Origin of the sequence: Sphaerotilus sp. (genome assembly GCF_013299175.1) — a bacterium.
Classification (GTDB): Bacteria; Pseudomonadota; Gammaproteobacteria; order Burkholderiales; family Burkholderiaceae_C; genus Sphaerotilus.
On record NZ_JAAFKF010000013.1, the window covers coordinates 1 to 53,285 of the forward strand.

General features: G+C 67.5%; 47 protein-coding genes. 17 read left to right on the top strand and 30 right to left on the bottom strand.

Features of this window, described 5'->3' with window-relative positions; translation table 11 throughout:
- Window position 1 precedes the first annotated feature (1 nt).
- Window positions 2-157, top strand: coding sequence for an FCD domain-containing protein (locus QZW52_RS03900; protein WP_293995647.1), 156 nt, complete (start codon window positions 2-4; stop codon window positions 155-157).
- Here the strand turns inward: QZW52_RS03900 and QZW52_RS03905 are convergent.
- The gene (locus QZW52_RS03905) at window positions 147-1,019 is read right to left on the bottom strand and encodes a MurR/RpiR family transcriptional regulator (RefSeq protein ID WP_293995541.1); all 873 of its coding nucleotides are present in this window, start codon (window positions 1,017-1,019) and stop codon (window positions 147-149) included. The two genes, QZW52_RS03900 and QZW52_RS03905, sit on opposite strands and share 11 nt — an antisense overlap.
- Window positions 1,020-1,076: 57 nt before the next feature.
- On the opposite strand from QZW52_RS03905, the gene QZW52_RS03910 reads away from it, so the two are divergent.
- Genes QZW52_RS03910 through QZW52_RS03930 form a run of 5 tightly spaced genes read left to right on the top strand, consistent with a single transcriptional unit; the run spans window position 1,077 to window position 3,620 of the window.
- A complete protein-coding gene (locus tag QZW52_RS03910; protein ID WP_293995544.1) occupies window positions 1,077-2,024 on the top strand; it encodes an AEC family transporter in 948 nt (315 codons plus the stop codon).
- A gap of 24 nt (window positions 2,025-2,048) precedes the next feature.
- Window positions 2,049-2,321, top strand: a complete 273-nt coding sequence (locus QZW52_RS03915) for a BrnT family toxin (RefSeq protein WP_293995547.1) — start codon at window positions 2,049-2,051, stop codon at window positions 2,319-2,321.
- Window positions 2,284-2,646, top strand: coding sequence for a BrnA antitoxin family protein (locus QZW52_RS03920; protein WP_293995550.1), 363 nt, complete (start codon window positions 2,284-2,286; stop codon window positions 2,644-2,646). The genes QZW52_RS03915 and QZW52_RS03920 overlap by 38 nt, the downstream gene beginning before the upstream one ends.
- Window positions 2,647-3,180 (top strand): class IV adenylate cyclase, encoded by a 534-nt coding sequence (locus QZW52_RS03925; protein ID WP_293995552.1) that lies wholly within the window; start codon window positions 2,647-2,649, stop codon window positions 3,178-3,180.
- The gene (locus tag QZW52_RS03930; RefSeq protein ID WP_363226089.1) at window positions 3,177-3,620 is read left to right on the top strand and encodes a GNAT family N-acetyltransferase; all 444 of its coding nucleotides are present in this window, start codon (window positions 3,177-3,179) and stop codon (window positions 3,618-3,620) included. The genes QZW52_RS03925 and QZW52_RS03930 overlap by 4 nt, the downstream gene beginning before the upstream one ends.
- Here the strand turns inward: QZW52_RS03930 and QZW52_RS03935 are convergent.
- The 6 genes from QZW52_RS03935 to QZW52_RS03960 are packed head-to-tail and all read right to left on the bottom strand — an operon-like array spanning window position 3,605 to window position 9,006.
- Window positions 3,605-4,588 (bottom strand): Gfo/Idh/MocA family protein, encoded by a 984-nt coding sequence (locus QZW52_RS03935; RefSeq protein ID WP_293995555.1) that lies wholly within the window; start codon window positions 4,586-4,588, stop codon window positions 3,605-3,607. The genes QZW52_RS03930 and QZW52_RS03935 overlap by 16 nt on opposite strands.
- A 40-nt stretch (window positions 4,589-4,628) precedes the next feature.
- Window positions 4,629-5,483, bottom strand: a complete 855-nt coding sequence (gene purU / locus QZW52_RS03940; RefSeq protein WP_293995558.1) for a formyltetrahydrofolate deformylase — start codon at window positions 5,481-5,483, stop codon at window positions 4,629-4,631.
- 14 nt (window positions 5,484-5,497) lie between these two features.
- A complete protein-coding gene (locus QZW52_RS03945) occupies window positions 5,498-6,301 on the bottom strand; it encodes a 3-methyl-2-oxobutanoate hydroxymethyltransferase (protein WP_293995560.1) in 804 nt (267 codons plus the stop codon).
- Window positions 6,302-6,329: 28 nt separating this feature from the next.
- Window positions 6,330-7,577, bottom strand: a complete 1,248-nt coding sequence (locus QZW52_RS03950) for an NAD(P)/FAD-dependent oxidoreductase (RefSeq protein WP_293995563.1) — start codon at window positions 7,575-7,577, stop codon at window positions 6,330-6,332.
- A gap of 13 nt (window positions 7,578-7,590) precedes the next feature.
- Window positions 7,591-7,899 carry a MocE family 2Fe-2S type ferredoxin gene (locus tag QZW52_RS03955; protein ID WP_293995566.1) on the bottom strand — a complete coding sequence of 103 codons (309 nt, stop codon included), beginning with the start codon at window positions 7,897-7,899 and terminating at the stop codon, window positions 7,591-7,593.
- A gap of 39 nt (window positions 7,900-7,938) precedes the next feature.
- On the bottom strand, window positions 7,939-9,006 hold the full coding sequence (locus QZW52_RS03960; RefSeq protein WP_293995569.1) for a fatty acid desaturase family protein: 1,068 nt from the start codon (window positions 9,004-9,006) through the stop codon (window positions 7,939-7,941).
- A gap of 154 nt (window positions 9,007-9,160) precedes the next feature.
- On the opposite strand from QZW52_RS03960, the gene QZW52_RS03965 reads away from it, so the two are divergent.
- Together QZW52_RS03965 and QZW52_RS03970 are read left to right on the top strand one after the other, a co-directional pair.
- Entirely contained in the window at window positions 9,161-10,213 is a 1,053-nt protein-coding gene (locus tag QZW52_RS03965) for a LacI family DNA-binding transcriptional regulator (protein ID WP_293995572.1), read from the top strand.
- A 30-nt stretch (window positions 10,214-10,243) separates the two neighbouring features.
- A complete protein-coding gene (locus QZW52_RS03970) occupies window positions 10,244-10,456 on the top strand; it encodes a hypothetical protein (RefSeq protein ID WP_293995575.1) in 213 nt (70 codons plus the stop codon).
- Here the strand turns inward: QZW52_RS03970 and QZW52_RS03975 are convergent.
- From QZW52_RS03975 to QZW52_RS03985, 3 genes are read right to left on the bottom strand one after another with little or no spacing between them, the layout of a single operon-like run.
- Window positions 10,423-11,448, bottom strand: coding sequence for an ABC transporter permease (locus QZW52_RS03975; RefSeq protein WP_293995578.1), 1,026 nt, complete (start codon window positions 11,446-11,448; stop codon window positions 10,423-10,425). The genes QZW52_RS03970 and QZW52_RS03975 overlap by 34 nt on opposite strands.
- Before the next feature lie 28 nt (window positions 11,449-11,476).
- Complete coding sequence (locus QZW52_RS03980) at window positions 11,477-12,967, bottom strand: sugar ABC transporter ATP-binding protein (RefSeq protein WP_363226094.1); 1,491 nt, start codon at window positions 12,965-12,967, stop codon at window positions 11,477-11,479.
- Between the two features lie 18 nt (window positions 12,968-12,985).
- Window positions 12,986-13,912, bottom strand: coding sequence for a sugar ABC transporter substrate-binding protein (locus tag QZW52_RS03985; protein ID WP_293995581.1), 927 nt, complete (start codon window positions 13,910-13,912; stop codon window positions 12,986-12,988).
- Between the two features lie 230 nt (window positions 13,913-14,142).
- On the opposite strand from QZW52_RS03985, the gene QZW52_RS03990 reads away from it, so the two are divergent.
- The 6 genes from QZW52_RS03990 to QZW52_RS04015 all read left to right on the top strand — a co-directional run bounded on the left by QZW52_RS03990 (window position 14,143) and on the right by QZW52_RS04015 (window position 22,184).
- Window positions 14,143-16,092, top strand: coding sequence for a bifunctional 5-dehydro-2-deoxygluconokinase/5-dehydro-2-deoxyphosphogluconate aldolase (locus QZW52_RS03990; protein WP_293995584.1), 1,950 nt, complete (start codon window positions 14,143-14,145; stop codon window positions 16,090-16,092).
- A gap of 25 nt (window positions 16,093-16,117) precedes the next feature.
- Window positions 16,118-18,001, top strand: a complete 1,884-nt coding sequence (gene iolD / locus QZW52_RS03995) for a 3D-(3,5/4)-trihydroxycyclohexane-1,2-dione acylhydrolase (decyclizing) (protein WP_293995587.1) — start codon at window positions 16,118-16,120, stop codon at window positions 17,999-18,001.
- A 32-nt stretch (window positions 18,002-18,033) separates the two neighbouring features.
- Window positions 18,034-18,939, top strand: a complete 906-nt coding sequence (gene iolE, locus QZW52_RS04000) for a myo-inosose-2 dehydratase (RefSeq protein ID WP_293995590.1) — start codon at window positions 18,034-18,036, stop codon at window positions 18,937-18,939.
- A 3-nt stretch (window positions 18,940-18,942) separates the two neighbouring features.
- On the top strand, window positions 18,943-19,737 hold the full coding sequence (gene iolB, locus QZW52_RS04005) for a 5-deoxy-glucuronate isomerase (RefSeq protein WP_293995593.1): 795 nt from the start codon (window positions 18,943-18,945) through the stop codon (window positions 19,735-19,737).
- A gap of 346 nt (window positions 19,738-20,083) precedes the next feature.
- A complete protein-coding gene (locus QZW52_RS04010) occupies window positions 20,084-20,971 on the top strand; it encodes a carbohydrate porin (RefSeq protein ID WP_293995596.1) in 888 nt (295 codons plus the stop codon).
- A 151-nt stretch (window positions 20,972-21,122) separates the two neighbouring features.
- A complete protein-coding gene (locus tag QZW52_RS04015; protein ID WP_293995598.1) occupies window positions 21,123-22,184 on the top strand; it encodes an oxidoreductase in 1,062 nt (353 codons plus the stop codon).
- A 22-nt stretch (window positions 22,185-22,206) separates the two neighbouring features.
- Here QZW52_RS04015 and QZW52_RS04020 read toward each other — a convergent pair whose 3' ends face one another.
- The 9 genes from QZW52_RS04020 to QZW52_RS04060 all read right to left on the bottom strand — a co-directional run bounded on the left by QZW52_RS04020 (window position 22,207) and on the right by QZW52_RS04060 (window position 36,882).
- Window positions 22,207-25,476: a phosphorylase b kinase regulatory subunit alpha/beta gene (locus QZW52_RS04020; protein WP_293995599.1), complete on the bottom strand. Its 3,270-nt coding sequence runs from the start codon at window positions 25,474-25,476 to the stop codon at window positions 22,207-22,209.
- 81 nt (window positions 25,477-25,557) lie between these two features.
- Complete coding sequence (locus tag QZW52_RS04025; protein WP_293995602.1) at window positions 25,558-27,513, bottom strand: alpha-amylase family protein; 1,956 nt, start codon at window positions 27,511-27,513, stop codon at window positions 25,558-25,560.
- A gap of 41 nt (window positions 27,514-27,554) precedes the next feature.
- Window positions 27,555-29,309: a glycoside hydrolase family 13 protein gene (locus QZW52_RS04030; protein WP_293995605.1), complete on the bottom strand. Its 1,755-nt coding sequence runs from the start codon at window positions 29,307-29,309 to the stop codon at window positions 27,555-27,557.
- A gap of 21 nt (window positions 29,310-29,330) precedes the next feature.
- Window positions 29,331-30,467 (bottom strand): ABC transporter ATP-binding protein, encoded by a 1,137-nt coding sequence (locus QZW52_RS04035; RefSeq protein ID WP_293995608.1) that lies wholly within the window; start codon window positions 30,465-30,467, stop codon window positions 29,331-29,333.
- On the bottom strand, window positions 30,454-32,118 hold the full coding sequence (locus tag QZW52_RS04040; RefSeq protein WP_293995611.1) for an alpha-glucosidase family protein: 1,665 nt from the start codon (window positions 32,116-32,118) through the stop codon (window positions 30,454-30,456). The genes QZW52_RS04035 and QZW52_RS04040 overlap by 14 nt, the downstream gene beginning before the upstream one ends.
- Before the next feature lie 8 nt (window positions 32,119-32,126).
- Window positions 32,127-33,722, bottom strand: a complete 1,596-nt coding sequence (locus tag QZW52_RS04045) for an alpha-glucosidase family protein (RefSeq protein ID WP_434738267.1) — start codon at window positions 33,720-33,722, stop codon at window positions 32,127-32,129.
- Window positions 33,723-33,735: 13 nt separating this feature from the next.
- The gene (locus tag QZW52_RS04050) at window positions 33,736-34,572 is read right to left on the bottom strand and encodes a carbohydrate ABC transporter permease (protein WP_293995617.1); all 837 of its coding nucleotides are present in this window, start codon (window positions 34,570-34,572) and stop codon (window positions 33,736-33,738) included.
- Entirely contained in the window at window positions 34,572-35,486 is a 915-nt protein-coding gene (locus QZW52_RS04055; protein ID WP_293995620.1) for a carbohydrate ABC transporter permease, read from the bottom strand. The genes QZW52_RS04050 and QZW52_RS04055 overlap by 1 nt, the downstream gene beginning before the upstream one ends.
- A 127-nt stretch (window positions 35,487-35,613) precedes the next feature.
- Window positions 35,614-36,882, bottom strand: coding sequence for an ABC transporter substrate-binding protein (locus tag QZW52_RS04060; protein ID WP_293995623.1), 1,269 nt, complete (start codon window positions 36,880-36,882; stop codon window positions 35,614-35,616).
- A 278-nt stretch (window positions 36,883-37,160) separates the two neighbouring features.
- On the opposite strand from QZW52_RS04060, the gene glk reads away from it, so the two are divergent.
- Window positions 37,161-39,011: a glucokinase gene (gene glk / locus QZW52_RS04065; RefSeq protein WP_293995626.1), complete on the top strand. Its 1,851-nt coding sequence runs from the start codon at window positions 37,161-37,163 to the stop codon at window positions 39,009-39,011.
- On the opposite strand, the gene QZW52_RS04070 is transcribed toward glk, so the two are convergent.
- The 9 genes from QZW52_RS04070 to QZW52_RS04110 all read right to left on the bottom strand — a co-directional run bounded on the left by QZW52_RS04070 (window position 38,997) and on the right by QZW52_RS04110 (window position 47,465).
- On the bottom strand, window positions 38,997-40,037 hold the full coding sequence (locus QZW52_RS04070) for an ABC transporter ATP-binding protein (protein WP_293995629.1): 1,041 nt from the start codon (window positions 40,035-40,037) through the stop codon (window positions 38,997-38,999). The genes glk and QZW52_RS04070 overlap by 15 nt on opposite strands.
- A 33-nt stretch (window positions 40,038-40,070) precedes the next feature.
- Window positions 40,071-41,099 (bottom strand): glycoside hydrolase family protein, encoded by a 1,029-nt coding sequence (locus QZW52_RS04075; protein WP_293995631.1) that lies wholly within the window; start codon window positions 41,097-41,099, stop codon window positions 40,071-40,073.
- Between the two features lie 18 nt (window positions 41,100-41,117).
- Window positions 41,118-41,933: a carbohydrate ABC transporter permease gene (locus QZW52_RS04080; protein ID WP_293995633.1), complete on the bottom strand. Its 816-nt coding sequence runs from the start codon at window positions 41,931-41,933 to the stop codon at window positions 41,118-41,120.
- A gap of 26 nt (window positions 41,934-41,959) precedes the next feature.
- Window positions 41,960-42,856, bottom strand: coding sequence for a carbohydrate ABC transporter permease (locus QZW52_RS04085; RefSeq protein WP_293995634.1), 897 nt, complete (start codon window positions 42,854-42,856; stop codon window positions 41,960-41,962).
- Window positions 42,857-42,926: 70 nt separating this feature from the next.
- Window positions 42,927-44,207 carry an ABC transporter substrate-binding protein gene (locus tag QZW52_RS04090; protein ID WP_293995636.1) on the bottom strand — a complete coding sequence of 427 codons (1,281 nt, stop codon included), beginning with the start codon at window positions 44,205-44,207 and terminating at the stop codon, window positions 42,927-42,929.
- Window positions 44,208-44,356: 149 nt separating this feature from the next.
- Window positions 44,357-45,433 (bottom strand): molybdenum ABC transporter ATP-binding protein, encoded by a 1,077-nt coding sequence (gene modC / locus QZW52_RS04095; protein ID WP_293995638.1) that lies wholly within the window; start codon window positions 45,431-45,433, stop codon window positions 44,357-44,359.
- On the bottom strand, window positions 45,430-46,113 hold the full coding sequence (gene modB / locus QZW52_RS04100; protein WP_293995640.1) for a molybdate ABC transporter permease subunit: 684 nt from the start codon (window positions 46,111-46,113) through the stop codon (window positions 45,430-45,432). The genes modC and modB overlap by 4 nt, the downstream gene beginning before the upstream one ends.
- Window positions 46,110-46,871 (bottom strand): molybdate ABC transporter substrate-binding protein, encoded by a 762-nt coding sequence (gene modA / locus QZW52_RS04105; RefSeq protein WP_293995642.1) that lies wholly within the window; start codon window positions 46,869-46,871, stop codon window positions 46,110-46,112. Before modA ends, modB begins: the two co-directional genes overlap by 4 nt.
- Window positions 46,872-46,880: 9 nt before the next feature.
- Window positions 46,881-47,465 (bottom strand): TetR/AcrR family transcriptional regulator, encoded by a 585-nt coding sequence (locus QZW52_RS04110; protein ID WP_293995643.1) that lies wholly within the window; start codon window positions 47,463-47,465, stop codon window positions 46,881-46,883.
- 110 nt (window positions 47,466-47,575) lie between these two features.
- Between QZW52_RS04110 and QZW52_RS04115 the strand changes: the two genes are divergently transcribed.
- Together QZW52_RS04115 and QZW52_RS04120 are read left to right on the top strand one after the other, a co-directional pair.
- A complete protein-coding gene (locus QZW52_RS04115) occupies window positions 47,576-49,885 on the top strand; it encodes a molybdopterin-dependent oxidoreductase (RefSeq protein WP_293995644.1) in 2,310 nt (769 codons plus the stop codon).
- Window positions 49,886-49,918: 33 nt separating this feature from the next.
- A complete protein-coding gene (locus QZW52_RS04120; RefSeq protein WP_293995645.1) occupies window positions 49,919-51,601 on the top strand; it encodes a thiamine pyrophosphate-binding protein in 1,683 nt (560 codons plus the stop codon).
- Here QZW52_RS04120 and QZW52_RS04125 read toward each other — a convergent pair.
- Window positions 51,598-52,149 (bottom strand): GNAT family N-acetyltransferase, encoded by a 552-nt coding sequence (locus QZW52_RS04125; protein WP_363226104.1) that lies wholly within the window; start codon window positions 52,147-52,149, stop codon window positions 51,598-51,600. The two genes, QZW52_RS04120 and QZW52_RS04125, sit on opposite strands and share 4 nt — an antisense overlap.
- A 12-nt stretch (window positions 52,150-52,161) precedes the next feature.
- A partial coding sequence (melA, locus tag QZW52_RS04130; protein WP_293995646.1) for an alpha-galactosidase occupies window positions 52,162-53,285 on the bottom strand: 1,124 nt, incomplete at its 5' end.

Genomic DNA, 53,285 nt, shown 5'->3' on the forward strand with positions numbered 1-53,285 from the left:
GATGCAGGCGATCCTGGCCGACCACCGCCGCATCCTCGCCGCCATCGCTGCCCACGACGCGCCCGCCGCCCAGCAAGCCCTGCGCGACCACCTCAGCGGCACGCTCCTCGTCGCCGACGCGATCCGCCAGCGCCACCCGGGCTACATCACCGACTGACCGCTGCGGCCTGCGTCGGCCGGTACGGCAGCTCCAGCCGGTACGCCAGCGCGATGAACAGGCCCTGCGCCAGCCCCATCGACGCCGTGAGCGAGCGGAACCCGAAGGTCGCGCTGTCCTGCACGATCAGCGCCACATCGGCCTCGCGGGCGAGCGGACTCATGCGGCTGTCGGTGAGCGCGATGAGCCGGGCACCGCGCTGCACCGCCTGCTGCGCGACGGTGACGGTTTCCTCGGCATAGGGCGCAAACGAGATCGCGATCAGCACGTCACCCTCCCGCACCGAGCGCATCTGCCCCTCGTGCATGCTGCCCATCGCGGTGACGAGTCCGATGCGCTTGTCGGTGTGCTGCAGCGCGTAATCGAGGTACACCGCCACCGGGTACGACCGCCGCGAGGCCATGATCCACACCGTCTGCGTGTCGGCCAGCAGATCGACTGCCCGCCCGAACGCCACCTCGTCGAGCGTGTTCTGCAGCTCCTGCATGCCCGCGAGGCTGCCGCCGAGGAACTCGTGGGCGATCTGCGCCGCGTTCAGGTTGGGTGCGCCGGATTCGATCACGTCGCGGATGCGGGCGCTGTAGTTGCGGCCGGGGGCGATCTGCTGCGACAAACCGTCGCGGAAGATGCGCTGCAGCTCGGTGAAGCCGGTGAAACCGAAGTGCTTGGCGAAGCGCACCACCGCCGAAGGTTGCACGCCGCAGTGGGCGGCCACGTCCTGGATACCCTCCAGCCCGAGGTGATCGCGGTGCTGCTCGACGTAGCGGCCGATCAGCTTGAGCTGGCGACTGAGCGACTCGTATTCGTCGGAAATGCGCTTGAGCAGCAGATCGACCGTCATCTTGGGAGCATTCGCGTTCATCGGCTTCGATTCTATGCCGCCCGCAGCGGGCCGCCGGTGCGGCGATAGACTGCCCGGATGCTCGACATCCTGTCCATCACCGGCCCCATCTATCTCATCATCGCCATCGGCTACTTCTGCGCCCGCCGTGGCGTCTTCGAGAAAGCCGAGCTGCGCGCCTATGGCAAGTTCGTCATCAACGCGGCCCTTCCGGCGCTGCTGTTCAACGCCCTGAGCCAGCGCCGCATCGCCGATGTGCTCAACGTCAGCTACCTGCTGGTCTACGCGGCCGGCACGCTGGCGCTGGTCGTGGCGGCGATGGTCTGGGCGCGGCGGGTGGCCGGCAAGTCGTGGTCGGAGAGCGCCATCAGCACGATGGGCATGGCGTGCTCGAACAGCGGCTTTGTCGGCTATCCGATCATGGTGCTGCTGCTGCCGGCGGTGGCAGGAGTGGCGCTCGCACTGAACATGCTGGTCGAGAACCTGGTCGTGCTGCCGCTGCTGCTGGCGCTGGCCGATCGGGATGATTCGCACCACCTGCCCTGGTGGCGCGTCGTCGGCCAGTCGCTGGCACGGCTGGCGACGAACCCGATGATCCTCGGGCTGGTGCTGGGCTTCCTGGCCTCGGCGATCGGCTGGCAGTTGCCGGGGCCGCTGGCGCGCACGGTGACGCTGTTCGCGCAGGCCAGCAGCGCGCTGTCGCTGTTCGTCATCGGCGGCTCTTTGCATGGGCTGTCGCTCGCCGGCATGGGCCGCCAGATCGGGCCGATCGTGCTGGGCAAGCTGGTGCTGCACCCGCTGTGCATCCTCGCCGCGCTGGCCCTGGGCGCGGCGGTGGGTCTGCCCGCGCTCGCGCCCGAGCTGCGCACCGCGCTGGTGATGACCGCCGCGATGCCGATCATGGGCATCTACCCGATCCTGGCGCAACGGCATGGGCACGAAGGCTTCAGTGCGGCGGCGCTGCTGGGGACGACGCTGGGGTCGTTCGTGACCCTGAACCTGCTGCTGTGGATGTGGCGCCTGTGAATTTTTTCGTGTATACAATAAAATATGATCACCTGGGATGAAGCCAAGCGCCAACTGAATCTCAAGAAACATGGCTTTGACTTCAATGGTTGTGAGGCCGTGTTTGACGGGCCGGTGATCACGCTCGAAGATGACCGCTTGGTCTATGGTGAGCAACGGCTCAACTTGCTGGGCTGGCTGTCCGGACAAGTCGTGCAGATGACCTACACGGAACGCGGGGATGGCCTGCACGTCATTTCCCTGCGCAAGGCGACGACACATGAAACACGCTACTTCTTTTCTCAAGTTCAGTGCTGAGCAGATCGAAGCGGCCCTCGCTGCTGCGCCGGGGCAGGTCGATGACCCGGACGAAGCCTACGACCCAAACGATCCGCAAGCCGTCGAGGCGTTCTGGCGCAAAGGCACGCTTGTTCGCGAAGGAGGCATCACGGCCGTGAAAGCCGCCTTGGCCGAGCGTCGCCGCCCAGGGCAACGTGGGCCGGGCAAACGCCCCCCCAAGGAAGCCATCAACATCCGACTTTCTCCTGATGTCGTGGCCGCCTTCCGTGCGACTGGAGCGGGGTGGCAATCGCGTGTCGATGGGGCATTGAAAGAGTGGTTGCAGACACACTCGCTGGTCTGAATGGCCCGCAACACCGAAATCAAGGCCCGCGTCGCCGACTTCGACGCCCTCGCCCACCGCGTCGCTGGCTTGTCCACCGCCGGACCGACCGAGATCGCGCAGGACGACACCTTCTTTGCCTGTCCGAACGGCCGCCTCAAGCTGCGCGACTTCGGCGATGGGCGCGGCGAGCTGATCTTCTACCAGCGCGCCGACCAGACCGGCCCGAATACCTCGTTCTACGCCATCACGCCCACCGCCTCGCCCGACACGCTGCGCGAGGTGCTGACGCTCGCGCACGGCCAGACCGGCCGCGTCGTCAAGCAGCGCACGCTCTACCTCGTCGGCCGCACGCGGGTGCATCTGGACCGGGTCGCGGGGCTGGGCACATTCATGGAGCTGGAGGTCGTGCTGCGCGAGGGCGAGCCGGTCGAGGCCGGCGAGCAGGAGGCGCAGGCGCTGATGCAGCAGCTCGGCATCACGCCAGCGCAGTTGCTCGACCGGGCCTACGTGGACATGGTGCAGGATCAAGCATTGAAGGACACCCGCCCATGACCCTGATCTACCGCCCCGCCGTGCCCGAGGACGCCGACACCTGCGTCGATCTGCGCGGCCGGACCCGCGAAAACGCCTTCTCCGTCAGCGAGCTGGCCAACATCGGCGTCACCCGCGACACTTGGTGCGACGGTATTGCCGACGGCTCGCTGCCGGGCCATGTCTGTCTGGACGATGGGCAGATGGTCGGCTACTGCTTCGGTGCGCCGGAGACGGGCGAAGTCATCGTGCTGGCGCTGTTGCCTGCGTGGGAAGACCGAGGCATCGGCCGGGTGCTGCTCGGCCGATCCGAAGGTGCGCTCCTACGGTTTCTACCGGAACCTCGGCTGGGTCTCGACCGGCCAGCCGGATGCGCATGGGGACGAAATGCTCGAATACGTCTTCGCCGACTGAAGCCCGCGCTCACCACCGCAACGTCGCGCCCTTACTCCCCTGGATAGCGCAGCCCGATCTGTGCCCGGATCGTGTCCAGCGTCTGCATGATCGCGACACTTTCCTCCGGGGGCAGGATGTCGCCGGCCAGCGTTCCAGCCGCCACCAACCGTTCGATCTCATCGGCCTGGAATTGCATGCCGCGCCCCGGCACGTCGGACACGTAGGTCTCGATCACCTTGTCCTCGCTGTCGAGGAGACGGAACGAGGTCGGCGCGTACCAGGTCGCGTCAATGTCGATGCGGGCCTCGGTGCCCAGGATGGAAGCGACGTTGCGCCCGGCGTTGTCGCTGGAGGAGATCGTCGTCGAGATGGCGCCGCCGCCGTGGCGGAAGAGGGTCGCTACCTCAGCGTCGGCGCCCGTGGCCTTGAACCGCGCCATGGACAGGATCTCCTCCGGCATGCCCAGGATGTCCCAGGCAAAAGACACCGGGTAGATGCCCAGATCGAGCAGTGCCCCGCCGCCGAGTTCGAGCGCATTGAGCCGGTGCAGGGGATCATCGGGCAGATCGCGCGTGTGATCGGCGACGACCGAATAGACGGTGCCGAGTGCCCCCGAGGCGATCAGTTCGCGGATGCGGACCATGTGCGGGAGGAACCGTGTCCACATCGCCTCCAGCACGACAAGCTTCCTGGCCTTCGCCAGATCGACGATCGCGCGCGCCTCGGCAGCGTTGACGGTGATCGGCTTTTCGATCAGGACGTGCTTGCCGGCGTTCAGTGCGGCCATCGCATTGCCCGCATGCATCGGGTGCGGAGTCGCCACATAGACAATATCGACTTGCGGATCGGCCACCAGACTTTCGTAGCTGCCGTGGGCGTTCGGGATGCCGAAACGGGCGGCGAAACGCTCCGCGTTCTCCTGCGTCCGCGAACCCACGCTGCTGACCTGGTGCCCGGTGAGCAGCAGATCCTTGACAAACAGATCGGCGATCCAGCCGGTCCCGAGAATTCCCCAACGCAGCAGTGTCGTCATGCCAATTCCTTTTTCTCTCTGACGCCAGTGCGATTGGCGCTCACTTGAACACGACTGTCTTGTGCCCGTTCAGCAGCACACGCCGCTCGCTGTGCCACTTCACCGCCCGCGCCAGCACCTGACTCTCGGTGTCGCGGCCGATCGCGGTCAGGTCGTCCACCGTGAGGCTGTGGTCCACGCGGGCCACGTCCTGCTCGATGATCGGGCCTTCGTCGAGGTCGGCGGTGACGTAGTGGGCGGTCGCGCCGATCAGCTTCACGCCGCGGTCATGCGCCTGGTAATACGGCTTCGCACCCTTGAAGCTCGGCAGGAAGCTGTGGTGGATGTTGATCGCCCGCCCGCTCAGCGCCCGGCACATCGGGTCCGACAGGATCTGCATGTAGCGCGCCAGGATCACGAGTTCCGCGCCCTCCGACCGCACGATGTCGAGTTGCCGCGCCTCGACTTCCTGCTTGGTCGCCGCCGTCATCGGCAGGTGGTGGAAGGGGATGTTGTAGCTGGCGGCGAGCTGGTAGAAGTCGCGGTGGTTCGAGACGATCGCCTTGACCTCGATCGGCAGCGCCCCGCTCTTGCAGCGGAACAGCAGGTCGTTGATGCAGTGGCCGTGCTGGCTGACGAAGATGACGGTGGGCATGCGCTGGTCGGCGCGGTGCAGATCGACGGTCATCGTCCACTGCGCCGCCAGATCCTGCAGCGCCGCGTCGAGCTGCTCGCGGCCAGTCTGCGCGCAGACGAACTGCACGCGCATGAAGAACAGGCCCGTCTGCTGGTCGTTGTACTGGGCGGCTTCCTGGATATTGGCGCCGTGGGTGAACAGCAGACCGGAAACAGCGTGGACGATGCCCGGCTTGTCGGGGCAGGAGAGCGTGAGGACGTAGGCGGCGGCAGTGGTCATGGTGGTGTGAGAACTCAGGGCTGCTGGTCGAGGAACTGCGTGAACTGGGTCAGCACCTCGGGCGCGACGCCGACATTGTGCTTGGCCTCGGGGTAGGCGCCGCTGTCCACGTCGGTGCGGAACTCGCTGAACGCGGCGATGCGCTCGGCCTGCAGGCGGGCGAATTCGGCGGCGAAGTGGCGGTAGACCTTGGCGTGGCGGGGGATGTGGCCGGTGTTCGAGCCGAGCACGTCGCTGGCGAAGAGGTATTGCGCATCACCGCCGGCACCGGCGCCCATCGAGATGAGCAGCAGGCTGGTGCGCTTCGAAATCGCCGCGGCGATGTCGGCTGGCACGACTTCGATCTCCGCAGCGAAGGCGCCAGCCTCTTCGAGCGCCTTGACCTGGCGGTACACGAGCTGCGCCGTCTCCAGCGTCTTGCCGACCGCCTTGAAGCCACCGGTCCAGGTGCATTGCGACGGGATCAGACCCGTGTGGCCGCAGACGGGAATGCCCTCCTCGCGCAGCCGGCGCACGATGCCCATGCTCGCGGCGCAGTAGACCGCGTCGCCGCCGGCCTTCATCGCGGCGAAGGCGGCGCGCAGGTATTCCTCGGCGCTGACGAAATCGCCGTATTCAAGTCCGGGAAAGGCGAACAGCGTCGGCGCAGCCTCGCGGAAGGCCGGACCCAGCAGCGCGGGCGGCACCGACACCAGATCCACACCAGCCTGCTGCGCAGCCGCCGCTTCGTCGAGCGTCTCGATGCGCAGCATGCTGAGTTGGCGCTTTCCCTTGAGGGCACGCAGGTCGGCGATCGTCGGGCGTTGGGGCTTTTTCATGGGGGAGCTTCGGTGGGAATGGGGGGATTCAGAGCAGCGACTTGAGTTTCACGGCGGCATCGGCGAGGGCCGCGGGCGTGGGCTGGCGGTGCCGCTCGACGAGCATCCGCGCCAGCTTGAGTTCCTTGGCGACCACCGACACCGGGCCGAAGCCGCTGACGCCGACCAGCCGCCCGTCGGCGTCGAGGTGGAAGTCGATCGACGCCGCGTCGCCCAGCGGGCGGGTCACGGTGGTCACGCCCAGCGCCGGCTCGCCGCTGACCTGGAGCTGGTGGTCGAACTGGTCGGACCAGAACCACGGCAGCGCGTCGAAGGCGATGCCCTGGCCGAGCATGTTGGCCGCCGCGACGCGGGCTTGCGTCTCGGCGTTCTGCCAGGTTTCCTGCCGGATCAGCGCGCCGTTGGCAGGGCTGGGGAATTCGGCCACGTCGCCCGCGGCGTAGACACCGGGGGCGCTGGTGGCGAGCTGCGCATCGACGACGATGCCGCGCTGCACGGTCAGGCCCGCTTGCACCGCGAGTTCGACCGACGGCGCGATGCCGATGCCGACGATCACCGTGTCGGCGTCCACCACGGCACCATCGGCCAGCACGACGCGGGTGCGGCCGTCCGGCTGGCGCTCGAAGGCGGTGGGCAGCGTGCCGAGGCGGATGTCCACCCCGTGCGCCCGGTGCAGTGCCAGCACGCGCACGCCGATTGCCTCGGGCACGGCACGGCCCAGCAACCGCGGCGCCCCTTCGATCACGGTGACTGCGCAGCCGCGCTGGCGGGCGGACGCGGCCACTTCCAGCCCGATGAAGCCACCGCCGACGATGGCGATGTGCTGGCCGGGCTGCAGGCGGGCGGCGATCTGCGCGGCGTCGTCGAGCGTGCGCAGGCCGAGGATGCCGGGCAGGTCCGCGCCGGGGATGTCGAGCCGGCGCAGGTGCCCACCTGTGGCGAGCAACAGCGCCTCGTAGGCGATGCGCCGCTCGGCCCGCTGTGGCCCGCCGGTGATCGTCACCTCGCGCTGCACCGGGTCGATCGACGCCACCCAGGCGACGACGTGGCTGATCTGGTCGGCGTCGTAGTCCGCGGCGGGACGCAGTGCGCACGAGGCCGCGTCCTGCACGCCGGTCAGCAAGCCCTTGGACAGCGGCGGGCGTTCGTAAGGCAGGTGCGGCTCGGCGCCGATCAGCACGATCGGGCCAGTCCAGCCGCCCTGGCGCAACGCCTGTGCAGCACGGCCGCCGACGTGGCCGGCACCGACGATCACCATGGCGCGTGAAGTGGGCATGCTCGGGTCGTCCTCAGACTTCGATGAAGATGCGACCGTCCTCGACCTTGGCCGGGTAGGTCTTCAGCGCCACGCAGACGGGGGCGCCAAGGGGTCGGCCGTTGCGGATGTCGAAGCGGCCGTTGTGCTTCGGGCACTCGATGACGTGCTCCATCACGAGGCCGTCGCAGAGATGCACCTTCTCGTGGGTGCAGAGGCCGTCGGTGGCGTAGACCTTGTCCTCGACGCGGTAGACGGCGTAGGTCTGACCGGCGTGGTCGAAGCGGGACACGTCCTCGTCATCGATGTCGTCGAGGGGGCAGACGTTGATCCATTGGGGCATGGCAGGACTCCGGAATGTGGGACTGTGGTTCAGTCTGGTTCAGTTCGGGGTGGCAGGCACCGGGCGCACGATGTGCCAAGTCGGCTCGCGGCGCTGGCGCCACAGGGCGGGCAGTATCTCGCGGTACGCCTCGGCGGTGCCACTGTAGGCGGGCGGGCAGTCGGCCTTCATCGCTTCGTGCAGCTTCGGCAGCGCGTGGTACGGCACCATCGGGAACATGTGGTGCTCGACGTGGTAGTTCATGTTCCAGTAGAGGAAACGGAACACCGGGTTCATCTTGACCGTGCGGCAGTTGCGGCGGTGGTCGAGCACGTTCTCGGGCAGGCCGGCGTGCTGCGTCAGGCCGAAGAAGTTGTAGAGCCATGCGCCGGCCATCGACGGCAGGCCGACATAGAACAGCGGCAACCAGCTCTGGAAGTACAGCGCCACGCCGATCAGCGCCGCATAGATCGCCACCCAGACCCGCGCCTCGCGCACCATCTTCGGCCACTCCATCTCGGGCACGAAGGTCTTCTCTTCGGCGTTGAGCTGCCCGAAGGCGTTGGCGATGACGCGGGCGTATTCGGTCGGCGCGTTCTTGATGGCGAAGCAGTTCAGCGCCATCGTCAGCAGGTCGGTCGGCACCGGCGCGGCGATTTCCGGGTCACGGCCGACGACCAGCGTGTCGGTGTGGTGGCGGGCGTGGCTCCAGCGCCAGCGGGTCGGGCGGCGCAGCACCATGAAACACGCCACCTGGTACAGCGCCTCGCTCATCCAGCGCGTCTTGAAGCAGGTGCCATGGCCGGCTTCGTGCCAGCGCGAGTCGGCCGGGCCGCAATACAGCGTGGCATAGAGGAAGAAGGCGGCGATGAACGCGCCCGTGCCCACCGTCCACGCCCAGCCCATCAACGCCCCCGCCCCGATCACCAGCGCGAACCACAGCGCGGTGTCGCGGATCGCGTGGGCGTCGTCGCGCTTCATCAGCTCCTTCATCAGCGCCCGCGGCACGGCGCACTTGTACCAGTCGCCGTTGACCAGCCCGGCCGCCGCCGCACGGTCGCCCGCCCCACCGATCAGTCGGTAATCGTCGAGGTTGGGGGCCGGGTCGGTCATCGTGTCGCTGCGCATGGCATGGTTCGTTTCATTGGATTTCCGCTGGATTTCCGTTGGATGCGCGGATGCTAGGGACACTGTTCCTGCACCACAATGCCAACCCATCCAAAACCATCATTTCCTATCAGAAGGCATCAACCATGCGGCACTGCATCATTGCATTTCCATCATGAGCAGCCGCCCCACCCTCACCGCCGTGGCGGCGGCGGCCGGCGTGAGCACCGCGACGGTGGACCGCGTGCTCAACAGCCGACTGCCGGTGCGCGAAGCCACGGCGCTGCGCGTCATCGAAGCCGCCGAGCGCATCGGCTACCACGGCGCCCACCTGATGCGCGCCCGGCTGCAGGAACGCACCGACCGCACGGTGCGCACGCTGGGGTTCGTGCTGCTGCGGCGGCACGAGGCGTTCTACCAGGCCCTCGGCCGGGCGCTGAACGTGGCGGTGGCGCGCTACCCGTCGCCGGGCGTCGCGGTGATCGAGTACATGGCCGCCGTGGAACCGGCCGCCATCGCGCAGCAGTTGCTTGACCTGGGCCGCGAGGTCGATGCGCTGGCGGTCGTCGCGATCGACCACCCGCACGTCACCGCCGCGATCGAGACGCTGCACGCCGCCGGCAAGCCGGTGTTCTCGCTGCTGTCGGACCTGAGTGCGCCGACGCGGGCGGGTTACGTCGGCGTCGATCCGAGGAAAAGCGGGCGCACGGCAGCGTGGGCGATCAGCCGGCTGGCCAAGGCGCCGGGGCCGGTGGCGGTGTTCGTCGGCAGCCACCGCTACCTGGGGCACGAGGCGTGCGAGATGAGTTTTCGGGCCTACCTGCGGGAGCACGCGCCCGCGTTCCGCGTGCTCGACCCGATCGTCAACCTGGAGGACGCGCAGATCGGGCACGAGGCGACGCTGGAGCTGCTGCGGCGCCACCCGGACCTCGCGGGCATCTACGAGGCGGCCGGGGGTGGTGCCAGCGGGATGATCCGCGCCCTGCGGCTGGAGCGTCCGCCCGGCCACCCGCTCGGCCACGTCGTCACCGTCTGCAACGAGCTGCACGCCGAACACCGCAACGCCCTGATCGACGGGATCGTCGATCTGGTCCTGGTCACGCCGATCGAGCGCATCGCGCAAACGGTAGTGGCCGCGATGCACGACGCGCTCGACCGGCCGGATGGGCCGCCGCTGGCGATGCAGCGGACGCTGCCGGTGGAGGTCTGCACGCCGGAGAATGTTTGACCTATGGAACAGCTAAAAATCGACAGCACCATGGACACCCGCCAGGAAGCGGTGCCCCCCGAGTACGACCTGGATACGCTGATCAACGGTATCAACGGTGTCACGCCCGATCCGGCACAGAACGCAGAACGAAAAAAGGCGCGCAACCCAGGCTGCGCGCCACACGCCGCCCGGCCTTGGCCGGCGGCGATCACCACACCACTGGAGATTCAGGCACCGCGGCGCTTGCGCTGGCGGTACTGATCGACCACCACCGCCGCGACGATGATCGCGCCCTTGACCATCTCCTGGTAGTAGGCGTCGATGCGGATGAAGGTGAACCCCGAGGTCATCACGCCCAGGATCAGCACGCCGATCACCGTGCCCGTGACCCGGCCGATGCCGCCCGACAGCGAGGTGCCGCCGATGACGACCGCGGCAATCGCGTCCAGCTCGTACATCACGCCCATGCCAGACTGGCCCGAGATGGCCCGCGCCGCCGTCACCGAGCCGGCAATGCCGCTGAGCAGACCCGCGATCGTGTAGATATAGATCAGGTGGCGGTTGACGTTGATGCCCGAAACGATCGCGGCCTGCCGGTTCGCGCCGATCGCATAGGTGAACTTGCCGAAGCGGGTGTAGCGCAGCACCACATGGAAGATCGCCGCCACCACCAGGAAGATGAACACCGGGACCGCGCCGGAGCCGATCCAGGCGAAGTTGTCGGTCAGCATCGACACCGGCATCCCGCCCGTGAACCACTTGGCGAAGCCGCGGGCGGCCACCATCGTGCCCAGCGTGGCGATGAAGGGCGGGATCGCGGTGAAGGCGATCAGCGAGCCGTTGAGCAGCCCGATCAGCAAGCCGATCGTGGTGCCGGCCAGCAGCGGCCAGACCATCGGCAGGTCGGTCAGGTGCGGGAAGATGGCCCGCGGGAAGTCCGACACCTGCGCCAGACTCGCGGAAACCACCGCCGCCGCCGCCACCACCGAACCCGAGGACAGGTCGATGCCGCTGGTGATGATGACCAGATTCACGCCGATGGCGATGATGCCGATCACCGCCATCTGCAGGATGATGATCTGCAGCCGCTCCGGGTTCATCAGGAAGCTCTGGCCGTTGACCCACCAGCCCAGCGCCTCGAAGAACAGCGAGATGCCGACCAGCACCAGGAAGATGCCGAGTTCGGGCGGCCACTTGCGCTTGGCCGGCTTGAAGGTCATGGACTGCGCGCCCACAGTCGCGTTGCTTGACATGGTGTCTCCGTATTGAAAAGGAACTGGATCAGCGCGAAGCCAGATCCATGATCGTGACCTGATCGGCCTCGGCACGGTCCACGATGCCGGTCATGCGGCCCTCGTGCATCACCATCACCCGGTCGCTCATGCCCAGCACCTCGGGCATCTCCGACGAGATCATCAGCACCGCCACGCCCTTGCCGGCCAGCTCGCTCACCAGACGGTGGATCTCGGCCTTGGCGCCCACGTCGATGCCGCGGGTCGGCTCGTCGAGGATCAGGATCTTCGGTTGGGTCAGCAGCCAGCGGCCGATCAGCACCTTCTGCTGGTTGCCGCCGGACAGGTTCTGGATGACCTCGTTCAGGCCGGGCGTCTTCACGCGCAGCGACTGGCTCATCGCCTCGCAGTCGCGCTGCAGCTCGCCCTGCTGGACAAAGCCGTGCTTGACGTAACGCTGGCTCAGCACCGCCGATTCCAGGTTCGACAGGATGTCGAGGATCAGGAAGCAGCCGGAGTCCTTGCGGTCTTCGGTGAGGAAGGCCATGCCATGTTTCATCGCGGCGGCCGGCGTGCCGATCGTCGCCTTCTGGCCACCGATGCGGATCTCGCCTTCGGTCGCCGGCACGACGCCGAACAGCGCCTCGGCCACGTTCGAGCGGCCCGAGCCGACCAGCCCGGCCAGCCCCAGGATCTCGCCCGCCCGCAGGTCGAAGGTGACGCCCTTGAAGATGCCGTTCACGCCGAGGTTCTTCACCGACAGCACCACGTCGCCGATCGGCACGGTCTCCTTGGGGAACATCTGCGTCACCTCGCGCCCGACCATCATCTTGATGATGTCGTCGCGGGTGACTTCGGTGGACAGCTTGGTGTCGATGTACTTGCCGTCCCGGAACACCGACACCTCGTCGGCGATCTCGAACAGCTCGTTCATCTTGTGCGTGATGTAGACGATGCCTTTGCCCTGCGCCCGCAACTGTCGAATGATGCGGAACAGGTGCCCCACCTCGGTTTCGGTCAGCGCGGACGTGGGCTCGTCCATGATCAGCACATCGGAATTGAACGACACCGCCTTGGCGATCTCGACCATCTGCCGGCTGGCGATGGACAGGCTGCGCACCTCGGCTTCGGGGTCGATGTCGATGGCGAGGCGGTCGAACAGGGCCTGCGTCTGCTGGCGCAGGGCGGTGTGATCGACGAAGCCGAAGCGGTTGAGCGGCTCGCGGCGGATCCAGATGTTTTCCGCCACGGTCATGAAGGGCATCAGGTTGAGTTCCTGATGGATCATCGCGATGCCCTGGTTCAGCGCGTCGAGCGGGCCGTGGAGCACCAGCGGCCGGCCCTTCACCCGGATCTCGCCCTGGTCGGGCGTGTAGATGCCGGCAATGATCTTCATCAGCGTGGACTTGCCGGCGCCGTTCTCGCCCATCAGCGCGTGGACAGTGCCCGCGCGCAGACGGAACCGGACATTGTCCAGCGCCACCACGCCAGGGAACGCCTTGCGGATGCCCTCGATTTCCAGCAACACAGTCTCAGACATCCTCGGGCACCCTCAGGCTCAGTTCTTGCCGCTGTACTTGGCCAGGTTGGCCGGCGTCACCAGCTCGAACGGCACGTTCACGAAACGCTCGACCGGCTGCTTCTTGATCAGCTTGATCGCGGCGTCCACGGCGCCCGAGCCTTGACCGGCGGCGTTCTGGAACACGGTCACCTTCAGGTCACCGGCCTTCATCGAGGCCAGCGCGTCCGGGGTGGCGTCGATGCCGGCGACGATCGAGGCGGGGGTCCACTTCTTGGCGGCCTTCAGGGCGTTGATGGCGCCGATGGCCATTTCGTCGTTGTTGGCGATGATGGCGTCGAACTTCACGCCCGAAGACAGCCAGTTGGTGGTGATGTCCTGCGCCTTGGTGCGGTCCCAGGCGCCTTCACGCTTGTCCACGATCTTCATGCCGGAGCAGTCCTTCGTGGCGACCACTTCCTCGATGTCCTTGGTGCGGGTGCGGGCCGCTTCGTTGGACAGCTCGCCCATCAGCACCAGGATGTCGCCCTTGCCCTTGAGCAGGCGGCAGACTTCCTGCGTCTCCAGCGTGCCTGAGACCTTCTCGTCCGAGGCCACAAACGCCACGCCGGCCGGCAGCTTGTCGAAGTCCACCGGCTTGCGGTTGACGTAGACCAGCGGGATCTTGGCGTCGGTCACCATCTTGGTGATCTTCGGGGTCGCGTCGGTGTCCACCGGGTTGACGATGATCGCGTCCACCTTCTGGGCGATCAGGTTCTGGATCTGGCTGAGCTGCTTGCCCACGTCGTTGCCAGCGTCTTCGACCTGCACGTTCGCGCCGGCCTTCTTGCCCGCTTCCAGCGTGCCGTTCTTCAGGATCGTCAGGAAGGTGTCGAGCTGGGCCATCGCCAGACCGATCTTCTGGGCGTGGGCCATCGGGGATGCCAGGGAACCCGCCACAGCGGCGGCAATCAGCAGTTTCTTCATGGTCTCGGTCTCCTCTAGGTGTCAACAACGGGCGCCGGGGCGCCATCCAGGGTGGTGGTTCGGTTGATCGCGCCGTGAAGCACTGCTCAACACGGCGCCACTGTAGCGTTCGGTAGAAATTTTTTGGAAATAGATTTCTAAGGAAATACACCTAGGGAATTAGATTTCCGAAGCTCCTAGACTCGGCGCCAACTTCCGTTCACACGCCCGCCTCCGGGCCGGACCTCCTGATGAGCACCTTGAACTTCCCCTCTGGTCGCCCGATCGACTTGGCCTGCCTGGGCCGGGTCGCGGTGGACTTCTATGCCCAGCAGTTCGGCAGCCGCCTGGAGGACGCCCGCAGCATGGCGATGTACCTCGGCGGCTCGTCGGGCAATCTGGCCTTCGGCGTGGCGCGGCTGGGGCTGCGCAGCGCGATGATTTCGCGGGTCGGCAACGAGCAGATGGGGAACTTCCTGCGCGAGTCGCTGCAGCGCGAAGGCTGCGACGTGAGCCAGCTCCAGACCGACCCCGAGCGGCTGACCGCGCTGGTGCTGCTCGGCCTGAAGGACCGCGACACCTTCCCGCTGCTGTTCGTGCGTGAGAACTGTGCCGACATGGCGATCCGCGCCGACGAGATTTCCGAGGAGTTCATTGCAGGCTGCCGTGCGCTGGCCATCACCGGCACGCACCTGTCCACGCCGACGACCCGCGAAGCCGCCCTCACCGCGCTGACCTTCGCCAAGCGACACGGGGCGATGCGCGTGCTGGACATCGACTACCGCCCGGTGCTGTGGGGCCTGACCAGTCGCGGCGCCGGCGAGAACCGCTTCGTGGACAACGCCAACGTGACGCACCAGCTCCAGCAGGTGCTCGGCGAGTTCGACCTGCTGGTGGGCACCGAGGAAGAGTTTTTCATCGCCGGTGGTCACCCGGACGACCTGATGGCGTCGCTGCGGGCGGTGCGCGAAGTGTCGGCCGCCAAGCTGGTGGTCAAGCGCGGCGCGGCGGGCTGCTGCGTCATCGAGGGCGCCATTCCGGCGGCGATCGAGGATGCGCCGACCTTCCGCGGCGAGCGGGTCGAGGTGCTGAACGTGCTGGGCGCGGGGGATGCCTTCCTGTCCGGGCTGATGACCGGGCTGCTGCAAGGCAAGGACTGGGCCGAATCGACCCGCATCGCCAACGCCTGCGGCGCCATCGTCGTCTCGCGCCACGCCTGCTCGGCCGCGATGCCGACACCCGCAGAACTGGAACACTGGTTCAGCGGCAGCCGCAACCCGAAGGTCGATGCGGATGCCCAACTGGCGCACCTGCACCGCGTCACCGCCCCGGCCCGCCCGGTGTGGAGCGAACTCTGCGTGATGGCGTTCGACCACCGCAGCCAGTTCTACGACATCGCCCGCGAAGCCGGTGCCGACGAGCGCCGCATTCCGCAACTCAAGTCGCTGCTGGTGCGTGCCGCCGAACAGGTCGAGCGCAGCCACCAGTTGCAGGGCCATGTCGGCGTGCTGATCGATGGCGGCGACTACGGCCGCGACGCGCTGGCGAGCGCCACGGGGCGCGGCTGGTGGGTCGGGCGGCCGGTGGAGCTGCCGGGTTCGCGCCCGCTGCGTTTTGACGGCACGCGCTCGATCGGCACGTCGCTGGTCCACTGGCCGACCGAGCAGGTGGTCAAGTGCCTCGTCCACTACCACCCGGACGACACCCCTGCCCTGCGCCTGGAGCAGGAACAGACCGTGCTCGAACTCTGGGAAGCCACCCGCGAGAGCGGCAACGAGCTGCTGCTGGAGATCATTCCCCCGAAGGCCATGACGCCGGCCGGCACCGAGGACGCCGCCGTGCTGCGCGCCGTCAAGCGGTTCTACAACCTCGGCGTGAAACCCGAGTGGTGGAAGCTCGCCCCCATGAGCGCCGATGGCTGGACACAGCTCGAAGCCCTGGTGGCCGAGCGTGACCCGCATTGCCGAGGCGCCGTGATCCTGGGCCTGAACCAGCCGCTGCAGTACCTCGCCGACAGCTTCGTCCACGCCACCAACCCGATCGTCAAGGGCTTCATGGTCGGCCGCACGCTGTGGGTGGACGCCTCGCTGCAGTGGTTCAAGGGCGAAATCGGCGCCGATGCCGATACCGCCTTCATCGACACCGTGGCGCAGAATTTCGCCACCCTTGTCGAAGCTTGGAAGCGCCGCAAGGCCCACTGAACGCCCGGACGCCCGAATTCCCCCTATGAACAACACCCTCCGACTCACCGTCAGCCAAGCCCTGGTGCGCTACTTGGCCGCGCTGCGCGTGGAAGTCACCCATGTGGACGGCTCCACCGAAGTCCTGCCCTACGTGGGCGGCGCCTTCGCCATCTTCGGCCACGGCAACGTGACCGGCCTGGGCGAATCGCTGCACCAGGTGCGCGACCAGTTGCCCACCTACCGCGCCCACAACGAGCAGGGCATGGCCAACGCCGCCATTGCCTACGCCAAGGCGAATTTCCGCCAGCGCATCATGGCCGTCACCTCCAGCATCGGCCCCGGCGCCACCAACATGGTGACCGCGGCGGCGCTGGCGCATGTCGGGCGGCTGCCGGTGCTGCTGCTGCCGGGCGACGTGTTCGTCACAAGGCTGCCGGACCCGGTGCTGCAGCAGGTCGAAGACTTCGAGCAGGGCGATGTCAGCGCCAACGACTGCTTCCGCCCCGTGACGCGCTACTTCGACCGCATCACGCGCCCCGAACAGTTGCTGGTGGCGCTGCCACGGGCGATCCAGGTGCTGACCGACCCGGCGCAGTGCGGGCCGGTGTGTCTGGCGCTGCCGCAGGACGTGCAGACCTTCGCGTTCGACTGGCCGGTGGAGTTCTTCGAGCCGGCGGTGATCCGCTTCCGCCGCCCGCCTGCCGAACAGCGCGAGCTGGACGAGGCCGTGGCGCTGCTGAAAACGGCGAAGAAGCCGATGCTGGTGGCCGGCGGCGGCGTGCTCTACAGCCAAGCCTGGGCGGCGCTGCGCGATTTCGCCGACGCGCACGGCATTCCCGTCGTCGAGTCGCAGGCCGGCAAGGGCAGCCTCGCCTGGGACCACCCGCTCAACCTCGGCGCGATCGGCGTCACCGGCTCGCCGGCGGCCAACGCGGCGGCGGCCGAGTGCGACGTGGTGTTCGCCGTCGGCACCCGGCTGCAGGACTTCACCACCGGCTCGCACTCGCTGTTCGCACACGCCAAGCTGCTGAGCCTGAACGTGCAGCCCTTCGACGCCGGCAAGAAGCGCGGGCAAGCCTTGGTCGCCGACGCACGCGCAGGGCTGGCGCAGTTGTCGGCCGCGCTGGGCGACTGGACGGCCGACGCCGACTGGACCGCGACCAGCCGCACACGCGCCGCCGCGTGGGTCGCCCGCGTGACCGAGCTGACGCTGAACGTGCCGACCGACACGCGGCCGTATGACGCCGAGGTGATCGGCGCGGTGCGCGAATCGGCGGCGGATGTCGGGCTGGACAGCGGCACGAAGGATCTGGTGGTCTGCGCCGCCGGCACGCTGCCCGCGGAGCTGCACAAGCTCTGGCGCAGCGGCCTGCCCGGCAACTACCACATGGACTACGCCTTCTCGACCATGGGCTACGAGGTCGCCGGTGGCCTGGGTGCCAAGCTGGCCCGCCCCGAGCGCGAGGTGTTCGTGATCGTCGGCGATGGCTCCTACATGATGCTCAACGCCGAACTCGCCACCTCGGTGATGCTCGGCCGGAAGATCATCGTCGTCCTCCTCGACAACCGCGGCTACGGCTGCATCGAGCGGCTGCAGGTCAACTCCGGCGGTGCGAGCTTCAACAACATGCTCGACGACTGCATCCCGGAAGGCGGCCAGCCGTCGGCGATCGACTTCGCGATGCACGGCCGCTCGATGGGCGCGGACGCGGTGCATGTGCAGGATGTCGCCGAGCTGCGCCGCGAGCTGGCCCGCGCCCGCGCCGCAACGAAATCGCAGGTGCTCGTCATCGACACGACGCACCACCGGACGACGAACGACGGCGGAACATGGTGGGAAGTCGCGCTGCCCGAGGTGTCGCCGCGCCCCGAGGCGATGGCCGCGCAAGCCCGCTACGTCGAAGCCAAGAAGAAACAATTTCATTGAACCCGACTGAACCCGACCCACTGGAACCGCACATGACCTGGAACGTCCGCATCGGCATCAACCCCATCTCCTGGATGAACGATGACCTGCCCGCCCTCGGCGGCGAAACCCCGCTCGAAACCGCCCTGTCCGAAGGCGCCGAGATCGGCTACGAAGGCTTCGAACTCGGCAACAAGTTCCCCAAGGACGGCCCCGGCCTGAAGGCCAAGCTCGACGAGTTCGGTGTGGCCTGCGTCTCGGGCTGGTACTCGGGTTTCCTGGCCGAAGACACGGTGGAGGCCGAGATCGACCGCTGCGTGGCGCACATGGCCAAGCTGCAGTTCAACGGCGCCAACGTCGTCGTCTACGGCGAGTGCGCCGGCACCGTGCAAGGGCAGATCGACACGCCCGTCAGCAAGCGCCCGACCTTCCGCGACGCAGCCGCATGGCAAGCCTACGCCGAGCGCCTGAACGCCTTCGGCCAGCACCTGCTCGACACCTACGGCATCCGGCTCGCCTACCACCACCACATGGGCGCCTACGTCGAGTCGCCCGCCGACATCGACCAGCTCATGGCGCTGACCGACCCGGCCAAGGTCTTCCTGCTCTACGACACCGGCCACGCCTACTTCGGCGGCGCCACCGACCCGCTCGTGCCGCTGAAAAAGCACCTGGCACGGGTCGTGCATGTGCATTGCAAGGATGTGCGCCCCGCCGTCATCGCGCAAGCGCGCAACGACAGTTGGAGCTTTCTCAACGGCGTCATCAACGGCACCTTCACCGTGCCCGGCGACGGCGTGATCGACTACGACGCGGTGCTGACGACGCTGAAGGATGCCGGCTACGAGGGCTGGCTGGTCGTCGAGGCCGAGCAAGACCCCGCCGTGGCCCCGAGCTACGCCTATGCCAAGAAGGGCCACGACACGCTGCGGGCCATCGTCAACCGACTGGGAAGCTGAACCATGAGCCTGCTCGTCAAGGCCGCCTCCGGGCGAGAAATCTGCGAAATCACACCCGAGCGGGCAGGCTGGACGCACGTCGGTTTCCGCGCCCTGCGGCTGACAGCAGGCGACCACGAAACACTCGACACCGGCACGCGCGAGCTGTGTCTGGTCGTGCTCACCGGCACCGTTGAAGTGCGGGTCGGCGACACCGTGTTCGCGGGGCTGGGTTCGCGCGACAGCGTGTTCGCCGAGCAGTCGCCGGATGCGCTGTACGTGCCCGGTGGTCAGTCCTTGACCGTCACGGCCACGCGGGACGCCGAGGTCGCGCTCTGCAGTGCGCCGAGCAAGGGCGGCCACGCCGTGCGGCGCATCGACGGCGCCGGCATGCGCCGCAGCGTGCGCGGAAAAGGCTCCAACACGCGCTATGTGTGCGACATCCTGCCCCAGGACGATCCGGGCGCTGACCACTTGCTGGTGGTCGAGGTGATCACCCCTGCCGGCCACTCCAGCAGCTATCCGCCGCACAAGCACGACCGCGATGTGCCGCCGGAAGAAACTCTGCTCGAAGAAACTTATTACCACCGATTGAACCCGCCGCAGGGATTCGCATTTCAGCGCGTCTATACCGACGACCGCAGTATTGACGAAGCCTGCGCCGTGGAAAACCACGATGTCGTGATGGTTCCTCGCGGGTATCACCCCTGCGTGGCGCCGCACGGCTACGACCTGTACTACCTGAATGTCATGGCAGGTCCGGGCCGGCTCTGGCACTTCAAGAACGATCCAGCCCACGAGTGGATGGTGGCGCTGTAACGTCGCGTAATTGCGACAAGGATGTTCCCTAGGTTTTCGCCTAAATCAGGGTACGGTAAAAACGCAAACGTTTACGGCGCTACTGTGAACGCGTGTTCTGGCATAAATTCACAGCGGAGAAACCCGCCGTAACCGGTCTGTTGTCTGAACGCGCTGCACTGGCTCCCTACCACGGTGCAGCACACAATCCAGACACCGAGCGAATGTTGCAGCGGCGCGACACGCTGGTTTACCAAGGGTCATCCTCAGGTAAATTGGAATGGAATAGTCGCTACTGTTCATCACCCAAGCATCACCCAAGGTCGAACATTCGGCCATCTTCCCGCAACGAAAGAGGAGTCTGACCATGATCCGCAAATCCCAACTGGCCCTGGCCATCGCCGCCCTGATCTCCGCTCCGGCTTTCGCCGCTGTCGGCTTCGACGCCAACGTCGAAATGGACACCACGTACCAGAACAACAAGCGTGGCGCCAGCCAAGGCGGCCGCGTTGAACTGAACGCTTTCTCCAAGGCCGACAAGGGCGGCGGTTTCGTCGCTGGCCGCGCCAGCTACATGGCCGGCAAGGGCGGCACCGTCGGTGTGGACGACATGTGGGTCCAGATCGGCAACTCGGCTGGCGACATCAAGCTGGGCCGCTTCGAAGCGGCTGACCTGTTCCCCACGGGCAAGGACACCATCGCTGAAGACGGCGGCGCTCCGTCGGGCTACCGCACCAACGCCTTCCGCGGCCGTACCAGCGACGCACACGCTGCGCTGACCCTGAACGCCGGTGGTGGCGTCGGCTTCGAGCTGGGCCTGATGGCGGCTGTCAAGAACGTCGGCATCCGCCCGGTCGTCAGCTTCGGCATGGACGGCTTCAACGCCAAGGTCGGCTTCGAAAGCGGCAAGAACGCTGCTGGCTCCACCGTCAACGGCGCTGGCATCACCGTCGGCACCACGATGGCCGGCACGGGCCTGAACCTGAGCTACGGCTCGGGCAAGACCACGGCTGCTGCCGCTGGTTCCGTTGGTGTCAAGGGTTCCAGCCTGGGCCTGAACGCCACGATGGGCGCTGCTGGCGTCGGCTACATCATGGACAAGACTGGCTCGGCCAAGGAAAACATTTTCTACGCTGCCTACAGCCTGCCGCTGTTCGACACGGGCGCCACCATCACCCCGGCCGCTTCCTACAGCAAGGCCGACAACGAAACGAAGCGCATCGGTCTGCGCGTTCGCGTCAACTACGCTTTCTGATCCCGGCTGCCCTTGCGGCAGTGGCATCAAAAGTTTCGGGGTCCACGGTTCTAGTGGTCCTGAGGGGGTGGCATAGAGTGCTGCCACCCTTTCTTGGTGAGCGCCCGATGGGTGCTCACCTTTTTTTATGCCTGAACGAACCATCCCGTCCATGTCGCCCACACCTTCCACGCTGAACGTCGCGCTGATCGGGTTCGGCTATGTCGGCCAGACCTTCCACGCCCCGCTGATCGACAGCGTGGACGGGCTGTCGCTCGCGCTGGTCGCCTCCAGTGACGCTGGCAAGGTCCACGCCCGCTTGCCACAAGTGCGCGTCACCAGCGACTACCTGGCCGCCGCCACCGACCCCGCCATCGACCTCGTCGTCATCGCCACCCCCAACGACAGCCATTACCCGCTGGCCTGCGCCGCCCTGCTGGCCGGCAAGCATGTGGTGATCGACAAGCCCTTCACGGTATCGATGGACGAAGCACGCGATCTGGTGGAACTGGCCGAGGTGCGTGGGCGCCTGCTGTCGGTGTTCCACAACCGGCGCTGGGATGGGGATTTCCTCGGCGCACAGGCAGCCTTGCGCGGTGGCGGGCTGGGGGATGTCCGCGAGATGGTGTCCCGGTTCGACCGCTTTGCCCCGCAGCCACGCGACCGCTGGCGCGAGCGTCCGGGGCCGGGATCGGGACTGTGGTTCGACCTGGGACCGCATGTGGTCGATCAGGCGCTGTGCCTGTTCGGGTCGCCGCAGACGGTGATGGCGGACATGGCGGGCTTGCGCGACGGAGCCGAGGGCGTGGTGGACTGGGCGCAGGTGGTGCTCGGCTACGCGTCCGCAGGCGTGCAGCGCCGTGTCACCTTGCATGTGACGCGGCTGGCGGCCTGGCACTCGCCGCGCTTCGAGCTGCATGGCACGGCCGGAAGCTGGCTCTCCAACGGCCTGGACACGCAGGAAGACCAGCTCAAGGCCGGCATGGTCCCCGGCGCACCCGGCTGGGGAGAGGATGCCCGCCCGGCGCTGCAGGTGGTCGGTGCAGCCGATCCGACGCCGGTACCGCGACCACGGGGCGACTACCGCCAGTACTACCTGGGCATCCGCGACGCGCTGCACGGCGTGGGTCCGAACCCGGTGCCGGCCGCCGAGGCGCTGCAGGTCATGGCGGTGATGGAGTGCGCGATGCGCAGTGCCGCCGAAGGCCGCACGCTGCGCTTCACCCCCGCCTGAACCTGAACCTGCGTGGGCCGGCTCAGGCCACCTCGACCGGCTCCGGTGTCATCAGGAAGGCCAGCGCCGCCATCACGCACTGCGCCACCGCGTGCGGCGCGCTGGCGTAGAACGCGGTCCAGGCCGTGCCGCGGTGCTCGTTGTAGTCCGGCGCGGGTTCGTCCGCCGCGCGCACCGGCAGCGACTGCTCCCAACCCAGCCGCACCGCCACGCCCACCAGCACGTCCATCACCAGCAGCCCCTCGCTCTGCAACTGCGGATTGGCACGGCAGATGTCGGAGACAGCCACCAGCGCCTCGATCGTGAGTTGGCGGTATTCGGGGGCCGGGATCTTGTTGAGCAGATCCTCCACCTGCAGCGCAAAACCACGCTCCGATGGCGTCATGTCGGCCCGTGCCACGCGGCTGTCCACGCGGTTGCGGCTGTCGAGCTGGTCCCCGATCACCAGGCCGGGGAAATGCCGCAGCACCTGCCAGACGCGGGTATAGAAGTCCTCGGGCAGGCGGGTGATGACACCCTGCACTTCGCGCCACGCCAGCCAGCCCTCCAGGTTCTGGTCGAGCACCGGGTCAGCACCGGCGGGAAAATGCACCGTTGCCAGCCCGGCGGCACTGCCACTGCCGTTGCGGGTGATGCGGCCATGCAGCGACTGCAGGCGCAGCAGGTTGCGGTTCATGTCCTGCTCGTGGGCAATGACCTCGCGCAGGCGGGTCAGGATCGCGTGCGGACTCAGGCTCAGCAGGAAGTCGAACGCTTCGGCCTGTGTCAGCTCGTGTTCGCGGGCCAGCCAGCCGGTGATGAGCAGGATCAGGTACCAGGCGCGCAAGGTCAGCGTTCCCTTGAACAGCGCCGCGTCCGTCTTGATCAGCACGCCCAGCAGCAGCACGATCTCCTGCAGCAGCACCCGCGCCCGTGGGTCGTCCCCACCGTAGCGGCGGATGCGCGCGTGGATCTCGGCGCTGCCCATCAGGCGGCTGATCACCGCGCCCTCGCCATAGGCCCGCCCCACCGCCACACGCTTTTGCCGCACGACGATCTGCGCCACCGCCTCTTCGAGCGCATCGTCGTGCAGATCGAGCACCCCGGCGGCGCGGCGGATCAGCCCCCACTTGCGACCCCGGCAAGCGCGGGCGTAGAAGTCCAGCACCATCTGGCCGACCGAGCCGCCGCGGTGCGTGCCCCAGTGCGTGCCGCCACGGCGCACCAGCAACCCGAGGATCTCGATCTGCTCGTAGGGGTTGCGGCTGCGGTCGAGCCGCTGCAGCAGCCGCTGGGCGTCGGCTTCGTGCTCCAGTGCCGCGGCGCGGGCGGGGGTCAGCGGCCGGGTCGCGCCCTCCTCCCACTGCAGATCCGGTGGCATCCGGGTGTCGGCGATGGCCGGCAGCTCCGCCGTTTCCACCCAAGGCACCGCACCGAGCCAGTCCATGCGCGTGGTGCGGGCCTGTGGCAGCAGCGTCTCCAGCGGCCCGACCTCCACGCCCGTGGTGTCGTCCCGGCCCAGCGCCTGCAGGAAGTTCAGCAGCACCTCGGCGCTGTTCGCCCCCAGCATCGCCTCGCCGATCAGCAGCAGCAGCAGCGGCTGGCCTTGCTGGTCGCGTACCTGCCAGTGGCGGCGCAGCATGGCGATTTCCGCGCGGATCTCGGCCACCAGCAGCCGGTTGTCCAGCGTCAGATAAAACCCCTGGCGGCTGTAGAACGCCGGAAGGAAGACGATCGTCTGCTCCGCGCCACCTGCGCTGGGCAGCGTGAAGACCTGGCTGGTGACAAGGCTGTCAAGCCGCTCGATCGGTCGGCCCGTCAACCCCAGCCGGTCCACCCGCCCCAGCTCGGCCAGCGCCAGCGCCAGATCGTCGGCATAGCGCACCTGCAGCGGCAGCACCAGCTCGGGCGTCTCGCTGGCGATGCCATGCGAGGCCAGCCGCGCCTGCACCAGCAGATCGGCGCTGACGATGGCGACCTGCACGCGCACCTGTTCACGCGCCGCCTCGATCATGGCCTTGGACGCTGCATCACTCGGCCCGCGCCCCCGCGGCAACAGCGCCCGCGCCGACACAAAGCCATCCTGCACCAGCACGCCCACCAGATACAGGCTCTGCGCCCAGACCAGCGGCACGTTGTCGTTGGGTGCGCGGCGCTGGCTGTGGGGTTGCAGCCGCTCGGCCTCGACCAGCTCGGCGGGCACGAAATACAGCTCCGGCAGCAAGCGCACGCCGTCCTGCTCCACCATCAGCGCCTCCAGCCGGGTGCGGTAGTCGCGCGCGGCCACCGTGTCACCGCGCAAGGCCGCGTCCAGCAGCAGATAGCAGAAGAACAGCGGCCACTCGGACTCGATGTGCGCGAACTGCTCCAGCTCGCCCGGCTCGTAGTGCAGGCGGCTGTGGTCCTCGGTCACGGTCTGGTGGCCGTCGCGCAGGAAGCGCTTGCAGCCATAGCGGCCTTGCAGCTTGGTAACGATCTCGCTGCGGGTGCGCTCGACCAGCGTGGCGTCACCCACCGCGAAGGCTGGGAAGCCGATGATGGACAGCAGTGCCGCATCGGTCTCCTTGGACTCGGATTCGCGTGGCAGCAGGCTCTCCAGCGTGTGGCGGGCCTGCGCGATGGCGTCGGCAGGGACGTGGATGCGCGGGCTGTCGGCGCCGGGCAGGAGCTGCGCGCCGTTGACCACCTCCAGCGCCGCCTTGGCCATGCCGACCGAGCTGGCGTTGAGTTCGGCCTGGCCGTCGTTGCGCTTGTGGCCACGCTCCCAGATGCCGTAGTCGGGCGTGCGCCAGGCGTGGGCGAGGTACCAGACCAGGTTCTGCACGAAGTTCAGCTCGTCCCGGTCGCGCACGATCGACAGCCCGCCCGCGCTCATCTGCCCGAGCATCAGCAGGAAGATCGCGGTCGCGTCGATCTGCAGATGGCCCCACGCGGTGTCGCCGACCACCGGTTCGCCGGTCTGGGTCGAGTACTTGGCGTGCAGGGCGTCGTGCGGGTGCTGGGTGTGCTTGAACCGCTCGACCTTGTGCGACTGGCGCACCATGGCCGCCAGCAGGCCGCGCATCAGGCGGGTCGTGGCGGCGTCAAGGTCGTCGGCCTGCGCGGGATCGTGGGGACGCCACGCCCGGCCCAGCGCCCAGACGGCCAGGATGCTGTAGACGTTGTCGCGCACCCAGGCGTGGGTGTAGTCGCCGTGGACGGTGATGGCGGTGCTGGCGGGCAGCAGGCCGGTGTTCGGATCCTGCCGGGACAGGATGATGGTGCGGGCTTGCTGGGTGAGCGCCTGGAGTGCCTTCCAGCGCGGCGCGGTCATGGAATCTGCGTGTGTACTCATATCGTCCGTCGTCCCCGCACAGGCGGGGATCCACCCGAACGGTCACTGCACTTTAGCAATTCACATGCCGCGCGGCACCAGCCACACCATCTGGTACGGCGCCAGCGTGACGGCAGACCGGGACTCGAACGCCGACTGGCCGATCAGGTCCACCATGCGCGCCGGCATGGACGAGAACACCTCGGCGGCGATGGTCTGCGGGTGCTCGCTGAAGTTGCCCAGCACCAGCACGCTGCCCTGTCCGCTGTACGCCGCACCATCGCGCAAGTAGCCCAGCACGGACGGATGCTTGGTGAAGAACGGCACCAGGTGTCCCCCCGCCAGCGCCGGCAGGTGGCGGCGCAGGGCGATCAGGTGGCGCATCCCGGCGTGGATGCGGCCAGCGTCGGTGCTCGGATCGCGCCGGTCGGCGTAGCGGCGCACATCGCGCACGGGGCGATGCACCCAGCGGCTGTCGCTGGCCTGGCCAGGATCGTCGAGGTAGCCGTGGTCATCCAGCGTGCCCACCTCGTCGCCCAGGTAGATCAGCGGAATGCCGCCCGAGGACAGCGCCACCCCGTACAGCAGCAGGATGCGCGCCACCGCGTGCGCGTCACCCTGTTCCAGCCCGCACAGCGAGGCAGCAGTCCCGGAGATGCGGCAGTCGCCGGTGGCCGGGTTGTCCTGGAAGGGCACACCGCGGGCGAAGCTGCCAGGGAAGCGGTTGACGTAGAAGCGGTTGAGGAACTGGCGGTGGTGGAAGCCGTTGATGCCGAGCTGCGCCGCGTCCTCGTCGGCGAAGGTCCAGCCGATGTCGTCGTGGCTGCGCACGTAGTTGACCCAGGCGGTGCCGGGGGCGATGTGGTGCCGCTCGGCCAGGGCTTTCTGCAGCATGTCCACCTGCCGGGTCGCCAGCGTGTTCCACAGCAGCGCCATCTGCAGCGGGTTGTACGAAATCTGGCACTCGGTGGGCGCGATGTAGGCCACCACGTCGTCCGGGTGGACGATGGCCTCGCTCTTGAACAGCAGCGCGGGTGCGGCGATGCGCGCCACGGCGTTGTAGGCGCGCAGCAGGTGGTGCGCCTCGGGCAGGTTTTCGCAGGACGTGCCCAGCCGCTTCCAGATGAAGGCCACCGCGTCCATGCGCAGGAACTCGACGCCCAGGTTGGCGATGAACAGCATCTCGCCGGCCATCGCCCGGAAAACCTCGGGGTTGCTGTAGTTCAAGTCCCACTGGTAGCTGTGGAAGGTGGTCCAGACCCAGCGGCCATCCGGCAGTTGCGAGAAGGCGCCCGGATGCTCGTCGGGGAAGATCTCGCGCACCGTGCGTTCGTAGGCGTCGGGCTGGGTGCGGTCGGGGAAGAGGTAGAAGTAGTCCTTGAACGCCGGGTCGTTCGCCCGCGCGCCGACCGCCCAGTCGTGCTCGTCCGAGGTGTGGTTGAACACGAAGTCCAGCACCAGCGAGATGCCCGCCTCGCGCAGCTTGTTCGAGAGGTGGCGCAGCTCGTCGATCGTGCCCAGCGACGGTTTGGTCGCCCGGTAGCTGCTGACCGCGTAGCCACCGTCGCTGTGCGGTTCGGGGCACAGGTAGGGCGGCATCAGGTGCAGGTAGGTCAGGCCGAGTTCCTGGAAGTACGGGATCTGCGCCTCGATACCGCGGAAATTGCCGGCGAACAGATCGACGTAGCAGACGCCGCCCAGCATGCGCTGCGACTGGAACCAGTCGGGGTCGTGCTCGCGCTGGGCGTCGAGGATTTTCAGGTCCGGGGCGCGTTCGGCCCAGGCGGCCCAGGCGGTGTCGAGCAGGCGCACGAGGAACGGCTCGAAGTCGTCCCGTTGGCCGTACAGCGGCACCAGTTCGTTGCGCAGCGTCTTCAGGTGGGCGCGCAGGCGGTCGTCGAAGGCGGACCAATGCGGCTGGTGCGCGTGGGTCTGGTGCAGCGCCTGCCAGACGCGGCCGAGCTGGGCGTCGTTCGTGGGCCAGGGGGCGGCGGTGCGCCCGGCGGCGCGGGGGCTGGACATCGTGTCGGTGGCCACGGCGGCCTCCTTGTGGTCAGGGATTCGGGGGAGCGCCATCGTCAGGCGTGCAGGCGCAGCATCCGCGCTTCCCAGGGCCGCAGCGGCGAGTGGCGCAGCGCCGCCTCGCCGTGCAGGTCGCCAACCGGGTAGTTGCCCAGCACCCAGTCGCACCCGCTGGCGCGGGCCTCGCCGGGCAGGTCGAACACCGGGGTGTCGCCGCTGAAATTGCAGACGACCAGCCAGCGTTCGGCATCGGCATCGGTACCGCTGTCGGCCTCCAGCGTGCGGGTATAGGCGTAGATCTGCGGGTGGTCGGGCAGCAGCAGGTCGTGGCGGCCTTGCACCAGCACCGGATGCTGGCGGCGCAGCGCGATCAGCCGCTGGTAGTGGTGGAACACCGAGTCCGGGTCGGCCACGGCCTGCGCGGCGTTGACCTGCGGGTAGTTCGGGTTCAGCTTCAGCCACGGCGTGCCGCGCGTGAAGCCGGCGTTGGGCGAGGCGTCCCACTGCATCGGCGTGCGGGCGTTGTCGCGGCCCTTGGCGTGGATGGACGCCATCACCTCGGCCGGGTCCAGGCCGCGTTCCTCGGTGGCGACGCGGTACATGTTGCGGATCTCGATGTCCTGGTAATCGTCGATCGAGGGGAAGGCGACATTGGTCATGCCGAGTTCCTCGCCCTGGTAGATGTAGGGCGTGCCCTGCATCCCGTGCAGGAAGGTCGCCAGCATCTTGGCCGACGCGACCCGGTGGACACCGTCATCGCCGAAGCGCGACACCGGGCGCGGCTGGTCGTGGTTGTTCAGGTAGAGGCTGTTCCACCCCTGCTGGTAAAGCGCGTCCTGCCAGCGCGTCATCGTCGCCTTCAGGTCGCGCAGGTCCAGCGGTTTCAGCGCCCACTTGCCGTTCATGTGGCCGCCCACGCTGTCGAGGTCCATGTGCTCGAACTGGAACAGCATGTTCAGCGCGCCGGTCTGCGGATTCGTCAGTTCGCGGCCCTGCGTGATGGTGGCCAGCGGCGCCTCGCCCACCGTGACGGTGTCGTAATGGTCCAGCACCTGCTCGCGCATCTCGCGCAGGAACTCCAGCAGCCGCGGCCCGTTGCAGGTCAGCGCGAAGCCCGGCTGCAGGAAGCCTTCGCGCACGATCGGCGCGTCCGGCAGGCTGCCATCGGCATTCCACGGCTTCGAGACCATGTTGATCACGTCCATGCGAAAGCCGTCCACGCCCTTGTCGAGCCAGAAGCGCATCGCCGCGTACACCTCGGCCCGCAGCACCGGGTTCTCCCAGTTCAGGTCCGGCTGCTTGCGGCTGAACATGTGCAGGTAGTACTCGCCGGTCGGCGCGTTCCACTCCCAGACCGAGCCATTGAACGCCGCTTCCCAGTTGGTCGGCGGCGAGCCATCGGGCTTGGGTTCGCGCCAGAGGTAGTGGTCGTGGTACGGGTTGTCGCGGCTTTTCCGGGCCTCGCGGAACCAGGCGTGCTCGTCCGAGCTGTGGTTGACCACGAGGTCCATCATCAGCCGGATGCCCCGCGCGTGCATCTGCGCCAGCATCTCGTCGAACTCGGCCATGGTGCCGAACTCGGGCGCGATGGCGCGGTAGTCGCTGATGTCGTAGCCGTTGTCGTCCTGCGGCGAGGCGTAGACCGGCGACAGCCAGACCACATCGACGCCGAGTGCCTGCAGGTGGTCGAGCTTCGACGTGATGCCCGGCAGGTCGCCGATGCCGTCCCCGTTGCTGTCGCAGAAGCTGCGCGGGTAGATCTGGTAGACGACGGACTGTTTCCACCAGTCGCGGTCGGGGCGTGCGGTCATGGTCGGCGGGCGGGTCAGAGGTCAGGCAGGCAGTTGCACGGTGCGCTGGAACGCCAGCCCGGCTGCATCGAACAGATAGCCGTGTTCCGGCCGCACCCGCAGCGTGATGCGGTCGCCCGCCGAGTGGGCAGCGTAGCCTTCGAGGCGCAGCGTCACCATCGGCGCGTCCGGCGCGATGTCGAGGTAGAGCATCGACGAATCGCCCAGCCGCTCCATCTGGCGCACCTTGGCGTGCAGCGGCGAGCCGACGCCCGCGTCCCCCGCCAGCAGGTGCTCCGGGCGGATGCCCAGCGATACCGCGTCACCGGCCTTGGCACGGCGGGCGTCCACGGCGACGGTGATCTGCTCGCCATGCACCTCGACCACCGCGTGATCCGCTTCGGCGCGCACGAGGCGACCGGGCAGCACGTTCATCTTCGGGCTGCCGATGAACTCGGCGACGAAGAGGTTTTCCGGGCGGTGGTACAGGTCCATCGGCGTGCCGAACTGCGCCACGCTGCCGTGGTCCTGCACGCCCTGCCCCGAGCGCAGCAGCACGATCTTGTCGGCCAGCGTCATCGCCTCGACCTGGTCGTGGGTGACGTAGATCATGCTGGCGGTGCCGATGTCGTGGTGCAGCTTGGCGATCTCCAGCCGGGTCTGCACGCGCAGCGCGGCGTCCAGGTTCGACAGCGGCTCGTCGAACAGGAACACATCCGGCTCCTTGACGATGGCACGGCCAATCGCCACGCGCTGGCGCTGACCACCGGACAGGGCCTTGGGCAAGCGGTCCAGCAGCGGGGTGAGCTGCAGGATGTCGGCGGCCTTCTTCACCTTCTGTTCGATCGCGGCCTTGTCCGAACCGAGCACGCGCAGCCCGAAGGCCATGTTCTCGGCCACCGTCATGTGCGGATAGAGCGCGTAACTCTGGAACACCATGGCAACGCCGCGCTTGGCCGGCGGCAGGTCGTTGACGCGCACGCCGCCGATGGACAGGTCGCCCGAGGTGATGTCCTCCAGCCCCGCGACCATGCGCAGCAGCGTGGACTTGCCGCAGCCCGAAGGCCCGACGAACACGCAGAACTCACCCTTGTCGATGGTGATGTTGGCGTTGTTGATCGTCAGCGGCAGGCCGGGGGCGTAACGCTTGCCGATGTTCTTGAAGTCAATGCGTGACATGGCGGTCCCTTGCGGAGGAGGTCAGGCGTGCGAACAGCACGCCATGGGGGTCGAAGGACAGGGTCGATTGCGCGTTGACCTGGTCCCCATCGGGCAGCGTCAGCGTCGCCGGTTCGGCGCTGAGGTTGAAGGCGCACAGCAGCCGCTCGTCGCCGTGGCTGCGCACGAAGGCGAGCACCTGCGGATGCACCGGCAACAGCGTCAGATCACCCTGCATCAGCGCAGGCTGGGTGCGGCGCCATTGCAGCAGGTGGCGGTAGTGGTGCAGCAGCGCGGCGGGGTCAGACTCTTGCGCATCGACGGCCAGCGCCCGGTGCGATTCGGCCACCGGCAGCCACGGTTTCACGCTGCTGCCCGGCGCACCGAAACCGAGGTCCGGCGCGGCGGTTTCCCACGGAAACGGCGTGCGGCAACCGTCGCGGCCCTTGAACTCGGGCCACATGGTGATGCCGTAGGGGTCTTGCAGATCCTCGAAGGCGATGTCCGCTTCGGGCAGGCCGAGTTCTTCGCCTTGGTACAGACACACCGCGCCGCGCAGGCTGAGTTGCAGCGCCGGGGCCAGCCGCAACAGCGCCGGATTCGGAGACTCGCCGCCCCAGCGCGTGGCGATGCGCTTGCAGTCGTGGTTGGACAGCGCCCAGCAGGCCCAGCCGCCACCCGCTTCCGCCGCGACGCGCTCGAACTTGGCGATCACCTCGTGCAGGTAAGGCGCGTCGTGCCGGTCGGCCAGCAGGTCGAAGCAGTAGCCCATGTGCAGCCGCTCGGCGCCGTCGGCGGACGGGCTGCTGTACTGCGCCACCATCGCCATGCCGGACTCGTCGCCGATCTCGCCGACCATCATCGTGTCGGGGTACTGGTCGGTCAGGGCGCGCAGGCGTTCGAGGAAACCCAGCGCATCCGGGCGGCTGCGGTCGAAAACATGGTGCTGCCACGCATACGGGTTGCTCGCCGCCACGGTCGGGTTGCTGCCATCGGGCATTCCCGCACCCGGGTTGCTGCGCAGCGCGGCGTCGTGGAAGCAGAAGTTGATCGCGTCCAGCCGGTAGCCATCGACACCAAAGTCGAGCCAGAACTTCACCGAGTCCAGCAAGGCTTGCTGCACCTCGGCGCAGTGGAAATTCAGGTCCGGCTGGCTGGCGAGGAAGTTGTGCAGGTAGTACTGGCGCCGCCGCGTGTCCCACTGCCACGCGCTGCCACCGAACACGCTCAGCCAGTTGTTGGGCGGGTTGCCGTCGTCCTTGGCATCGGCCCAGACGTACCAGTCGGCCTTGGGGTTGACCTGGACATCGCGGCTCTGGCGGCTTTCCTTGAACCACGGATGCTGGTCCGACGAATGCGACAAGACTTGATCGATGATGACCTTCAGGCCCAGCGCGTGTGCCCGATCGACCAGCGCCCGGAAGTCGGCGAGCGTGCCGAACATCGGGTCGATGTCGTTGTAGTCGCTGACGTCGTAGCCGAAGTCCTTCATCGGCGACTTGAAGATGGGAGACAGCCAGACCGCGTCGGCGCCGAGGCGGGCGATGTGGTCGAGGCGGTGCGTGATGCCGGGCAGGTCGCCGATGCCGTCGCCGTTGCTGTCCTGGTAGCTGCGCGGGTAGATCTGGTAGACCACGCCGCTGCGCCACCAACCGCTGTTGGGAGCTTTCATGACAGGATTCATAGTGGAGTGAACAGCACGCCCCAGGGATCGAAGCGAACCGTCCCGGCAGCGTCCAGCGCCACCTCCGCCGCCTCGTCACTGAGGTTGAACGCGCACAGCACCCGCGCACCTTCGTGTTCGCGCACGAAGGCCAGCACCTGCGGATGCACCGGCAGCAGCGTCATGTCGCCGTGGACCAGCACCGGCACGCCACGCCGCCACGCCAGCAACTGCCGGTAGTGCGACAGCAGCGACGCGGGATCACCTTCTTGCCGATCGGCGGCCAGCGCGCGGTGGCTTTCCGACACCGGCAGCCACGGCTTGACGGTCGAGCCGGCCGCCCCGAAGCCGAGGTCGGGCGCGTCAGTCTCCCACGCCATCGGGGTGCGGCAGCCGTCGCGGCCCTTGTACTCCGGCCACATCGTGATGCCGTAGGGGTCTTGCAAGTCCTCGAACGCGACCTGCGCTTCCGGCAGGCCGAGTTCGTCACCCTGGTAGAGACACGCCGTGCCGCGCAGGCTCAACTGCAGCGCCGCCGCCGCCCGCAGCAGACCCATCGGCGGGTTCGCGCCCCCCCAGCGCGTCGCCACGCGGGGAATGTCGTGGTTCGTGATCGCCCAGCACGGCCAGCCGCTGCCCACCACCTCGTTGAAGCGGGTGAACACGCCGTGCAGGTAAGGTGCCGAGTGCGGCTCGCCCAGCAGATCGAAGCAATACGCCATGTGCAGCTTGTCGCCGCCGCCGGTGTACTCGGCCACGCGGGCCAGCCCGTCGTCGTCGCCGATCTCGCCGACCATCGTCGTGTCGGGGTACTGATCGACCAGCGCCCGCAGTCGCTGCAGGAACACGAGGTTCTCGGGCTGGCTCTTGTCGAAGTGGTGCCACTGCCAGGCATACGGGTTGACGGGACTCACCGCAGGATCGCTGCCGTCGGGCATGCCGCGACCCGGGTTGTCGCGCAACTGGCGGTCATGGAAATAGAAGTTCACCACGTCGAGCCGGTAGCCATCGACCCCGAAATCGAGCCAGAACTTCACGCAGCCGAGCACCGCGTCCTGCACCGCCGGGCAATGGAAGTTCAGGTCCGGCTGGCTGGTCAGGAAGTTGTGCAGGTAGTACTGGCGCCGCCGCGTGTCCCACTGCCACGCCGAGCCGCCGAAGATCGACAGCCAGTTGTTGGGCGGGTTGCCGTCGTCCTTGGCATCCGCCCAGACGTACCAGTCGGCCTTGGGGTTGTCGCGGCTCTGGCGGCTTTCCGTGAACCACGGGTGCTGGTCGGCCGTGTGCGAATACACCTGGTCGATCATCACCTTCAGGCCCAATGCGTGCGCCCGATCGACGAGCACCCGGAAGTCCGCCAGCGTGCCGAACAGCGGATCGACATCGCAGTAGTCGCTGATGTCGTAGCCGAAGTCCTTCATCGGCGACTTGAAGAAGGGCGACAGCCAGATACCGTCCGCGCCGAGGGCAGCGATGTGGTCGAGGCGGCGCGTGATGCCGGGCAGGTCGCCCACGCCGTCGCCATTGCTGTCCTGGTAGCTGCGCGGGTAGATCTGGTAGATCACCCCACCGCGCCACCAGTGGCTGTTGGAGGCTTTCACCATCGTCGTCATGGTCGTCATCGCCTCAACCCTTGATGGCCCCAGCCGTCAGACCCGAGACGATCTTCTTCTGGAACACCAGCACCAGCACCACCAGCGGCACGGTCACGATCACCGAGGCGGCCATGATGCTGCCCCACGGAATCTCGTAGGCCGTGGCGCCCGAGATCATCGAGATGCCCACGGGCACGGTGCGCTGGAAGTCGTCGGTCATGAAGGTCAGCGCGAACAGGAACTCGTTCCACGCGCCGATGAAGGCCAGCAGCCCGGTCGAGACCAGCGCCGGCGCCAGCAGCGGCATGAAGACCTCGAAGATGATGCGCAGCGGGCCACAGCCGTCCATGATCGCGGCCTCTTCCAGCTCTTTCGGCAGGCCGCGCATGAAGGTGGTCAGCATCCACACCGTGAACGGCAGCGTGAACACCGTGTACGGCACCACCAGACCGATCGAGCGGTTGTACAGCCCCAGCGCCTGCATCAGCTCGAACATGCCCGACAGCACCGCCACCTGCGGGAACATCGACACCGCCAGGATCGTCAGCAGCAGCGCGCTCTTGCCCTTGAAGTCGATGCGGCCCAGGGCATACGCACCCGTGACGGCCATCAGCATCGAGATCACCACCGTGATGGTGGCCACCATGATCGAGTTGCCGAGCTGGGTGCCGAAGGGCTGCTTGCCGTTGAACAGGGTGACGTAGTTGCTCAGCGTCGGTGCATCCGGCAGCAGGCTGGTGCTGAACAGCGCCGTGCCGGTCTTGAGCGACGTGGTGACGGTGTAGAGGAAGGGGTAGACCGACACCACGACGACCAGCGCCGCGAGCAGGTACAGGACGATCGAACCCCAGAGTGGACGCCGGTTCATCAGTTCGACTCCTCGTTGAGCTTGACGCGGGCAGCGCGCATGAAGAGCAGCGCCGCCAGGAAGATGATGACCGTCAGCGACGTCGAGGCCGCCGAGCCGGAGCCGAGGTTGCCGTTGTCCACCATGTCGCGGCGCACGAAGCCCGACATGCTGATGGTGGAGCCGCTGTTGGAGGTCAGCACGAAGATCAGGTCGAAGATGCGCAGCGCGTCCAGCAGCCGGAAGATCACCGCCACCATCAGCGGGTGCTTGATCAGCGGCAGCGTCACCTTCCAGAACAGCCGCAGCGGATGCACGCCATCGACACGCGCGGCCTCGTAGCAGTCCTTGGGCAGCGTCTGCAGCGCGGCCAGGATCAGCAGGGCCATGAAGGGCGTGGTCTTCCACACGTCCACGGCCACGACCGTCCACAGCGCATAGGCCGGGTCGGCGGTGAAGGCGATCTTGTTGGCGATGACGCCCCAGTCCACCAGCAACTGGTTGATCAGCCCGAACTGGTCATGCAGGATCCAGCCCCACATCTTGGCCGACACGATGGTCGGAATGGCCCAGGGCACCAGCACGGCGGTGCGCACCAGCGTGCGGCCCTTGAACTCCTGGTTCAGCAGCATCGCCACGCCCAGGCCGGCCAGCGTCTCCAGGATCACCGAGAAGAACGAGAACTGGAAGGTGTTCTTGATCGACACGCCCCAGTCCGTCGCCCAGAAATCGGCCGAGAAGATGGAGTTGCCGAACAGGCCGTACTCGGAGAAGTAGTTGTCAAAGCCGACGTAGTTGTACTCGGCGATGTTATTGATGTTCGTGTCCGTGAAACTGAACCAGATCGACCGCGCCAGCGGCCAGCCAGCCACCAGCACCATCAGGATCAGCATCGGGGCCAGGAAGGTCCAGGCGATGCGCGTGCGGTTTTTCATGGGAAATGTCCAGTGTCCAGTTCAGCCCGGAAAACAAGAAGGGGCGCCAGCAACCATCGCAGACGCCCCGCAGGGAGCAACACCCCTGGCGGGGCGCGACCTCACTCAGCCGTGGCTCACCACCGGTTTACCACTTGGCCTTCTTGATCTGCTTGAGCTTGGCTTCCAGCTTCTTGACCGCGTCGGTGCCGTTGGACTTCTTCTCCAGCACGTCGTGGGCGGCGTCCCAGAAAGCGTTCGAGACTTCCGGGTACTTCAGGCCAGTGGCGGTGGCCGGACGGGCCACGGCGTTGGTGAACACGTCCAGCAGCTCGACCATGAAGGGATTCGCCTTCGCCACGTCCGCGTCCTTGTACAGGGCCGGGATGGTCGGGTTGTAGGAGCCACCGACAGCGCGCTTCTTCTGCACTTCGGCGCTGGCCATGTACAGCGCCAGCGAAGCCGCCGCGTCGATGTTCTTCGAGTACTTGCTCACCGCGAGCTGCCAGCCACCCAGGGTCGCGGCCTTGCGGGAGCCTTCACCCGTGCCAGCCGGCAGCGGCACGACACCGATCTTGTCCTTGATCGGGCTGTCGGCGGCCTGGCCCAGCGACCAGGCATACGGCCAGTTGCGCATGAACGCCGCCTTGCCGTTCTGCCACACGCCACGGGCGTCTTCCTCGCCGTAGTTCATCACGCCCTGGGGAGCGATGGTGCCGATCCACGACGCCGCCTGGTCCAGCGCCTTGGCGGCCTGCGGGTTGTTGATGGTGATGTTGCCCTTGTTGTCGATGATGGTGCCACCGCCGTAGCTGTAGACCCACTCCGCCGCGTCGCAGGTCAGACCTTCATACGCCTTGGCCTGGAACACGAAGCCCTGGAAGTCCTTGTCGGTGGCGCGCTCGGCGTCCTGGATCTTCTTGGCGCCCGCGGCCAGCTCTTCCCAGGTCTGCGGCACCTTCACGCCGTGCTTGGTCAGCAGATCCTTGCGGTAGAACAGCAGGCCCGCGTCGGTGAACCAGGGCATGCCGACCAGCTTGCCGTCCACGGTGTTGTTGGCGACGATCGCGGGGAAGTGGGTGTTCTCGACGCCCTTGGAATACTTCTTCAGATCGACCAGGTGGTCCTTGATGACGCCCGGCCAGACCACGTCGATCATGACCACGTCCAGCTCGGACGACTTGGCGGCGAACTGCTGGCGCAGCAGGGCCAGGTTGTCGGTGGAGCTTTGCGGCGGGGTGTACATCTTCACCTTGTGGCCGTTCTTCTTGCCCCAGTCTTCGGCGAACTTGCCGCAGAACTCGACATCCGCCGCATTGCTGCCGCACGAGATGGTGATGGTGGCCGCGTGTGCGCTGACCAGACCGCCGAACGCCAGGGCGACGCCCGCGGCAACTTGCTTGTAAGTGATCGACATGATGGGCTGTCTCCTGTTGTTTGTGGCAATTCACGCCACGGATCACAATGTAATTTTCTTACAGCACTCCTAAAACTAGTGAAAACCCTCAAAAGTCTCGTGATTGAGTGCCGAAGGAGTGCCTGGAAATTAAGCATTTCAATCGTTTTCATCCGCACCGGTATCGTTTGCGTTCTGTTGCGCTGGCGATCGTGTGCCAAATGCGTGCAAAGTCTGGCGGTACACGGCCCTTGAGTTTCAATGTAATTTCATTACCATTTGTGCCCATGAGCATCCCCATGAGTCCCCATCCCGCCGCCCTGCCCTATCCCGACGGCCCGCGCCTGCTGGCCGATGTCGGGGCCAGCAACATCCGCTTCGCGCTGGAGACGGCACCGGCCTGTTTCGGCAGTACCGCCGTCCTGCCCTGCGCCGCGCACGACAGCCTGGCGTCGGCAATCCGCACGTTCCTGCAGGGCCAGAACCTCGCCAGCGTGCGCCACGCCGCGCTGTCGCTGCCCAACCCGATCTCGGGCGACCAGATCAAGCTGACCAACCACCCGTGGGAGTTCTCGGTCGAGGCGTTGCGTCGGGCGCTGGGTCTGCAAACCTTGCTGGCCATCAACGACTACACCGCGCTCGCCATGGGCCTGACCCGGCTGGCGCCCGACGAGCGGATCCAGATCGGCGGTGGCGACTCGGTGCCCGGCGCGGTGATTGGCGTGATCGGGCCGGGCACGGGGCTGGGCGTGTCGGCGCTGGTGCCCTTCCAGGACCGCAACGTCAGCCTCACCACCGAAGGCGGCCACGCCAGCTACCCGGCGCAGGATGAAGACGAAGCCCTCGTCGTCGCCCACGCCCGCCAACGCCATGGCCATGTCTCGGGCGAGCGGCTGATCTCGGCCTCCGGGCTGGAGCTGACCTACGAGGCGCTGGCCCTGCGCAGCGGCCACCAGCCCGCCACCCGCAGCGCCCCCGACATTTCAGCCGCCGCACTCGCCACCGAGCCGGACCCGGTGGCCCGGCAGGCGCTGTCGGTGTTCTGCGCCATGCTGGGCACCGCCGCCGGCAATCTGGCGCTGACGCTGGGCGCGCAGGGCGGTGTCTACATCGGTGGGGGCATCGTGCCGCAGATCGCGGGGTTCTTCGCGCAATCGGCATTCCGCGCCCGCTTCGAGTCCAAGGGACGCTTCCAGCCGTGGCTGGCGCGCGTGCCGACGTGGATCGTCACGGCGCCGCGGGCGGGCCTGCGCGGTGCGTCTGCCATGCTCGACGACCACCTCACGGCCGACCACGGCGCCGGGCCCCTGCTGGTGGACATCCGGGCGTCGATGGACAAGCTCTCGGCATCCGAACGCATCGTCGCGCAGGATCTGCTCTCGGCGCCGCGGGCGTGGATGAGCGACTCGATCGCCCGCATCGCCGAACGCTGCGGCGTGAGCACCCCGACGGTGATGCGCTTTTGCCGCTCGCTGGGCTTCAAGGGGCTGGTGGACTTCAAGCTGCGGCTGGGCTCCGGCCTGTCCGGCACCACCAAGGTCGCCCACCGCGAGGTCAGCGCCAACGACCCCACCGCGGAGCGCATCGGCAAGGTCTTCGACAACTCGATCTCGGCGCTGATCGGGCTGCGCGACCGGCTGCACCCGGAGGTCTTCGAGCGCGCGGTCGCGGCCCTGGCCGGGGCACGGCGCATCGAGGTCTACGGCACCGGCAGCGCCGCCCTCGCCGCCGAGGATGCGCAACACAAACTAGGCCGACTCGGCCTGGCCGCGCTGGCACGCACCGACCCGCAGCAGCAGAACCTGACCTCGCTCTACCTCGGCGCCGAGGACGTGCTGCTGGTGCTGTCGAACTCGGGCGAACTCGACTCGGTCAACGCCGCCGTGGCCCGCGCCCGCCACGCCGGCACCACGGTGATCGCCATGTGCCCGCAACGCAGCGAGCTGGCGCGGCTGGCGGACATCGTGCTGCCCGTGGACCACCCGGACGACGTGCAGGCGCTGGTGCCGATGGTGTCGCGGTTGATGCAGACGGTGGTGGTCGATGCGCTGGTGAGCGACCTGGCGCTGCAGCGGCGCCCGCACATCACGGCGGCGCTGGCCCACCAGGACGATCAACGCTTCGGCACGCTCAGTTCACACAGCCGCTGAGCGCCGGCCCTGGGCATCGAACAGGTGCAGCGCGCCCGGCTTGGGCACCAGCGTCACCGCCATGCCCGCCTGCCACGGACCCGCATCTTCCGCCGCCAGTTTCAGGCTCACCGGCTGCTCGACACCGGCCACCGTCGCGTAGACCAGCACGGTGTCGCCGAGGTGCTCGGTCAGATCGATGTGCGCCGACCAGCCGCGCTGCCCCGACGCCGGATCGGTCGGCAGCAGCGACTCCGGTCGGATGCCGACCTGTGCCGCGCCCGACGCCGCCGGGTGCCACGCCGCGGTGGCCGCGGGCAGCACGTTCATCTTCGGGCTGCCCATGAACTGCGCGACGAAGACGTTGGCCGGCCGCTGGTACAGCTCCAGCGGCGTACCGACCTGCTCGATGATGCCGGCGTTGAACACGGCGATGCGGTCGCCCATCGTCATGGCCTCGACCTGGTCGTGGGTGACGTAGACCATCGTCGAGCCGAGTTCGCGGTGCAGCTTGGTCAGCTCGACGCGCATCTGCACGCGCAGGCCGGCGTCCAGGTTGGACAGCGGCTCGTCGAACAGGAACACCGCCGGCTTGCGCACGATGGCGCGGCCGATCGCCACCCGTTGCCGCTGGCCACCGGACAGGGCTTTCGGCGTGCGGTCCAGCAGGTGCGTGATCTGCAAGACCTTGGCCGCCTGCTCGACCTGCTCGCGGGCCTGTGCCTTCGGGACTTTCGCCATCTTCAGGCTGAAGCCCATGTTCTCGGCGACGGTCATGTGCGGGTAGAGCGCGTAACTCTGGAACACCATCGCCACGCCACGCTGGGGCGCAGGCAGGTCGTTGGCGATCTGGTCGCCGATCTTCAGCTCGCCGGCGGTGATGCTTTCCAGCCCGGCAATCATCCGCATCATGGTGCTCTTGCCGCAGCCCGACGGGCCGACGAAGACCATGAACTCGCCGTCGCGCACGTCCAGATCGACGCCCTTGATCACCTCGACTGCGTTGTCGTAGGTCTTGCGGATGCCCCGCAGTGTGACGCTGGCCATGTTGGCCTCCTCGAATGTCGAATGCTCAGTGGTTCAGGGGGACGGGCACAGACTCAACGCGCCCGTGTCCGCATCGACGCGCAGCGGCATCGGGTCGCAGACCGTGCCGGCGAATGTGCCGTCGGTCTGCCAGTAGTTGAAGGCCATGAGCGCAGGGCCGCTGTCGGTCTCGACGATGCGCCCGGCGTAGCGGCGGCACGGCACGTCGCCATCCAGGAACGGCGCCGGCCCGACCCGCCACGGCCCGAGCGGGTGCTCGGCCATCAGGTAGTGCGTGCCCCAGACCGGTGGCTGGCCGCTGGCGGCGAGGTGGCGCGCCGCGTAGTCCTGCGACCAGTGCTCGCCAGCGTTGCAGAAGAAGCAGTACCAGCGCCCGCCGATCTCCAGCACCTGCGGCACTTCGAGCTGACCGAAGTCGCCCGCGAACACCGGCGGGCACAGCGTCCAGTTCTGGAGGTCCGGCGAACGCGCCAGGCCGATCGCGCCGCGGGTGTTCAGCTCGTCGCCGTCCGGCACGCGGGCGGTGAAGTACATCAGCCAGCCGTCGCCGTCCGGGTCGCGCATCACCCAGGGGTCGCGCATCGCCCGGCCGTCCCACGGGCCGCCGTCCGGCAGCACGTATTCCTCGTACAGCGCGCTGACCGGATCGCCCGCCACGAGGTCCAGCACCAGCCCGTCGCCGACCCGCTGCCAGTGGTGGCCATCCACGCTGGTGGCGCGGCCGATGCGCTGGCGGCGGCCGTTTTCGGCCGAGCCGGTGCCGGTGTAGAACTGGTGCCAGCCGCCCGCGTCGTCGCGCACGACCGAGCCGGTCCACACCGTCTTGTCGTCCCAGGCGGGCGACGCAGCCGGCGAGAGGCAGGTGCCCAGGTGGGTCCAGTTCACCAGGTCGGTGCTGACGGCGTGGCCCTGCGTCACGTTCCAGTGGCGCAAGGACTCGTCCCCCAGCGCCTTGTCGGCTTTCAGGAACCAGATGTGCCAGCAGGTCTCGTCGCTGTCACCGGACTCGCCGACGCGGAGGGTCCAGAAGTCCCAGATCCATTGGTCTTGCAGTGCAAGCATTGTCGACGTCCCCCAGCCTCAGCCCTTGACCCCGCTGCCCATCGCCGACTGGATGAACCAGCGTTGGAACAGCAGGTACACCCCCAGCACCGGCGCCGACATCAGCACCGAGAAGGCCATCACGTCGCCCCAGATCGGCGGCGGTGTGCCGAAGAACTGCGCGAGTGCCAGCGCCACCGGCCGCACCTCCGCCCCGCGCGTGACCATCAGCGGCCACAGGAAGGCGTTCCAGTACTCCAAGCTCTGCAGGATCGCGACCGTCGCGATCGCCGGCAGCGACAGCGGCATGATGATCTGCCAGTAGATCTTCAGGTGCGTGGCACCGTCGAGGAAGGCCGCCTCGTCGTAGTCCTTCGGGATCTTGGCGAAGAACTGGTAGAACAGGAAGATCGAGAACGGGTGGGCGATGAACGGGACGATCTGGGCCTGGTAGGTATCGACCCAACCGACCTGGTTCATCATCAAGAGCATCGGCACCGCCAGCGCCTCCATCGGGATGATGATCAGCGAGATCACCGCCATCACGATCCAGTTGCGGCCGGGGAAGCTGATCCGCGCCAAGGCATACGCCGCCAGCGAGTTCACGAACACGCCGAAGACGACGATGCACACGACGATCAGCGCCGAGTTCATCAGGTAGCGCGGCACGGGCGAGGTGGAGTCGTTCAGCACCTGCCGGAAGTTCTCCAGCGAGATCTGCGACGGATCGACCCAGAAGGCACGCCAGTTGCCGAAGTCGATCAGGATCTGCTGCTCGTCGGCCTTCAGCGAAGTAGCGACCATCAGCATCAGCGGCGCCAGCACGAAGGCCAGCAGCGCAAGCGCAATGATCATGAGGGACAGTCGTTCGACGCGGGTGCTCATTCGACAGCCCTTTCTTCCTTGACCAGACGACGTTGGACCAGACTGATGCCGAGCACGATCAGGAAAAACACCACCGCCGCCGCCGCCGCGATGCCGACCTTGCCCTGCCGGAAGCCGGTGAGGTAGATGAAGCGCACCAGCGTGTCGGTGACGCCGGACGGGCCACCCTTGGTCAGCAGCTCGACCTGGGTGAACAGCTTGAACGCCAGGATGGTGGTCGTCATCACCACGAGGATGTGCGTGTTGAGCAGGCCCGGCATGGTGATGTGCCAGAACTCGTTGAAGCGGTTCGCGCCGTCCAGCCGGGCGGCTTCGTACAGGTCGGTGTTGATGCTCTGCAGCCCCGCCAGGTACACCACCATCTGGAACGGAAACCCCTGCCACGCCGACATCAGCACCAGCGCCGGCATGGCGGTCTTCGGGTTGCCGAGCCAGTCCACCGGATCGGCGAGGCCGAAGGTCAGCGCATGCAGCAGCGTGTTGAAGAAGCCGCTCATCTGGAACAGCGAGAACCAGATCACCGAGACCACGACCATCGAGATCACGGTCGGCAGGAAGTAGATGCCGCGGAACAGTTGCCGCATCGGCAGCTTGGTGTTGATCAGCATCGCCACCGCGAGGCCGAGGCCGCACTGCAGCGGCACCACCAGCACGGTGAAGTACGCCGTGTTGAGCAGCGTGCGCACGAAGTCCTCGTTCTCGAAGACGCGCGCGTAGTTGCGCCAGCCGATCCACTCGGTCGGCACATTCGGGTTTGGCACCAACCGCTGGTCGGTGAAGGAAAACGCCACCGTCAGCAGGAACGGCAGCACGATGAAAAGCAGGATCAGCGCCAGCGCCGGGCTCAGGAACAGCCACGGGCGCAGCGTGGTCTGCTGTCGCACGGCAAGCATGGGGAATCCTTCGGAGACCGGGCAGGTGGATGCACCACCCGCCCGGCAGAGTCAGGGAAGACTCAGGCGATCACTTGCCGAACGGCTTGTAACCCTTGTTGTCGGCGATGTCCTGATCGACCTTCTTTGCCGCAGTGTCGAGTGCCTTCTGCACGTCGCTGCCATCGACGGCGTCGGCCACCGCCTTGGCAAACGCCGCCGTGATCGTCGGGTACGCCGGGTGGGCCGGACGCGCCACGCTGACCTTGGCGAGCTGGTCGATGTAGAGCGACAGCGGGCCGCCGGCCTTGTACAGCTCGACCTTCGGCGCTGCCGACTTCACGCCCGGCACGCCGCCCATCGCGGTGGCCAGCTCGGCCACGTTGTCGGTGGCCAGCATGAACTCCAGCAGCTTGCCGGTCGCGGCCTGCTGCTTGCTCTTGCTGTTGATCGACCACGCCCAGCCGCCGTTGCCGGTGACGGCCTTGGCGCCGAACTTGGGCATGGGCAGCAGCACGAGGTCATCGGCGAATGCCTTGTGGTGGGCAGGCCACATCCAGTGCCCGACGAAGGACAGCGCGGAGATCTTCTTGCCGTAGAAGCTGTCGTCGCCTTCGCTGGCCGGGGCCACGTAGCCCTTCTTGACGAAGCCCTGCAGCAGCGTCAGCGCCTTGACGGCGGCCGGGCCGTTCATCGTGCCGTCGGCCTTCCAGCTCTTGCGGTCGATCAGGTCACCGCCCATCGACTGCACCCAGGGGCTGAAGCCGTAGGTGTACCACTCGCCCTGGCCGTAGTTCAGCTTCACGTCCAGCGCGTACTTCATGCCCGGCAGCTTGGACAGCTTGGCCAGTGCATCCTCGAACTCGGCGGCCGTCCAGGCGTCATCGACACCCTTCGGGATGCGAACCTTGGCGGCTTCCAGCAGCGACTTGCGGCCCCAGATCGACAGGCCCGAGTCGCCCTGGCCCAGGCAGTAGACCTTGCCGTCCGGCGGGTAGGTGCCCTGGTTGATCAGCGAGGGCAGCATGTCGCTCAGCGTCTTGGCCGAGACCAGGCCGTTCAGCGGCGCGATGTAGCCCGACCAGGCGTAGTTGGCGTAGTTCGGGCCGTCCAGGTCCAGCAGGTCCGGCAGGTTGCCCGACAGCGCGGCGGCCTGCACCTGCTCGTTGTACGAACCTTCCGGCTGGATTTCCAGCTTGGCCGGCGTGGACGGGTTGGCCTTGTTCCACTTCTCGATGAGCTGCGCCATGCGCTCGCGCTCGTTGTCGGCGCGGCCGCCGTGGTGCCAGACACGCAGCACGTCGGCGGCCAGGGCAGCTTGTGACGCGACCAAGAGGGCGGCCACGGCCAGAAGCTTGGGGTTGAATTTCATCGTCTCACTCCAGAAAAGTTATTGGGAGGGGCTTGTTTGAGGGCGAGGCGAATTTAACGCAATCGATTTCGGACTGTCAACGCGGTCTCCCCGGGTACAGGCCCGCAACGAGGGGAAACACGGGGATGGCTGCGGCCGTGGGGCGGCGGTCAGCCCATCAGTGCCACGCCTTTGACCTGGGCGTGCAGGTGGTCGCCCGGGTGCAGCCCGAGCACCTCGGCACTGCGGCGGGTGATGCGCGCCAGCAGCGTCGTCGCGGCGGGCGCTTCGCCCAGCCGCAGGCGCAGCAACACGGTGTTCCCTTCGCCGTCGAGCCGTTCCAGGATCACCGGCAGCACGTTCAGGATGCTGCTGTGCTGCGGCGCCTCGCGGGCCATGCTGACATCGCGGGCCAGCACCCGCACCCGCACGGCAGCGCCCGGCGGCCGGTCGATCGCACCGAGCCACAGACTGCCGCCGGGCACGGCGATGCGCGTGAGGCCATAGGGGACATCGTGCTCCACCACCACCGCCTCCAGCACGACACCCGCCTCGTCCTGCCGACCCAGCGGCAGGTCGGTGCGCGCGAACAGCGCGGTGGCAGCCCCCTCCGCCAGCACGCGCCCAGCCTGCAGCAGCACGAGGTGATCGGCCAGCCGCGCCACCTCGTCGAGCGCGTGGGTCACGTAGACGATGGGCAGTGCCATCTCGCGGTGCAGCCGCTCCAGGTAAGGGAGGATTTCGGCCTTGCGCGCTGCGTCCAGCGCCGCCAGCGGCTCGTCCATCAGCAGCAGCCGAGGACTCGTCGCCAAGGCGCGGGCGATGGCGACACGCTGGCGCTCGCCGCCGGAGAGCGTGGCGGGGCGGCGGTCCATCAGCGCACCGATGCCGAGCAGGTCCACGGCTTGATCCAGCGCGATGCGGCGCTCGGTGGGGGCGATGCGGCGCTGGCCGTAGTCAAGGTTGCGGCGCACGTCGAGGTGCGGGAACAGCGCCGCTTCCTGGATCACGTAGCCGATCGGGCGCTGGTGGGTCGGCATGAACACGGACGCGGGGTCGTCCTGCCAGACCTCGCCGTCGAGCACCACGCGACCCGCCGCCCGCTCCAGCCCGGCCAGCGCCCGCAGCAGCGTCGTCTTGCCGCAGCCCGACGGGCCGAACAGCGCACTGACACCGCGTGACGGCAGCGCCAGCGCCACGTCGAGCGTGAAGTCACGCCGCGCCAGCGTCAGCCGCGCCTCGATCACCGCCGTGCCTCCGCTGCGCGGGCCGAACGCTGGATCGCGTACAGCGTCACCAGCACCAGCAGCGCGAAGGCCACCATGCCCGCCGCGAGCCGGTGCGCGTCGGCGAACTCGGTCGCCTCGACATGGTCATAGACCGCCACCGACAGCACCCGCGTCTGCCCTGGAATGTTGCCGCCGATCATCAGCACCACGCCAAACTCGCCCACCGTGTGCGCGAAACCGAGCACCGCGCCGGTCAGCAGCCCCGGTCGCGCCAACGGCAGCGCCACCGAGAAAAACCGGTCCCACGGGCCAGCGCGCAACGTCGCCGCGGCTTCGAGCAGGGCTTCGGGGATCGCCTCGAACGCCTGCTGCAGCGGCTGCACGACAAACGGCAGCGTGTACAGCACCGACGCCACCACCAGCCCGCCGAACGTGAACGGCAGCCGCCCGAGGCCGAGCGCGGTGGTCATCTGGCCGACCACACCCTGCGGCCCCATCAGCAGCAGCAGGTAGAAACCCAGCACGGTCGGCGGCAGCACCAGCGGCATCGTCACCAGCGCAGCGGCCACCGGTTTCAGCCGCGAGCCGGTGCGCGCCAACCACCACGCCAAGGGCGTGCCGACCAGCAGCAGCAGCGCGGTCGTCACCGCCGCGAGCGTGGCGGTCAGGCGGATGGCGGTCCAGTCAGCCGCGGTCATCCACGTTCGTAGCCATAGGAACGGATCACCGCCTGCACCGGCTCGCTGCGCAGCCATTGCAGCAGCGCCGCCGCGGCTGGTTTGCCCGCACCGGCTTTCAGCAGCACGGCATCCTGCCGGATCGGTGTGTGCAGCGCCGCCGGCACGCGCCACATCGACCCGACCAGCGCCTTGCCCGGCACGCTCACCTGCGACAGCGCGACGAAGCCGAGTTCGGCGTTGCCCGTGGCGACAAACTGGTACGCCTGCGCGACCGACTCGCCGGTGACGAGCTTCGGCGACAGCACCGCCGTCAGCCCGCGTGCGGCGAGCACCTCCATCGCAGCGCGGCCATACGGCGCCGTCTTCGGGTTGGCAATGGCGAGCTTCTGGAACCGCCCGGACGCCAGCACGGCGCCCTGTGCATCGACAAGTCCTGGCGTGGCGCTCCACAGCACGAGCTGCCCGACCGCGTAGGTGAACGCACTGCCCGCGACCGCGTGCCCTTCGCGGATCAGGCGCTGCGGCGTCTCGTCATCGGCGGACAGCAGCACCTCGAACGGCCCGCCGGCCACGATCTGGCTGTAGAACTTGCCGGTGGCGCCGCTGGCGAGCTTGAGCGTGTGGCCGGTGGACGCCTTGAAATCGTCGGCGAGCCGGGCCATCGGAGCGGCGAAGTTGGCAGCGACCGCGACGAGCACTTCGTCGGCATGGGCACCAGCAGACCCCGCCAGCCCCAGCACCAGCGCCAGCGTCGTTCGGACAAGAAGAGCGTTCATGCCCGAAGTCTACGGGCCGCCCGACGAACCGCCGGGACCACCTGCAAGCAACCGCTCGCCCGCCTTCTGCAGCGCGGACAGGAGTTCTTGCTGGAGTGTTTCATCCGAGAGCGCACGCGCCAGCATGACGGCGCCGACGTTCTGCGCCATCAGTGCCCAGGCGTCGTCGGACGTGGCCGTCAGGCGCTGCAGCTCGGCGTGCAGATCAAGCAATCCCTTCTGGTAGGCCGCCTTGACCGCTTCGTCGGCACGCGCAATTTCAGGCGTGAGCGATGGCAACGGGCATCCCTGCTCCGGATGCCGGACATGCTGGAGGCTGAGGTAGCCCTCAAGACACTGGGCGGCGCTGGTGTCGTCCGCCAGGTCGATGGCCCCATGTTTCAGCGCCGTGCGCGCCAGCTCGGCCGTGACCAGCGCGGCGAACAGGTCCGCCTTGCCATCGAAGTGTTTGTACAGCGCGCCCGTGGTCATGCCCGCCGAGGCCGCCAGCGAGGCCATGCCGCTTTCGTTGAACCCATGTTGCTTCGCATGGCGACCGCCCAGCTCGATGAGCCGCTGGCGGGTCGCGTCCTTGTGGTCCTTGGGGTAGCGCATGGTTCGATTGTGATATCCCGAGGTGGTGTCCCGGAGTGGACATTCACAGGAATCCTCCATTAGATAACATTCATTATCCAATGACGCAGTACAAGGCAAACGAGGCCCCCATGAACGCACCGCTGGCATCCGAGTGGAAGAAGACGGCCTGCATCATCTGCTCGCTGAACTGCGGACTGGAAGTGCAGACCGAGGGGGGCCGCATCGTCAAGGCCCGGGGCGACAAGGACCACCCCACCTCACAGGGCTACGTCTGCGAGAAGTCGCAGCGGATGGACTTCTACCAGAACGGCGCCGACCGCATCACCAGCCCCAAGCGGCGGCGGGCTGACGGCGGCTACGAGGACATCGACTGGGCCACGGCCATCCGCGAAATTGCCGAAAAACTCGCCGCCATCAAGTCCAGGCATGGCGGCGCCAGCATCCTCTATTACGGCGGCGGCAGCCAGGGCAACCACCTCGGCGGCACCTATGCCGACAGCACGATCAAGGCACTGGGTGTCGTGTACCGCTCCAACGCGCTCGCCCAGGAGAAGACCGGCGAAGCCTGGGTACAAGGCAAGATGATGGGTTGCGGCGTGCATGGCGATTTCGAGCACGCCGAGGTGTCGGTGTTTCTGGGCAAGAACCCGTTCCAGTCGCACGGCTTTGCGCGCACGCGGGTGATCCTGCGCGAGATCCAGAAAGACCCGAATCGATCGATGGTCGTCATCGACCCGCGCCGCAGCGAAACCGCTGAAATGGCCGATTACCACCTCGCCGTGCGCCCAGGCACCGATGCCTGGTGCCTCACGGCGCTGGCGGCGATCCTGGTTCAGGAGGGGCTGGTCGCCAAGGCGTGGCTCGACGCGCACACCACGGGCTACGCGCGGGTGGCAGAGGTTCTGCAGCGCATCTCCGTGCCCGAGTACGCCGAGACCTGCGGCGTCGATGTGGCCTTGCTGCACCAGGTGGCCGAGCGCATCGCCAAGGCCAAAAGCGTTTCGATGATCGAAGACCTCGGCGTGCAGATGAACCTGCACTCCACGCTCAACAGCTACCTGAACCGCCTGGTCTGGTTGTTGCCCGGGCACTATGCCCGGCCGGGCACCAACAACGCCTTCGTGCCGATGCTCAACCTCTCCTCGTCCAAGCGCGAAACCGCCGCGAAGGGCGGCAACGGCACGGGTGGCAAGGCCCGGCCCGGTGCGCACAGCCCGGTCACGGGCGCCAAGGTCATCATGGGGCTGATCCCCTGCAACGTGATACCAGAGGAGATCCTCACCGACCACCCCGACCGCTTCCGCGCGATGTTCATCGAGAGCGCGAACCCCGTGCATTCGCTGGCCGACAGCCAGCGCATGCGGCAGGCGCTGCGGGCGCTGGACCTCAGCGTCGTGATCGATGTGGCGATGACCGAGACCGCACGGCAGGCCGACTATGTGCTGCCCGCGACCAGCCAGTTCGAAAAGGCCGAGGCCACGTTCTTCAACCTGGAGTTTCCGCGCAACGGCTTTCACCTGAGGCAGCCCTTGTTCCCGCCGCGTCCGGGAACGCTGACCGAGGCCGAGATGCACGCGCGTCTGGTGGAGGCGCTGGGTGAACTCGACGCCCGCCACTACCGCTTCCTGCGCCACGCCGCACGCCTGGGCCGCACCGCGTTCGGGCTGGCCTTCGCCTGGAAAGCCGCACGCGACCAGCAGGTCGCACGCTACGCGCCGGTCGTCCTGTACCGCACGCTGGGCGAGACCTTGCCGGCGGGCATGGCGCCGGCCGCTTCGCTGTGGGGCATCAGCCAGTTGTTCGTCCGCCACCAGCGCACCGCCGCCGCACGGGCCGGCTTTGGCGGCAGCGTGCTGGCAGCGGGCAACCGGCTTTTCGACGCCCTCCTCACCCAGCCGTCGGGCGTCATCTACGCGGTCAGCGAGTACGCCGACAGTTGGCGTGCCGTGCGCCTGCCCGACCACAAGATCAACCTGTGCATCGAAGAGATGCTGGCGGAGTTGGCGACCCTGGACAGCAAGCGGCCCCCTCAGGATGCCGAGTACCCCTTCATCCTGTCGGCCGGCGAGCGCCGCAGCGACACCAGCAACACCTCGATCCGCGATGCAAGCTGGCACCGCCGCGGCACCTTCGGCACGCTGCGCATGCACCCGAGCGACGCCAGACAAATCGGCTGTGACGAGGGAGACTGGGTCCGCATGACAACACGCCGTGGCCAGGCCGAAGCCCTGATCGAGCTGTGCGAAGACCTGCAGCCCGGCCATGTGTCACTGCCCAACGGCCACGGTCTCGACTACACCGCCGCCGATGGCACACTCGTACACCAGGGCGTGTCGCTCAACGAACTCACCAATGCGGCAGACCGCGACCCGTTCGCGGGCACGCCGTGGCACAAGTACGTGCCGGTACGGATCGAGCGCCTGCGCGCCACCGTGTGACCGGTGGCAGCGGTGAAAGGGTTGGTGAAATCGATGACTGAAAAACTCCTGCGCAACGGCGGCCAGATCCTCGTGGAAGCCTTGGCCCGCAACGCGGCAGACACCGTCTACTGCGTGCCCGGCGAGAGCTTCCTGCCCGTGCTGGACGCCCTGCACGGCCGCAGCGACCTGCGCACCATCGTCACGCGGCACGAAGGCGCGGCGTCCAACATGGCCGATGCCTACGGCAAGCTCAAAGGCCGGCCAGGCATCGCCTTCGTCACCCGAGGACCGGGCGCCACACACGCGGCGAACGGTGTCCACACCGCGCAACAGGACTCCACGCCGATGATCCTGTTCGTCGGTCAGGTGGCCACGCACACGCGAGAGCGCGAGGGTTTCCAGGAACTGGACTACCGGCGCGTCTTCGGAGGACTCGCCAAGTGGGCCACCGAGATCGAGTCGATCGAGCGGATTCCCGAGGTCGTCAGCCGCGCCTTCGCGTGTGCCCTGTCCGGTCGCAGGGGTCCGGTGGTGGTGGCGCTGCCCGAGGACGTGCTGTTCGGCGTGGCCGACGTGGCCGATGCGCCGCCCGTGCGCGTGTCGGAGCCGGCGCCCGACGACAGCGTGATGCCCGAACTCCTGCAGAGGCTGCAAGTGGCACGCCGGCCCCTCGTGGTCGTCGGCGGCACCGGCTGGACCGAAGCGGCGCGACAAGACCTGACGAGCTTCGTCACGCGCTTCAACCTGCCCGTGGCGGCGTCATTCCGCCGACAGGATGTGTTCGACAACCGCGATCCGCACTACGTCGGCCAGATGGGGCTGGGCATCTCGCCTGCGCTGGCCGACAGCGTGCGCCAGTCGGACCTGCTGATCGCGCTCGGCAGCCGCCTGTCGGAAGTCACTTCGGGCGGCTACACGCTGATCAGGAGTCCACGGCCGACGCAGCGCCTGGTGCATGTCCACGCCGACCCGCTGGAGCTGGGCTGCGTCTACCAGGCGGATCTGCCAGTCAACGCCGCCGTGGTCCCGATGACGCGGCGGCTGGCGGCGCTGACCCTGCCCGCAGGGTGCGCAGGCGCCTGGGACCGCTGGACCGAGGACACCCGCGCGGCCCATGTGCGCCACCACACACCCCTGGCCAGGGCGGACGGTCAGCAGGGCGTCGAGCTGTCGAGCGTCGTGGCCCACCTCAACGCCGTGCTGCCCGACGACGCGATCATCACGAACGGCGCGGGCAACTACACCGTCTGGGTCCACCGCTTCTACCAGTACAGGGCACTCGGCACCGAACTGGCGCCGACCAATGGCGCGATGGGCTACGGACTGCCCGCCGCCGTGGCCGCGAAACTGGCGCATCCGGCGCGCACGGTGGTCTGCTTCGCGGGGGACGGCTGCTTCATGATGTACCCGCAGGAGCTGGCCACGGCGATGCAGTTCGGGGCAGCCGTGATCGTGATCGTGGTCAACAACGGCATGCTCGGCACGATCCGCATGCACCAGGAGCGAAAATTTCCAGGCCGGGTGTCGGGCACGCACCTGCGCAACCCGGACTTCGTGGCACTCGCCCAAGCATTCGGGGCGCATGCGGAGCGGGTGGACCACGAGGCCGGGTTTCCTGCGGCGTTCGAGCGCGCACGGGCGTCGGGCCGGGCCGCCGTGATCGAGCTTTGCACCGACCCGCTGCAGATCGGGCCGCAATCGCGGCTGGCTGCGGCGTCGGCACTGGTGCGTTAGCCGCCACTGACGCCGGTCATCGGGCACGGGATGCGGTACTCGACGAGATCGAGTGCGAACCCGCTGCCGCTCATCGCCCGGAACGCTCTGGCGATCACACCACCGTGCGCTTCAGGGATTCGGCGGCTGGCGAGGTTGCGCCGGTCCACCGGGTAGCGAATGCAGTCGAACCGCCCCTGCGCACGCGCCCAGGCGATGAGCGCGCCCGCCGCCTCCCGACCCAGGCCACGTCCGTGCGCAGCCTCCTTCAACCAGATCCCCATTTCGGGATCAAGTCGATCCAGTTCATGCAGCCCGATGCAGCCGAGGAACCCCTCGTCCGGCCGGGACAGGATCACCATCTGCAAATTGGTGCCCGCCGCCAGTCCCGCGACCGAATCGCTGACGAACTGGCCCATCTCCTCGACCGTCTCGGACGGCTTCGGATTCATGTACCGGGTGATGCGGGCGTCGAAGGTCTCGAACATCGCAGATGTGAAACCCGCATGGATCGGGACCAACCGAACGCGGGCAGATTCGATCAACACAGAGGAAAGAGACGTGCTCACGTCGAACCTGCGTCAGCAACTCAGGTACTCCGGCAACACCGCCCGGTGCGCCACCAGCAGCTCATCGACCATCGCCCGGATCTGCGACAGATCCAGCGTCGCGGCAGTGTGCGGGTCGAGCATGGCGGCATGGTAAACGTGGTCGCGCCGCTGGCCGAGCACCGCTTCGACTACCAGCTCCTGCACGTTCACGTTCGTGCGCATCAGCGCCGCGAGCTGCACCGGCAGCCGCCCGATGCGCGTCGGCTGCACGCCGTTGTGATCGACGAGACACGGCACCTCGACCGCGCAGCCGTCCGGCAGGTTGTCGATCAGCCGGTCGTTGCGCACGTTGCCGTTGATGACCCGCGGCTGGCCGGTGACGATGGAATGGATGATCGCGCTGCCGTATTCGACGCTGCGGGTGATCTGGCGCAGGCCGTCGATCATCTGGGCGGCGCCGGCGATCTCGCGGGGCATGACGTGGATGTCGGCGGCGCGCAACTGCGCCAGCAGCGCGGCACTGTCCTGCGAGCCGGGCGTCTGCAGCTCGCGCTCGATGTAGGGCCAGGCGTGTTCGAACACCTGGCAGCGGCCGGGGTATTCGTCGAGCGGGATGTTGAATTTCTTGAGCAGGTCTTCGCGCCCCTGCTTGATGAACCACGGCACGTATTCGCTGAAATGCTCGCTCGACTCGGTCGGGAAATGGCCGAGCTGGCTGAGCATCTCGTAGCGCACGCGGTTCCAGTCGGGCATCCGGCCTTCGCGGTGGATCTCGCGCAGGCGCGGGTACAAGTCCTGCCCCTGGTGCTCGAAGCGCAGGTAGAAGCTCATGTGGTTGATGCCGGCGCAGTGGTAGTCGATTTCCTCCACCGGCAGGCCGAGGTCGCGGGCCAGCTCGGCGGCGGTGTGCTGCACGCTGTGGCACAGACCGACGGTCGGGATGCGCGTGGACGCCCGGTTCAGCGCCCAGGTGATCATCGCCATCGGGTTGACGTAGTTCAGGTGGACGGCGCCGTCCGCGCACACGTCCTCCATGTCGCGCAGCATGTCGAGCATCACGGGGATGGTGCGCAGGCCGCGCATGATCCCGCCGATGCCGAGCGTGTCGCCGATGGTCTGCTCCAGGCCGTACTTCTTCGGGATCTCGAAGTCGG

What these genes read in the sequence shown, in the direction of transcription:
- QZW52_RS04110 (WP_293995643.1), bottom strand. Translation starts at nt 47,465, where the DNA reads ATGCGCTACCCCAAGGACCACAAGGACGCGACCCGCCAGCGGCTCATC.
- QZW52_RS04050 (WP_293995617.1), bottom strand. Translation starts at nt 34,572, where the DNA reads ATGAACCGGCGTCCACTCTGGGGTTCGATCGTCCTGTACCTGCTCGCG.
- QZW52_RS03905 (WP_293995541.1), bottom strand. Translation starts at nt 1,019, where the DNA reads ATGAACGCGAATGCTCCCAAGATGACGGTCGATCTGCTGCTCAAGCGC.
- purU (WP_293995558.1), bottom strand. Translation starts at nt 5,483, where the DNA reads ATGACCACTGCCGCCGCCTACGTCCTCACGCTCTCCTGCCCCGACAAG.
- iolE (WP_293995590.1), top strand. Translation starts at nt 18,034, where the DNA reads ATGACCTGGAACGTCCGCATCGGCATCAACCCCATCTCCTGGATGAAC.
- QZW52_RS03970 (WP_293995575.1), top strand. Translation starts at nt 10,244, where the DNA reads ATGGACACCCGCCAGGAAGCGGTGCCCCCCGAGTACGACCTGGATACG.
- QZW52_RS04055 (WP_293995620.1), bottom strand. Translation starts at nt 35,486, where the DNA reads ATGAAAAACCGCACGCGCATCGCCTGGACCTTCCTGGCCCCGATGCTG.
- QZW52_RS03960 (WP_293995569.1), bottom strand. Translation starts at nt 9,006, where the DNA reads ATGCGCAGCGACACGATGACCGACCCGGCCCCCAACCTCGACGATTAC.
- QZW52_RS03910 (WP_293995544.1), top strand. Translation starts at nt 1,077, where the DNA reads ATGCTCGACATCCTGTCCATCACCGGCCCCATCTATCTCATCATCGCC.
- iolB (WP_293995593.1), top strand. Translation starts at nt 18,943, where the DNA reads ATGAGCCTGCTCGTCAAGGCCGCCTCCGGGCGAGAAATCTGCGAAATC.
- QZW52_RS04115 (WP_293995644.1), top strand. Translation starts at nt 47,576, where the DNA reads ATGAACGCACCGCTGGCATCCGAGTGGAAGAAGACGGCCTGCATCATC.
- QZW52_RS03920 (WP_293995550.1), top strand. Translation starts at nt 2,284, where the DNA reads ATGAAACACGCTACTTCTTTTCTCAAGTTCAGTGCTGAGCAGATCGAA.
- QZW52_RS04020 (WP_293995599.1), bottom strand. Translation starts at nt 25,476, where the DNA reads ATGACCGCGCCGCGCTGGAAGGCACTCCAGGCGCTCACCCAGCAAGCC.
- QZW52_RS03935 (WP_293995555.1), bottom strand. Translation starts at nt 4,588, where the DNA reads ATGACGACACTGCTGCGTTGGGGAATTCTCGGGACCGGCTGGATCGCC.
- iolD (WP_293995587.1), top strand. Translation starts at nt 16,118, where the DNA reads ATGAACAACACCCTCCGACTCACCGTCAGCCAAGCCCTGGTGCGCTAC.
- QZW52_RS03990 (WP_293995584.1), top strand. Translation starts at nt 14,143, where the DNA reads ATGAGCACCTTGAACTTCCCCTCTGGTCGCCCGATCGACTTGGCCTGC.
- QZW52_RS04120 (WP_293995645.1), top strand. Translation starts at nt 49,919, where the DNA reads ATGACTGAAAAACTCCTGCGCAACGGCGGCCAGATCCTCGTGGAAGCC.
- QZW52_RS04075 (WP_293995631.1), bottom strand. Translation starts at nt 41,099, where the DNA reads ATGCTTGCACTGCAAGACCAATGGATCTGGGACTTCTGGACCCTCCGC.
- modA (WP_293995642.1), bottom strand. Translation starts at nt 46,871, where the DNA reads ATGAACGCTCTTCTTGTCCGAACGACGCTGGCGCTGGTGCTGGGGCTG.
- QZW52_RS04040 (WP_293995611.1), bottom strand. Translation starts at nt 32,118, where the DNA reads ATGAAAGCTCCCAACAGCGGTTGGTGGCGCAGCGGCGTGGTCTACCAG.
- QZW52_RS03955 (WP_293995566.1), bottom strand. Translation starts at nt 7,899, where the DNA reads ATGCCCCAATGGATCAACGTCTGCCCCCTCGACGACATCGATGACGAG.
- QZW52_RS04045 (WP_434738267.1), bottom strand. Translation starts at nt 33,722, where the DNA reads ATGACGACGATGGTGAAAGCCTCCAACAGCCACTGGTGGCGCGGTGGG.
- glk (WP_293995626.1), top strand. Translation starts at nt 37,161, where the DNA reads ATGAGTCCCCATCCCGCCGCCCTGCCCTATCCCGACGGCCCGCGCCTG.
- QZW52_RS03930 (WP_363226089.1), top strand. Translation starts at nt 3,177, where the DNA reads ATGACCCTGATCTACCGCCCCGCCGTGCCCGAGGACGCCGACACCTGC.
- QZW52_RS03925 (WP_293995552.1), top strand. Translation starts at nt 2,647, where the DNA reads ATGGCCCGCAACACCGAAATCAAGGCCCGCGTCGCCGACTTCGACGCC.
- QZW52_RS03950 (WP_293995563.1), bottom strand. Translation starts at nt 7,577, where the DNA reads ATGCCCACTTCACGCGCCATGGTGATCGTCGGTGCCGGCCACGTCGGC.
- QZW52_RS04090 (WP_293995636.1), bottom strand. Translation starts at nt 44,207, where the DNA reads ATGAAATTCAACCCCAAGCTTCTGGCCGTGGCCGCCCTCTTGGTCGCG.
- QZW52_RS04085 (WP_293995634.1), bottom strand. Translation starts at nt 42,856, where the DNA reads ATGCTTGCCGTGCGACAGCAGACCACGCTGCGCCCGTGGCTGTTCCTG.
- modB (WP_293995640.1), bottom strand. Translation starts at nt 46,113, where the DNA reads ATGACCGCGGCTGACTGGACCGCCATCCGCCTGACCGCCACGCTCGCG.
- QZW52_RS04035 (WP_293995608.1), bottom strand. Translation starts at nt 30,467, where the DNA reads ATGTCACGCATTGACTTCAAGAACATCGGCAAGCGTTACGCCCCCGGC.
- QZW52_RS03915 (WP_293995547.1), top strand. Translation starts at nt 2,049, where the DNA reads ATGATCACCTGGGATGAAGCCAAGCGCCAACTGAATCTCAAGAAACAT.
- QZW52_RS04015 (WP_293995598.1), top strand. Translation starts at nt 21,123, where the DNA reads ATGTCGCCCACACCTTCCACGCTGAACGTCGCGCTGATCGGGTTCGGC.
- QZW52_RS03900 (WP_293995647.1), top strand. Translation starts at nt 2, where the DNA reads ATGCAGGCGATCCTGGCCGACCACCGCCGCATCCTCGCCGCCATCGCT.
- QZW52_RS03965 (WP_293995572.1), top strand. Translation starts at nt 9,161, where the DNA reads ATGAGCAGCCGCCCCACCCTCACCGCCGTGGCGGCGGCGGCCGGCGTG.
- QZW52_RS04080 (WP_293995633.1), bottom strand. Translation starts at nt 41,933, where the DNA reads ATGATCATTGCGCTTGCGCTGCTGGCCTTCGTGCTGGCGCCGCTGATG.
- QZW52_RS04030 (WP_293995605.1), bottom strand. Translation starts at nt 29,309, where the DNA reads ATGACCGCACGCCCCGACCGCGACTGGTGGAAACAGTCCGTCGTCTAC.
- QZW52_RS03985 (WP_293995581.1), bottom strand. Translation starts at nt 13,912, where the DNA reads ATGAAGAAACTGCTGATTGCCGCCGCTGTGGCGGGTTCCCTGGCATCC.
- QZW52_RS03945 (WP_293995560.1), bottom strand. Translation starts at nt 6,301, where the DNA reads ATGAAAAAGCCCCAACGCCCGACGATCGCCGACCTGCGTGCCCTCAAG.
- QZW52_RS03980 (WP_363226094.1), bottom strand. Translation starts at nt 12,967, where the DNA reads ATGTCTGAGACTGTGTTGCTGGAAATCGAGGGCATCCGCAAGGCGTTC.
- QZW52_RS04010 (WP_293995596.1), top strand. Translation starts at nt 20,084, where the DNA reads ATGATCCGCAAATCCCAACTGGCCCTGGCCATCGCCGCCCTGATCTCC.
- QZW52_RS03975 (WP_293995578.1), bottom strand. Translation starts at nt 11,448, where the DNA reads ATGTCAAGCAACGCGACTGTGGGCGCGCAGTCCATGACCTTCAAGCCG.
- QZW52_RS04060 (WP_293995623.1), bottom strand. Translation starts at nt 36,882, where the DNA reads ATGTCGATCACTTACAAGCAAGTTGCCGCGGGCGTCGCCCTGGCGTTC.
- QZW52_RS04070 (WP_293995629.1), bottom strand. Translation starts at nt 40,037, where the DNA reads ATGGCCAGCGTCACACTGCGGGGCATCCGCAAGACCTACGACAACGCA.